The 57,671-nt window shown below is 69.9% G+C and carries 50 protein-coding genes; 28 read left to right on the top strand and 22 right to left on the bottom strand.

Annotated features, from left to right (window positions below):
* Nucleotides 1-203 precede the first annotated feature (203 nt).
* The 10 genes from dmpG to NDW01_RS32065 all read right to left on the bottom strand — a co-directional run bounded on the left by dmpG (nucleotide 204) and on the right by NDW01_RS32065 (nucleotide 10,187).
* Nucleotides 204-1,235 (bottom strand): 4-hydroxy-2-oxovalerate aldolase, encoded by a 1,032-nt coding sequence (gene dmpG / locus NDW01_RS32110; protein ID WP_308211829.1) that lies wholly within the window; start codon nucleotides 1,233-1,235, stop codon nucleotides 204-206.
* Nucleotides 1,232-2,215: an acetaldehyde dehydrogenase (acetylating) gene (locus NDW01_RS32105; protein ID WP_252828105.1), complete on the bottom strand. Its 984-nt coding sequence runs from the start codon at nucleotides 2,213-2,215 to the stop codon at nucleotides 1,232-1,234. Before NDW01_RS32105 ends, dmpG begins: the two co-directional genes overlap by 4 nt.
* Nucleotide 2,216: 1 nt before the next feature.
* Nucleotides 2,217-3,083, bottom strand: coding sequence for a 2-keto-4-pentenoate hydratase (locus NDW01_RS32100; protein ID WP_252828104.1), 867 nt, complete (start codon nucleotides 3,081-3,083; stop codon nucleotides 2,217-2,219).
* Nucleotides 3,080-3,520: a PaaI family thioesterase gene (locus tag NDW01_RS32095; RefSeq protein ID WP_252828103.1), complete on the bottom strand. Its 441-nt coding sequence runs from the start codon at nucleotides 3,518-3,520 to the stop codon at nucleotides 3,080-3,082. The genes NDW01_RS32100 and NDW01_RS32095 overlap by 4 nt, the downstream gene beginning before the upstream one ends.
* Nucleotides 3,517-4,002, bottom strand: coding sequence for a MaoC/PaaZ C-terminal domain-containing protein (locus NDW01_RS32090; RefSeq protein WP_252828102.1), 486 nt, complete (start codon nucleotides 4,000-4,002; stop codon nucleotides 3,517-3,519). Before NDW01_RS32090 ends, NDW01_RS32095 begins: the two co-directional genes overlap by 4 nt.
* Entirely contained in the window at nucleotides 3,999-5,726 is a 1,728-nt protein-coding gene (locus tag NDW01_RS32085; protein ID WP_252828101.1) for an AMP-binding protein, read from the bottom strand. Before NDW01_RS32085 ends, NDW01_RS32090 begins: the two co-directional genes overlap by 4 nt.
* Nucleotides 5,723-6,682 (bottom strand): 3-hydroxyacyl-CoA dehydrogenase NAD-binding domain-containing protein, encoded by a 960-nt coding sequence (locus tag NDW01_RS32080; RefSeq protein WP_252828100.1) that lies wholly within the window; start codon nucleotides 6,680-6,682, stop codon nucleotides 5,723-5,725. The genes NDW01_RS32085 and NDW01_RS32080 overlap by 4 nt, the downstream gene beginning before the upstream one ends.
* 91 nt (nucleotides 6,683-6,773) lie before the next feature.
* Nucleotides 6,774-8,279, bottom strand: coding sequence for an aldehyde dehydrogenase family protein (locus NDW01_RS32075; protein WP_252828099.1), 1,506 nt, complete (start codon nucleotides 8,277-8,279; stop codon nucleotides 6,774-6,776).
* 64 nt (nucleotides 8,280-8,343) lie between these two features.
* Entirely contained in the window at nucleotides 8,344-9,246 is a 903-nt protein-coding gene (locus NDW01_RS32070) for an alpha/beta fold hydrolase (protein WP_252828098.1), read from the bottom strand.
* The gene (locus tag NDW01_RS32065; protein WP_252828097.1) at nucleotides 9,243-10,187 is read right to left on the bottom strand and encodes a 3-carboxyethylcatechol 2,3-dioxygenase; all 945 of its coding nucleotides are present in this window, start codon (nucleotides 10,185-10,187) and stop codon (nucleotides 9,243-9,245) included. The genes NDW01_RS32070 and NDW01_RS32065 overlap by 4 nt, the downstream gene beginning before the upstream one ends.
* 97 nt (nucleotides 10,188-10,284) lie before the next feature.
* Here NDW01_RS32065 and NDW01_RS32060 point away from each other — a divergent pair, with 97 nt between their 5' ends.
* From NDW01_RS32060 to NDW01_RS32045, 4 genes are read left to right on the top strand one after another with little or no spacing between them, the layout of a single operon-like run.
* Nucleotides 10,285-11,265: a LysR family transcriptional regulator gene (locus NDW01_RS32060; RefSeq protein ID WP_252828096.1), complete on the top strand. Its 981-nt coding sequence runs from the start codon at nucleotides 10,285-10,287 to the stop codon at nucleotides 11,263-11,265.
* Between the two features lie 33 nt (nucleotides 11,266-11,298).
* Complete coding sequence (locus NDW01_RS32055; protein ID WP_252828095.1) at nucleotides 11,299-12,666, top strand: MFS transporter; 1,368 nt, start codon at nucleotides 11,299-11,301, stop codon at nucleotides 12,664-12,666.
* A complete protein-coding gene (locus NDW01_RS32050; RefSeq protein WP_252828094.1) occupies nucleotides 12,663-13,529 on the top strand; it encodes an amidohydrolase family protein in 867 nt (288 codons plus the stop codon). The genes NDW01_RS32055 and NDW01_RS32050 overlap by 4 nt, the downstream gene beginning before the upstream one ends.
* The gene (locus NDW01_RS32045) at nucleotides 13,529-15,193 is read left to right on the top strand and encodes an FAD-dependent monooxygenase (RefSeq protein ID WP_252828093.1); all 1,665 of its coding nucleotides are present in this window, start codon (nucleotides 13,529-13,531) and stop codon (nucleotides 15,191-15,193) included. The genes NDW01_RS32050 and NDW01_RS32045 overlap by 1 nt, the downstream gene beginning before the upstream one ends.
* 486 nt (nucleotides 15,194-15,679) lie before the next feature.
* Here the strand turns inward: NDW01_RS32045 and NDW01_RS32040 are convergent, their stop codons facing one another.
* Nucleotides 15,680-16,342, bottom strand: coding sequence for a dehydroquinate synthase/iron-containing alcohol dehydrogenase family protein (locus tag NDW01_RS32040; RefSeq protein ID WP_252828092.1), 663 nt, complete (start codon nucleotides 16,340-16,342; stop codon nucleotides 15,680-15,682).
* Nucleotides 16,343-16,386: 44 nt separating this feature from the next.
* Nucleotides 16,387-16,953: an iron-containing alcohol dehydrogenase gene (locus tag NDW01_RS32035; RefSeq protein WP_252828091.1), complete on the bottom strand. Its 567-nt coding sequence runs from the start codon at nucleotides 16,951-16,953 to the stop codon at nucleotides 16,387-16,389.
* A 223-nt stretch (nucleotides 16,954-17,176) separates the two neighbouring features.
* On the opposite strand from NDW01_RS32035, the gene NDW01_RS32030 reads away from it, so the two are divergent.
* The 3 genes from NDW01_RS32030 (at nucleotide 17,177) to NDW01_RS32020 (ending at nucleotide 20,449) form a co-directional block, all read left to right on the top strand.
* Entirely contained in the window at nucleotides 17,177-18,415 is a 1,239-nt protein-coding gene (locus NDW01_RS32030; RefSeq protein WP_252828090.1) for a helix-turn-helix domain-containing protein, read from the top strand.
* 112 nt (nucleotides 18,416-18,527) lie between these two features.
* Complete coding sequence (gene adh, locus NDW01_RS32025; RefSeq protein WP_252828089.1) at nucleotides 18,528-20,045, top strand: aldehyde dehydrogenase; 1,518 nt, start codon at nucleotides 18,528-18,530, stop codon at nucleotides 20,043-20,045.
* Nucleotides 20,045-20,449: a DUF779 domain-containing protein gene (locus tag NDW01_RS32020; RefSeq protein ID WP_252828088.1), complete on the top strand. Its 405-nt coding sequence runs from the start codon at nucleotides 20,045-20,047 to the stop codon at nucleotides 20,447-20,449. The genes adh and NDW01_RS32020 overlap by 1 nt, the downstream gene beginning before the upstream one ends.
* A 348-nt stretch (nucleotides 20,450-20,797) precedes the next feature.
* Here NDW01_RS32020 and NDW01_RS32015 read toward each other — a convergent pair whose 3' ends face one another.
* Complete coding sequence (locus NDW01_RS32015) at nucleotides 20,798-21,031, bottom strand: hypothetical protein (RefSeq protein ID WP_252828087.1); 234 nt, start codon at nucleotides 21,029-21,031, stop codon at nucleotides 20,798-20,800.
* Between NDW01_RS32015 and NDW01_RS44500 the strand changes: the two genes are divergently transcribed.
* On the top strand, nucleotides 20,939-21,223 hold the full coding sequence (locus NDW01_RS44500) for an ATP-binding protein (RefSeq protein ID WP_406567778.1): 285 nt from the start codon (nucleotides 20,939-20,941) through the stop codon (nucleotides 21,221-21,223). The two genes, NDW01_RS32015 and NDW01_RS44500, sit on opposite strands and share 93 nt — an antisense overlap.
* Nucleotides 21,224-21,473: 250 nt before the next feature.
* Here the strand turns inward: NDW01_RS44500 and NDW01_RS32010 are convergent, their stop codons facing one another.
* Nucleotides 21,474-22,202, bottom strand: coding sequence for an ATP-binding protein (locus tag NDW01_RS32010; RefSeq protein ID WP_252828206.1), 729 nt, complete (start codon nucleotides 22,200-22,202; stop codon nucleotides 21,474-21,476).
* 126 nt (nucleotides 22,203-22,328) lie between these two features.
* On the opposite strand from NDW01_RS32010, the gene NDW01_RS32005 reads away from it, so the two are divergent.
* Nucleotides 22,329-22,889: a hypothetical protein gene (locus tag NDW01_RS32005; RefSeq protein ID WP_252828212.1), complete on the top strand. Its 561-nt coding sequence runs from the start codon at nucleotides 22,329-22,331 to the stop codon at nucleotides 22,887-22,889.
* Between the two features lie 66 nt (nucleotides 22,890-22,955).
* Here NDW01_RS32005 and NDW01_RS32000 read toward each other — a convergent pair whose 3' ends face one another.
* Complete coding sequence (locus NDW01_RS32000) at nucleotides 22,956-24,185, bottom strand: acyl-CoA dehydrogenase family protein (protein ID WP_252828086.1); 1,230 nt, start codon at nucleotides 24,183-24,185, stop codon at nucleotides 22,956-22,958.
* A 253-nt stretch (nucleotides 24,186-24,438) separates the two neighbouring features.
* Between NDW01_RS32000 and NDW01_RS31995 the strand changes: the two genes are divergently transcribed.
* Nucleotides 24,439-25,722 (top strand): MCE family protein, encoded by a 1,284-nt coding sequence (locus NDW01_RS31995; protein WP_252785016.1) that lies wholly within the window; start codon nucleotides 24,439-24,441, stop codon nucleotides 25,720-25,722.
* A 191-nt stretch (nucleotides 25,723-25,913) separates the two neighbouring features.
* Nucleotides 25,914-28,613: a class III lanthionine synthetase LanKC gene (gene lanKC / locus NDW01_RS31990; RefSeq protein ID WP_252828085.1), complete on the top strand. Its 2,700-nt coding sequence runs from the start codon at nucleotides 25,914-25,916 to the stop codon at nucleotides 28,611-28,613.
* 138 nt (nucleotides 28,614-28,751) lie between these two features.
* On the opposite strand, the gene NDW01_RS31985 is transcribed toward lanKC, so the two are convergent.
* Nucleotides 28,752-29,717: a glucosyl-3-phosphoglycerate synthase gene (locus NDW01_RS31985; protein WP_252828084.1), complete on the bottom strand. Its 966-nt coding sequence runs from the start codon at nucleotides 29,715-29,717 to the stop codon at nucleotides 28,752-28,754.
* 144 nt (nucleotides 29,718-29,861) lie between these two features.
* Nucleotides 29,862-31,298 (bottom strand): helix-turn-helix transcriptional regulator, encoded by a 1,437-nt coding sequence (locus NDW01_RS31980; protein ID WP_252785013.1) that lies wholly within the window; start codon nucleotides 31,296-31,298, stop codon nucleotides 29,862-29,864.
* A 151-nt stretch (nucleotides 31,299-31,449) separates the two neighbouring features.
* Between NDW01_RS31980 and aceA the strand changes: the two genes are divergently transcribed.
* From aceA to NDW01_RS31960, 4 genes are all read left to right on the top strand, one after another.
* Nucleotides 31,450-32,745 carry an isocitrate lyase gene (gene aceA, locus NDW01_RS31975; RefSeq protein ID WP_252828083.1) on the top strand — a complete coding sequence of 432 codons (1,296 nt, stop codon included), beginning with the start codon at nucleotides 31,450-31,452 and terminating at the stop codon, nucleotides 32,743-32,745.
* A 201-nt stretch (nucleotides 32,746-32,946) separates the two neighbouring features.
* Nucleotides 32,947-34,392 (top strand): M1 family metallopeptidase, encoded by a 1,446-nt coding sequence (locus tag NDW01_RS31970; protein ID WP_252828082.1) that lies wholly within the window; start codon nucleotides 32,947-32,949, stop codon nucleotides 34,390-34,392.
* Nucleotides 34,393-34,863: 471 nt separating this feature from the next.
* Nucleotides 34,864-35,658, top strand: coding sequence for a hypothetical protein (locus tag NDW01_RS31965; protein ID WP_252828081.1), 795 nt, complete (start codon nucleotides 34,864-34,866; stop codon nucleotides 35,656-35,658).
* 168 nt (nucleotides 35,659-35,826) lie between these two features.
* Nucleotides 35,827-36,840, top strand: coding sequence for an NAD-dependent epimerase/dehydratase family protein (locus NDW01_RS31960; protein WP_252828080.1), 1,014 nt, complete (start codon nucleotides 35,827-35,829; stop codon nucleotides 36,838-36,840).
* Between the two features lie 20 nt (nucleotides 36,841-36,860).
* On the opposite strand, the gene NDW01_RS31955 is transcribed toward NDW01_RS31960, so the two are convergent.
* Together NDW01_RS31955 and asnB are read right to left on the bottom strand one after the other, a co-directional pair.
* A complete protein-coding gene (locus NDW01_RS31955) occupies nucleotides 36,861-38,378 on the bottom strand; it encodes a lipopolysaccharide biosynthesis protein (protein ID WP_252828079.1) in 1,518 nt (505 codons plus the stop codon).
* A gap of 40 nt (nucleotides 38,379-38,418) precedes the next feature.
* Entirely contained in the window at nucleotides 38,419-40,326 is a 1,908-nt protein-coding gene (asnB, locus tag NDW01_RS31950; RefSeq protein WP_305883835.1) for an asparagine synthase (glutamine-hydrolyzing), read from the bottom strand.
* Between the two features lie 223 nt (nucleotides 40,327-40,549).
* Between asnB and NDW01_RS31945 the strand changes: the two genes are divergently transcribed.
* The 7 genes from NDW01_RS31945 to NDW01_RS31915 all read left to right on the top strand — a co-directional run bounded on the left by NDW01_RS31945 (nucleotide 40,550) and on the right by NDW01_RS31915 (nucleotide 50,246).
* Nucleotides 40,550-41,287 carry a sugar transferase gene (locus NDW01_RS31945; protein ID WP_252828077.1) on the top strand — a complete coding sequence of 246 codons (738 nt, stop codon included), beginning with the start codon at nucleotides 40,550-40,552 and terminating at the stop codon, nucleotides 41,285-41,287.
* A gap of 4 nt (nucleotides 41,288-41,291) precedes the next feature.
* The gene (locus NDW01_RS31940; protein ID WP_252828076.1) at nucleotides 41,292-42,500 is read left to right on the top strand and encodes a glycosyltransferase; all 1,209 of its coding nucleotides are present in this window, start codon (nucleotides 41,292-41,294) and stop codon (nucleotides 42,498-42,500) included.
* Nucleotides 42,497-43,681 carry a glycosyltransferase family 4 protein gene (locus NDW01_RS31935; protein ID WP_252828075.1) on the top strand — a complete coding sequence of 395 codons (1,185 nt, stop codon included), beginning with the start codon at nucleotides 42,497-42,499 and terminating at the stop codon, nucleotides 43,679-43,681. The genes NDW01_RS31940 and NDW01_RS31935 overlap by 4 nt, the downstream gene beginning before the upstream one ends.
* Before the next feature lie 67 nt (nucleotides 43,682-43,748).
* On the top strand, nucleotides 43,749-45,200 hold the full coding sequence (locus tag NDW01_RS31930) for a polysaccharide biosynthesis tyrosine autokinase (RefSeq protein WP_252828074.1): 1,452 nt from the start codon (nucleotides 43,749-43,751) through the stop codon (nucleotides 45,198-45,200).
* A gap of 78 nt (nucleotides 45,201-45,278) precedes the next feature.
* Nucleotides 45,279-46,649: a hypothetical protein gene (locus NDW01_RS31925; protein ID WP_252828073.1), complete on the top strand. Its 1,371-nt coding sequence runs from the start codon at nucleotides 45,279-45,281 to the stop codon at nucleotides 46,647-46,649.
* Entirely contained in the window at nucleotides 46,646-47,851 is a 1,206-nt protein-coding gene (gene rffA, locus NDW01_RS31920; protein WP_252828072.1) for a dTDP-4-amino-4,6-dideoxygalactose transaminase, read from the top strand. The genes NDW01_RS31925 and rffA overlap by 4 nt, the downstream gene beginning before the upstream one ends.
* A 106-nt stretch (nucleotides 47,852-47,957) precedes the next feature.
* On the top strand, nucleotides 47,958-50,246 hold the full coding sequence (locus NDW01_RS31915; RefSeq protein ID WP_252828071.1) for a hypothetical protein: 2,289 nt from the start codon (nucleotides 47,958-47,960) through the stop codon (nucleotides 50,244-50,246).
* Here the strand turns inward: NDW01_RS31915 and rfbB are convergent.
* From rfbB to NDW01_RS31900, 3 genes are read right to left on the bottom strand one after another with little or no spacing between them, the layout of a single operon-like run.
* Nucleotides 50,243-51,232: a dTDP-glucose 4,6-dehydratase gene (rfbB, locus tag NDW01_RS31910; RefSeq protein ID WP_252828070.1), complete on the bottom strand. Its 990-nt coding sequence runs from the start codon at nucleotides 51,230-51,232 to the stop codon at nucleotides 50,243-50,245. The two genes, NDW01_RS31915 and rfbB, sit on opposite strands and share 4 nt — an antisense overlap.
* Nucleotides 51,229-52,296: a glucose-1-phosphate thymidylyltransferase gene (locus NDW01_RS31905; protein ID WP_252784998.1), complete on the bottom strand. Its 1,068-nt coding sequence runs from the start codon at nucleotides 52,294-52,296 to the stop codon at nucleotides 51,229-51,231. The genes rfbB and NDW01_RS31905 overlap by 4 nt, the downstream gene beginning before the upstream one ends.
* 56 nt (nucleotides 52,297-52,352) lie before the next feature.
* On the bottom strand, nucleotides 52,353-53,087 hold the full coding sequence (locus NDW01_RS31900) for a class I SAM-dependent methyltransferase (RefSeq protein ID WP_252828069.1): 735 nt from the start codon (nucleotides 53,085-53,087) through the stop codon (nucleotides 52,353-52,355).
* Between the two features lie 368 nt (nucleotides 53,088-53,455).
* Here NDW01_RS31900 and NDW01_RS31895 point away from each other — a divergent pair, with 368 nt between their 5' ends.
* The 6 genes from NDW01_RS31895 to NDW01_RS31870 all read left to right on the top strand — a co-directional run.
* Nucleotides 53,456-54,229: a hypothetical protein gene (locus tag NDW01_RS31895; protein ID WP_252828068.1), complete on the top strand. Its 774-nt coding sequence runs from the start codon at nucleotides 53,456-53,458 to the stop codon at nucleotides 54,227-54,229.
* A complete protein-coding gene (locus NDW01_RS31890; RefSeq protein ID WP_252828067.1) occupies nucleotides 54,226-54,846 on the top strand; it encodes a class I SAM-dependent methyltransferase in 621 nt (206 codons plus the stop codon). The genes NDW01_RS31895 and NDW01_RS31890 overlap by 4 nt, the downstream gene beginning before the upstream one ends.
* Before the next feature lie 166 nt (nucleotides 54,847-55,012).
* On the top strand, nucleotides 55,013-55,987 hold the full coding sequence (locus NDW01_RS31885) for a glycosyltransferase family 2 protein (protein WP_256513577.1): 975 nt from the start codon (nucleotides 55,013-55,015) through the stop codon (nucleotides 55,985-55,987).
* Between the two features lie 41 nt (nucleotides 55,988-56,028).
* The gene (locus tag NDW01_RS31880; protein ID WP_252828065.1) at nucleotides 56,029-56,721 is read left to right on the top strand and encodes a WbqC family protein; all 693 of its coding nucleotides are present in this window, start codon (nucleotides 56,029-56,031) and stop codon (nucleotides 56,719-56,721) included.
* 53 nt (nucleotides 56,722-56,774) lie between these two features.
* The gene (locus tag NDW01_RS31875) at nucleotides 56,775-57,191 is read left to right on the top strand and encodes a GtrA family protein (RefSeq protein WP_252828064.1); all 417 of its coding nucleotides are present in this window, start codon (nucleotides 56,775-56,777) and stop codon (nucleotides 57,189-57,191) included.
* Nucleotides 57,192-57,335: 144 nt separating this feature from the next.
* On the top strand, nucleotides 57,336-57,671 hold a 336-nt coding region (locus NDW01_RS31870; protein ID WP_252828063.1), incomplete at its 3' end, for a glycosyltransferase family 2 protein.

Here is a 57,671-nt window from a genome sequence, read left to right as displayed (position 1 = left end):
CAAAGACGGCAGCTGCCCGACTCTGCCAGAGGACCTCGCTGGCCGGGAAGGGCCAAGGTCACGGGCGCTTACGGTCAGTCACCACCGGAAGTGAGCCAGAGCCGTTGATTAGACACTCCCCAATGCCGCGGCTACCTGGCTGCTCCTGCTTCCAGTCGCTGATAACCAACGACGCGGGCGTGTGGTCATACCGCCGGAAGCGCTCAGGGTCGCGCCTGCTGCCGCGTCGCGGCGAGGTCGAGGGCAATGTCGACGATCATGTCTTCCTGGCCGCCGACCATAGCGCGGCGTCCGACCTCGATAATGATCTCGCGGGTGTCGAGGCCGTACTGTGCGGCCGCGCGTTCAGCGTGGCGGAGGAAGCTGGAGTAGACGCCTGCGTAGCCGAGGGTAAGGGTTTCCCGGTCGACGCGGACGGGTCGGTCCTGCAGTGGGCGCACGATGTCGTCGGCGGCGTCCTGCAGGGCGAAGAGGTCGCAGCCGTGTTTCCAGCCGTGCAGGTCGGCGACGGCGATGAACGCCTCTATGGGGCAGTTCCCGGCACCGGCGCCTTGTCCGGCCAGGGAGGCGTCGACACGGGTCACGCCCTCCTCGATGGCGACGACCGAGTTGGCGACCGACAGCGAGAGGTTCTCGTGGGCGTGGATGCCGATCTGGGTGGTCGGCTCGAGCACGTCCTGGTAGGCGCGGATGCGGTCGCGCACGTCGCGCATGGTAAGCCTGCCGCCGGAGTCGGTGACGTAGACGCAGTGTGCGCCGGCCTTTTCCATGATCTTTGCCTGGGCGGCCAGATCCGCGGCGGGCGCCATGTGGGACATCATCAGGAAGCCGGAGACGTCCATGCCGAGCTCGCGGGCCTTCTCGATGTGCTGGATCGCGATGTCGGCCTCGGTCGCGTGGGTGGCCACACGGACCGACCGCACGCCGCGGTCGTAGGCCTCCTCGAGCTCCTCGATCGTGCCGATCCCGGGCAGCAGCAGCGTGGTGAGCACCGCGTTCTCGACTACCTCGGCCGCCGCGGTGATCCACTCCCAGTCAGTGTTGCTGCCTGGTCCGTAGGTGAGGCTGGCGCCAGCGAGACCGTCGCCGTGCGCGACCTCGATCGCGGCGACGCCGGCCTTGTCGACGGCCGAGGCGATCGCCCGGACCTGATCGGGAGACATGCGGTGCCGGACGGCGTGCATGCCGTCCCGAAGCGTCACGTCCTGGATGTAGAGCGTGGGGACGTCGTTCACCGGGTCACCTCCAGCTGCTTCGCGGCGACCAACTGCTCCGCGGTCCGCAGAGCAGCCGAGGTCATGATGTCGAGGTTCCCGGCGTATGAGGGCAGATAGTGGGCCGCGCCCTCGACCTCGAGGAATACCGAGACCCGCCAGCGCGGCCGGGGGGCGTCCCCGATCAGGGTGTGGAGGGGCTCGTCGTCGGGGACAGGATCGACCTGCACCTGCTGCTTCAGCCGGTAGCCGGGCACGTAGCGGGCAACCTCGGCGTGCATTCGGGCGACGGAGTCCTTGATTTCGTCCGCGTCGCCGCCGGCGGCGAGGCAGAGCACGGTGTCCCGCATGATCATCGGGGGTTCGGCGGGGTTGAGCACGATGATGGCCTTTCCCCGCTGTGCGCCACCGACGACCTCGATCGCCTTGGCGGTGGTCTCGGTGAACTCGTCGATGTTGGCGCGGGTCCCGGGGCCGGCGGACTTGGAGGCGATCGAGGCGACGATCTCGGCGTAGGGGACGTCGGTCACGCGGGAGACTGCGGCGACTACGGGGATGGTGGCCTGTCCGCCGCAGGTCACCATGTTCACATTCCATGCGGTCTGGTGCTCGTCGAGGTTGACCGCGGGCACCACGAACGGGCCGATCGCGGCGGGAGTGAGGTCGACGAGGAGCTTGCCGTGCGGCTCGAGCATTGCGGCGTTGGCGATGTGCGCCTTCGCTGAGGTGGCGTCGAAGACCACGCCGATCTCGTCGAACTCGGGCAACTCGAGTAGGCCTTGCACACCCTCGGCGGTCGTGGCGTAGCCGAGTCGCTTCGCGCGGGCGAGCCCGTCGGAGGTGGGGTCGATGCCGACCATCGCCCCCATCTCGAAGGTCTCCGACAATCGGATGATCTTGAACATGAGGTCGGAGCCGATGTTGCCCGACCCGATGATCGCCGCTTTGGTGCGGGCAGGGCGGCCGGTGCCGGATTGGCCGGTATCGCTGCTGGAGGTCATGTCAGGCTCCTCGTTTGCGCAGTGGGTCGGGTGCGTCACCGAAATGCGCCTGGACGTTGCCGAGTCCGGTGAATGACGCCGTGTAGGTAGTGCCCGGGGTGACTGGCACCATCGGGCCGAGTGCGCCGGAGAGCACGATCTCACCGGCGCGCAGCGGGGCGCCAAGGCGGTGTGTGATGCGGGCAAGCCACACAAGCGCGTTGATCGGGTCGCCGAGGCAGGCGGCCCCGGTCCCGTGGCTCAGCACCCTGCCGTCCTGGTCAATCAGCTCCATGGTGACCTGCCCTAGGTCCTCGTCGTCGCCCAGCGGGCGCGCGCCGGCGCCGAGGACGAACAGGCCACTGGAGGCGTTGTCGGCGATGGTGTCGACGATGGTGATGTCCCAGCCGGCGATGCGGCTGTCGACGATCTCCAACGCGGCGACGACCTGGGCGATTGCAGCGCGGGCCTTGGCTTGGGACGGGTCTGGGGTGTCGAGGTCGGCGCCGAGGACGAAGGCGACCTCGGCCTCGATCTTGGGTTGCAGCAGCCGTTGAAGAGGGATGGTCGGGGTGTGGCTGAGGTCCATGTCGTCGAACAGGACGCCGAAGTCCGGCTGGTCGACCCCGAGTTGCTCTTGGACGGCGGGCGAGGTCAGCCCGATCTTGCGGCCGACGATCCGGTGCCCGTCCTCGAGGCGGGCCTGGGTAAGCAGGTTCTGCACGGCGTACCCGGTCGCCACGCTGTCGGCGGAGGCCTCGGTCGTGAGGCCGTCGCGTACCGGCGGGCACGGGCTGCTGGTACGGGCGGCGCCTAGCAACGCCGACGCCGCTGCCCGCACCTCTGGCGGGACGGTCGCCAGAGCGGTAGGGGGCAAGGTGTTCGTCATGTGCGGTCCGTGATGGTCGAAGACGGCGGGTTCCGGAACACCGCGCTCGCGGTGAGGACTGTCTGCCCCCGGCTGTGCAGGCGCGCCGACACGAACGTCACGGTTCGCGTCGCTCGATCGACCGTGGCCTCGCCGAACAACAACTCGCCACCACGCGCCGGTGCGAGCATCGAGCACGACAGTTGGAGTGTGACCGGATGGCGCTCGGCGTCCACGCCGAGGAACGACTCGACTGTCGCGCCGAGGGTGATGTCGAGCAGAGTCAGCAGCAGCCCGCCGTGCGCGGTGCCGTTGGGGTTCAAGTGGTGGGGGGCTAGCAGCACGCAGGTGTCGGTCCGGTCCGGACCGCGCCTCCAGGTCAGCCCGCCGACATGTCCAAGGAAGGTGCCCCCCTGGTCGATGGGGACATAGTCCTCGGGAATCCGGGTCTCCGTCACGCCTCCTCCACCAGCACGATCCAGGTCGCGACCAGAGCCGGCCGATCGCCGTCCCTCCGCTCCAGCCGGCATCCGAGATCGAGGCGGGTGGTTCCGGCGGGCCCTGGTGCCACCGCATCCAGCGTCACCCGCAGGCGGAACTCGTCACCAGGGAACACCGGCGCGGTGAAGCGGATCCGTTCGAGGCCGTAATTGGTCCACCGCCGCGCCCTGCGGACGGTGTAGCACTGGTCGCCGAGCGCCGTGATCAGCGAGAGTACGAGGAACCCGTGGGCGAGGATTCCGTCTAGGCCTGCCTCGGTACGAGCGCGGGCGGGATCGGTGTGGATCCAATGCCGGTCCCGGGTCAGCTCGGCGAACGAGAGAACGTCGGCCTCCTCCAAAGCGGTCCATCCGCTGATCCCGATCTCGTTGCCGACGTGCGCGCGGAGCTCGGAAGCGCGGTCGACGACCAGTGATGCCGTTGGGTCGCTGAGCTTCACAGTGCCATTCCCTGTCGGGTGTAGAGCTTCTCGATGAGCGGTGCGCGTCGCCGGAGCACCGCGGCGGGGATGAGCTGCCCCTTGCTGCTGACCTCGTCTGGATGCGGCTCGGGGTCCAGCAGCGCCCCGTCGAGCAGCCGGGTGCTCGGCCGGGGCTGTGCGCGATTGTGGTCACTCAGCAGCACGCGCAGGTCTTCCTCCTCGAAGGGTTCGGTGACACGGCTGTCCGGCCAGACCAGCACGCATAGCGCGGGTCGGTCGGCGCCGACCACGAGGACGTCGCGCAGGCGCCCCCCGCTGCGGGACAGGAGGGCTGCGCGGATTCCGGTGCTGTCGACCCAGGTGCCGTTCGCCAGCTTGAAGTCGTCCGCGATGCGACCGGCGAAGCGCAGGCCGCGTTCCGGGGCGGAGGGATCGATGAGCTCTCCCGCGTCGCCCGAGCGGTACCACCCGTCCGGGGTGAATGCGGCCCGGGTCTGCTCGGGGTGCTGCCAGTACCCAGTCGCGACGCACGGCCCGCGGACCAGGAGCTCATGCTTCCCGGCCACCGAGCGCAGGGCGATCTCGACGCCCGGGAGCGGGGTGCCGATGCAGTCTGGGTCGACCCCGTGCGCATGCACCATGGTCGCGCCCGGGCCCGCCTCGGTCGATCCCCATCCGGTGACGATGGGGACGGGGGCTCCGCGCACGGTCGCCGAGAGCGTGGACAACCGGTGGAAGACGTTCGGGTCCATGGCTGCGCCCGCGCTGAACAGGACGTCGAGCCGGTCGAAGAACGCAGAGCGAAAGCCTTCGTCGGCCTCGAGCGCTGGGAGGAGCGCCGCGAATCCCGCCGGGACGGTTCCGTGGAAGGTCGGGCGGAAGCGGCGGAGGTTTTCGATCGTCTTCTTGAGCCGCTCCGGTCGGCCCGCCGCCTCGTCGACGTGCAAGGTTCCGCCTCGGGACAACACGAGGTTGAGGTTGGCGTTGCCGCCGAAGGCGTGGTTCCACGGCAGCCAGTCGACGAGGATCGGCGGGTGGTCGTCCAGGAAGGGCCAGACGTCGATCGTTATGCGGACGTTCGTCGTCATCATGGTTTGGGTGTAGGCCACCGGCTTGGGCCTGCCGGTGGAGCCGGAGGTCAGGAGGATCTTCGCCGGGGCGGTGGGGTCGAGGTCCTCCGGGCGCGGACGCGCGGTGGTGTCATCGACGGCCCGCGCGAGGTCAGTCACGGCCGCGCGTCCGACGAGGACCTGCGTCGCGTGGGCGGCTGAGGCGGCGGTCACGACGGCGGCCTGCTCGGCGGTCTCCGCCCAGACCACTGCGGGCTTGAGCATCTCGAGCAGCCCGGCGAGCTTGTCGCGTTCTGCGTCCGGGCCCGCGTACTGCGGTGCGAGCGGGACGGCCACTCCCCCGGCCAGCATTGTGGCGAGCCCGATCGTGAGGTGTTCGACCGAGTTCGCGCCCAGCACCATGACTCGATCCCCCTGGCGCAGCCCCCGCTCGGCGAGCGCGGCGGCCACTCGCGTCACGTCCTCCCAGGCCTCGGCGTAGGTCCAGCTCCTCCGGCCAGCGTCGGCGGCGACCGTGAGCAGTGCGGTGTCGGGTGACTCGACAGCGAACCGGTGCAGCCAATGCAGGATCGTGGGTGCAGCCTGGCCTGCCGGGGTGCGGGAGCGCAGCACGAGTGAGCCGTCGGGCTCGCGGCGGCAGTCGACCGAGGGCGTCGTGAACAACATCGTCATGCCCCCGTATCCCCGGTGCGCTCGCCGGCACGGTGCAGCGGCAGCGCATCGACCACCGCGGCGTCCCTGGCGGCGAGGACCTCGGCGATCGGTCGTCCGTCGAGGATCTCGTCCGCCGCCGCGACGAGCCGGTCACGGACGTCCTCGTCCAGGTGAGGGGCGCCGAGGTCGGACCACCACTTCTCGATGGTCGGCGCGAACGAGCGCATCGCGCCCCGCATCCCGTCGGGACCGCCGGCCAGGGCGAGCGAGGTGAGCGGACCACCGACCAGGAAGCGCGGGGTGATGCCGTACACCACCGCCTCCTCGATCCCACGGGCGTCCACGACCCCCTCGGCGAGCAGGTGCACGGCCTCACGGAGCATCGCGAACGTCAGCCGGTTGGTGAGATAGCCCGCCATCTCGCGGTGCAGCAGCACCGGGCGTTTGCCGAGCGCGGTGAGGTGCGAGAGCACGGCGGCGACGACATCGGGAGAGGTCGCCTTGCCCGCCAGGATCTCGACGAGGGCCAGCGCGTACACGGGGCTCTGCGGATGGGCGACGACCAGCCGCTCGGGGTGCTCCATGCGCGCCTGGAGCTCCGACGGCATCAGGCCGCCGCTGCTCGACAGGATCGGGATGTGCGGCGCGACCGCGGCCTCGATGCACCGGTACGCATCCTGCTTGGCTTCGAGGGACTCGGGAACGTTCTCGTGTACCAGGGCGGCTTCGCCGAGATCCTCGACCGGGACGAGCCGGAGCAGATCCAGGGGGACCGAGGCGGGCGCCTCGGGCACGGTCCGGCGGACCGATGGCCAGACCGTCTCGAGGTAGGCCGTGACCCTTTCGAGCGCGGAGGCTGCCGGATCGACCACGAGTACCGGTCGCCGTCGGACCAGGTAGGTGGCGGCCCAGCCGCCACCGATCGTTCCGGCGCCGAGCAGGCCGACCGGCTCGTCGCTCCCGTCTACGGGCATGGCAGACCTCCGTGTCTGTGTCTGGGTGTCGTGCTGACGGTTGTGCTGTGAGGCGGGCCGGCCGCGCGCGTCGATCGACCGGCCCGGCCGGTCAGGCTCGCGCGGGCGCGGCGGCGTCTTCGCGAAGCGCGTCCATGTCGGGCACCGGCCCGGAACGGGTGATGAGGGCCTTGCGGCGCAGGAAGCGCAGCATCCCGTTGGGCCCCATGCGGGAGCCACCCAGTCCGGACGCGCCATACGAGGTCTTCTCGACGTCGCGCATGATGGTGATCGTCAATGACGTGTCCATCAGGCTCACGGCCCCGGCATTGATGCGCCGACCGATAGCTCGGGCCTCCTGCTCGTCGCCGGCGATCACTGCGGCGGAGAGCCCGTAGTCGCTGTCGTTAGCGAGCCGGACCGCCTCGTCGACATCGTCGAAGGCCTGCACCGGGACCACGGGACCGAACGTCTCCTCACGCATGATCGTCATGGTGTGGTCGACCCCAGTCAGCACTGTGGCCCGCATGTAGCGGCCCCCGTCGAGCGTCTCGCTCGGGCCACCGCAGCGTATCGTGGCACCGCGGGCCACGGCGTCGGCTAGGTGGGCGTCCACGACGTCGGCCTGGCGGCCGAGGATGAACGGGCCGAGGTGCCCGCGGTCGACGTCCGGGTGGTTCAACTCGAGCCGGCGGGCCTGGGCGGTCAGCTCCTCGACGAACTCGTCGTGCACGCTCCTGTCGACGTAGACGCGCTCGGTCGCGAAGCACACCTGGCCGGTGTTGTGCACGGCCCCTTTGAGGACCGCGGCAGCGGCCTGGCGCAGGTCGGCCGAGGCAGTCACGATCGCCGCGTCCTTGCCGCCGAGCTCGAGGAACGCCGGGATGAATCGGCGGGCGCACGTCTCGGCGAGGGCGCGGCCGGTGGGCACGCTGCCGGTGAAGCACAGGGCGTCCACCTGGTCGACGATCGCCTGCCCGGTCTTCGATCCCCCGACGACGTACCGCAGCACGGCGGCCAGTTCGGGTACCTCGGCGATGCTCGCGGCGACGGGCTCGACGAAGCGGGGCGTCACCTCGCTCGGCTTGATGATCACTGCGCAGCCCGCGAGCAGCGCGGGCACCGCGTCGAGCGTCGAGAGCAGGAACGGATGGTTCCACGGACTGATCACGCCGAGCAGGGCGTACGGGTCGAGCTCGGTGTCGTAGCTCACGGTGTCGGACGTGCTCGACACACCGTGGAGGCGAGCCCGCTCAAGGATGGCGGGGGCCGCGTCGCACCATCCGCGGATGGCCGCGACGACCATGTGCGGCACCTCATGGGACACCCGGCTGCGCCCGGTGTCGACGGTCTCCGCGTCTCCGATCGCGTCGGCGTTCGCCTCCACCGCGTCCGCCCAGCGACGCATGACCCCCACCCGATGACCGACCCCTGCCTCGTTCCACGCGACCTGGGCACTCCGGAGGTCGGCGCAGAGCTCGGCGAGCTCCGCCTCCCGGGGCGGGTGGATCCAGTGGTCCACGCACCCGGTGCGTGGGTTCCGCACCGGCAGGACCTCGTCGTCGGCGGTCGTCACGGAGTCGAGGTCGTAGCTGTTCGAAGGCCGGGTCCCGGTCACTGGAAGGCTCCCTCTGCAGGTGTCGAGCTGTCAGTGCGCCACGCACGTGAGCGCGTGTCGAGTGTCATCCCGCGTCAGCCCCAATGCGGGCGTCCTCGGACAGGAAGCCGAGCGCCAGCTCGTTGAAGCGGCGGTGCTGCTCCCACTGCGGCCAGTGTCCCGCACCCTCGACCAGCTCGAACCGTCCGTTCGGGAGTCGCTCCGCCATCCGCAGTCCGACGGCGGCGGGACCCGAAGGGTCGTCGCTGGTCCAGACGACGAGGGCAGGCGCGATGATCCCCGCCAGCTCCTCGTCCGTGATCATGTTGCGGGCCCGGACGTCTCCATCCTGCAAGCACATGATGTTGCGCATGGACTCGGCGAAAGGCGGCTGCGCGTAGATCGTGCGCCGGACGTCGACCAGCTCCTGGGTCACGCTCGCCGGGTCGGCCATCAGCCAGCTCACCCGGGCGCGGATGCGCTCGTCACTGGGGTCGTCGGCGGCACCCTGGGACAGGCTGCGGATGCGCTCGCGCACCGCTGGATCGGACAGCGCACCCCCGGGGGTATTGAGCACGATCCGGCCCACCCGCTCGGGGTGCGCGTACGCGGTCTTGACGGCGATCCACCCGCCGAGCGATTCACCGTTCAGGTGGGCGCGCTCCACGCCGAGGGCGTCGAGCAGGCCGAGCAGGTGCGCGACGTAGTCCGGCAGCTCGAGCGGCCGGGTCGCCGAGGTGGTCAGGCCGTGGCCCGGGTAGTCGTAGGCGATTACACGATAGTGCTCGGCGAAGGCCGGAATGTTGCGCGCGTACGCCTCCAGGTGTCCACCGACACCATGCAGCAGCACCACGGTCTCCGGCCCGGAGCCCGCCTCCAGCACGCGGGTGCTCCACTCGCCGACCTGCACGTGTCGGATGCTCAGGTCCTGGCCCAGCAGGGCGGTCCAGATGCTCGGGTCGTCGGTGACGGGGGCGGGGACGGTCACGGGATCCTCCGGGTCTCTGCGGTGGTAATTCCGAAGCCGGCGATCCACTCCGGGATCGGGCGGTAGAAGCGGCTGCGCACGGCGTATGGGCCTGCGGAGGACAGCGCCGCGTAGCAGGCCAGCCAGGTGCGGACCTCGTGTGCGGAGTTGCCCGCCTCGGCGGTGATCCAGTCGTTGGTCCAGGTGTCGGTGGCCGCGAGACGTCCCTGGGCCAGCAGGTCGAGAAAGGCCTGGTCCCAGTCCGGGTTCAGCCGCGGCCCGGGATCCCCCGCCACCACGGCCAGCCCGGCGTCGCGAACTCGGTTCTCCCGGGCCGCCCGCTCCTCTGGTGTCGGATTCCGGCCGGCAACGAGTCGGGCGGCGACCTCAGGAGGCGCCCCCTCCAGGGCGGGGAGCGGCGGATCGTGGGAGAGCCCGCCCGAGCCGAGCAGCAGCACCCGACGATCGAGCGCCAGCAGCGCGTGGCCCAATGCCTCGCCGAGCAGCCGCGTCCGCCGGAGCGGGCCGAAGGGCAGCGCCACCGAGTTGATGAAGACGGGCACCGTCGGGACAGCCTCGATCGCGCCGAACAGAAGCTCTAGGGGCTGCGCGAATCCGTGGTCGACGACCATCCGCTCGGACATCGCCAGGTCGATCTCGGCTGCGAGCAGCTCGCGGACGACATGGCGTGCGGCGTCGCGGTCGACGGCCAACGGCCCCGCGCCCGTCCCGTAGTCGCCGACAGCCTCTGCCGCGGTACCCACGCAGAACGGCGGCATCAGGTCATAGAACATGCCGTTGTAGTGATCGGGTGCGACGACAACGACCAGGTCGGGTCGGAAGTCCGCGGCGAAGGCACGGGCCTGCGCGAAGGCCGCGTCGACCGCGGCCCGGGTGTCACCTCGTGGCGCGACAGTGTGCATCAGCGGCGTGTGAGACGCCGTGATCGCAGCGAGCGGCATCCTGACCTCCTCAGCGGGGTGGGGACGATCCAACGCTATGCCCACCGATCACATAGGTCTATGTGAAAGTTCGACGGCAGAAGTTAGGATTTTGGCTATGGATTCTCCGTCACTGGCGCCGGACAACCGGATCTCTCTGCACAAGCTCGAGGTCTTCTGCCGCGTGGTAGAGCGCGGCGGCGTCCGGTTCGCCGCCGAGGACCTCTTCGTCTCCCAACCGGTCATCAGCGCGCACCTGCGCTCCCTGGAGGAACGACTGGGGGTAAAGCTGTTCCGGCGCGAGGGCCGAGGCCTGGAGCTCACGGAAGCGGGGGCCGAGGTACACCTGTGGGCCACCGAGGTGCTACGAGGACGCACCGAGCTCGACCACAGCCTGCGAGACATCGCCCGGGGCGCGGCCGGGCGAGCATTGATCGGGTCGAGCATGTCCGTCGGCAACTACGTCCTTCCCCCGATCCTCGTGGACTTCCGTCGCCGCCATCCGCACGCGTCGATCGCGCTCCACCAGTCGAACGTCGAAATCGCCCTCGAGCGCACGCTCGCAGGCCGCTACGACTTCTCGGTGCTCGCCACGGACGCCGTCCTCGACACCAACGCCTTCGAGGCGGAGCTCATCGCCAGGCCACCGTTCTGCCTGGTCGCCGCGATCGACGACGACCGGGTCGGCGACTCGGCGTCCGCCGCCGAACTGACCGGCCTGCCTTTCGTCTGCCCGCCTGCTGGGATGGCCATCCGGCGCAGCCAGGACTCGGCGCTGGCCGCCATCGGGGTCGTCGATCGGCGGGTGGAAATCGAGCTCGGCAGCGCCGAGTCGATGAAGGTGGCGGTGCAGGGCGGGCTGGGGGTGGCCCTGCTCTGGCGTGAGTCCGTGCGCCGCGAGCTGCAGGAAGGCCTGTTGCGCGAGGTGCGGATCACTGGACACGACCTGCGCGACAAGTTGTACCTCGTGCAGCGCCGCGGCAAGCGACTCACGGCGTTCCAGTCCACCTTGACGAGCGTCCTCCGCGACGGCATCCGGGCCCGACTCGACCGGATCGATAGCCATATGGCTCAGTCGAGCGGGGAGAATTCGTCATAGTCCTATCCGAGTGGCGGGCCTAGCTTTTCCTGCATGACCGACCTCACACCCCCAGTGCCGGCCGCCGCCGCCCCGCCGGGCGCCGCCCAGCCGGGCGCCGCCGCGGCGGCGCCGCGTGGGCTGCGCCAACTCGTGACCGTTGCCGTCCTGTCTCAGGCCGTGGAGTACTTCGACTTCTTCGTCTACGCCACCGCCGCCGCGATCTATCTCGGCCCGCTGTTCTTCTCCGGGCTGGGGGGCACTGCTGCGACTCTGGCGTCCTTCCTGACCCTCGCCGTCGGGTTCGTCGCCCGCCCACTCGGTGGTGCGGTCGCCGGTCACTACGGCGACCGCCATGGCCGCAAGCCGGTCCTGGCGGCGTCGACCGCGATCATGGGTGTCGCCACCTTTCTGATGGGCCTGCTGCCCACCGCAGCGACCATCGGCTGGGTTGCCCCGACGCTCTTGGTGCTCCTGCGGCTCCTGCAGGGTTTCGCCCTGGGCGGACAGTGGGGCGGTGCATCCCTGCTGCTCACCGAGAGCGCCCCGACCGGGCGTCGCGGCTTCCTCGGCAGTTTCGTGCAAGTCGGCGCGCAACTGGGGCTGATGGCCGGGATCAGCGCCTTCCTGCTGCTCTCATTCGTCTTCTCCGACGCGCAGATGTCAGCCTGGGGGTGGCGGATCCCGTTCTTGTCCGGTCTGGTCATGATCGGCATAGGGCTCTACATCCACCGCGCGGTCGAGGACACGCCCAAGTTCAAGGAGCTGCAGGCCAGCCGGCCGGAGCCGGACATGCCGGAGCAGCCGCCGCTGACGAAGGTGGTCCGTGAGCACCGGCGGACGATCCTGCTGGCCGGCGGTGCCTTTGTGCTGCCGAACGCCGTCGCGTTCATCATCGTGTCCGGGGTCCTCGACTACGGCGTCCGCTCGTTGCACCTGGCGAAGGCTCCGTTGCTCGGTGTCATCCTGGCGGCCTGCGTCGCGCCGCTGTTCTTCCTGCCGTACTTCGCACACCTGTCCGACCGCGTGGGCCGGCCGAAACTCTTCATCATCGGGGCGGTCTGCGTGGCGGTCTGGGCGTGGCCGATGTTCGCGATGATCGACACCGCCAACCTGTGGTTGGTCTTCGTCGCGATCTTCGTCTGCTTCACCGTCCACTCGCTGATGTTCGGGCCGCAGGTGGCGCTCTACTCCGAGCTGTTCAGCACCGACGTCCGCTTCTCCGGCGCGTCGCTCGGCTACCAGGTCGGATCAATCTTCGGCGGTGGGCTCGCTCCGCTCATCACCGCCGCACTGCTCGACGCCACGAAGGCCAGCTGGTCCGTCGCCGCCTACATGACGGCGCTCGGCATGATCAGCCTGCTCTCCATCACAGCACTGCGCCGACGTGCGAACGACGCGGGACGCGAGGATCTCGCGTGAGCAGGCGAACGGTCCGGCATGTCGTCGACACCCATCACCACGTCGGCCGCCTCTCCATCGGTGCGCCAGGCGAACGGTCCGCGGCGAAGGAGGTCCGCGATCCCGTCGAGACCCATCACGCGATGCTCGACCGCTTCGGCATGACGGCCTGCGCCGTCATGCCCGGGCTGCAGTACGAGCGGCCCCACGGGATCGTGAACACCCGCGAGGTCAACGACGCCATCGCGGCGTACCGGGACGCCTCGCCGCGTTTCCTCGCGGCGCTCGGGACCGTGGAGCCGCTGCACGGGACCGCACTCTGCGGCGAGGAGATGGACCGGATGGTCGCGGAGTTGGCGCTCGACGGAGTCGTCTGGCACACCCGCTACCAGGGCGTCGCAGTGTCCGACCGGCGTATACACGACCTAGTCGACGAGGCGGCCGCCCGTGGACTGCCCTGCTATATCCACATGTTCGCCGAGTCCAACCTCGAGGCACCGTGGATGTTCGCCGACCTCGCCCGCAACCACCCCGACGCGACCATCGTCGCACTCGACGGTTTCTCCGCGTCGACCCAGATCCAGTACGTCATGGACCTCGCTGACAGGTTCGACAACATCCTGTTCGACACCGCCATCTGCTTCCCGCTGCTCCGTCCGCTCGAAGCCTTCGTCACCCGGTTCGGCTCCGAGCGGCTGTTGTTCGGCACGGACTCCTACGCCGACCCCGTCAGCTACAACGTGCCCGCCGTCATGGAGGAGCTGCTCGCCTCCGAGATGGACGCCGGGCACCTGGAGAACATCTTCTGGCGCACCTTCTGCCGGGTCTTTCCCCTAGCGGGCAAAGCGCTGAATGCGCTCGACACACCCAAGGAGATCCACTGATGCCCACTCCCTCCGGCCACCGCTCCGTGATCGTCGTCGGCGCGGGCCCGGTCGGCATGACGCTCGCTGCCGAGCTCGGCACCCGAGGTGTCGACACGCTTGTGCTCGAGCAGAGCCACACCACCACGGACAACCCGCGCTGCAACACCACCAACGCCCGGTCGATGGAGTACTTCCGCCGACTCGGCGTCGCAGACCCGATCCGCCGGGCCGGCCTACCGCTCGACCACGCCACGGACGTCGTCTACTGCACGACGCTGACCGGCTGGGAGCTGAACCGCTTCCCGTTCTCCTCGGCGCAGCAGATCCTCGACGGAACCGCCCCCGAGCTGGAGGAATGGCCCACGCCCGAACCCCAGCACCGGATTTCACAGATCTTCCTGGAGCCGATCCTCGAAGCGCACGTGCGCGCCTATCCCTCCGTCGAGATCACACGCGGACACCGCGTCACCAGCGTCGCTCAGCGCGGCGAGATCGTCGAGGTCCGGGTCGAGACAGACGGGTTCGAAACCGTGCTGACCGCGGACTATGTCGTCGGCTGCGACGGCGGAACCAGCACCACCCGCCGCGCGATCGGCGCCAGGCTGGAGGGCGACGCCCGCGCCGCGGAGAACCGGCTCTCGGTCTACTTCCGCTCCGCGGAGCTGGCCCGCGAGTTCGCCGCGTCGGAGCGGCCGGGCTGGATGTACTGGTGGTACGGCCCTCGGCTGAAGGGCTCGTTCGTGCAGCTCGACGGCGCAGGGCTCTACCTCTGCCACGCCCGGGTCCCCGAGGGCACCGCCCCAGAAGACCTCGACGAGGACGAGGTGCTGCGCGCCGCACTGGGCCGCGAGATGGAGCTGGAGAAGCTTCAGGTGGTGCGATGGACACCGCGTCGGCTCGTCGCCGACCGGTTCGTCGACGGGCGGATCATGCTGGCGGGCGACGCCGCGCACCTCTGGCTGCCGCTCGGCGGATTCGGCATGAACACCGGCATCGCCGACGCCGTCGGGCTCGGCTGGCGGCTGGCCGCACTCCTCGCCGGCTGGGGCGGCCCCGAGCTGCTCACGGCGTACGAGACCGAACGCCGGTCGGTCGGCGAGGCCACCTCCCGCGCCGCGCTGAAGATCGACCGCGACATGGCCTCGATCGCCCGCGATCCCGCACTGCACGTGGACGACGCCGAGGGCGCCCGGCTGCGCGCCGAGGTCGGTGCGCTGATCGCAAAGGTCGACCGGCAGCAATGGCACAGTCAGGGCGTCCAGTTCGGCTCTCGCTACGCCGGCTCCCCGGGGATTGTCGCCGACCATGCCCAGGGTCGCCCGCCGATCGAACGCATCGACCGGTACCAGCCGAGCGTCACCGCCGGCTCCCGGTTCCCACACACCTGGCTGCCCGACGGGCGTTCGGTGTTCGACCTGCTCGGGCGCGACTTCACCCTGGTCCACGTGCACGGAGACACCGCAGCCTTCACCGACGCCGCGACTCGTCTGGGCATCCCGCTGACCGTGCTCGACCTCGACGAGCCGACACTGCCCGACGAACCACGCGGACTCATCCTGGTGCGCCCCGATATGTATGTCGGATGGAGCGGGGACGCCGCCCCCTCGGACGTGGACGGGCTGTTCCGCACCCTGGCCGGAAGTCGCAACACGGATCTTCGCCTCTCCACGGCCGCTTCCTGACCCGCCCCTCTACGAGTGGTGACAGCGGCACAGTCCCGGAACCCTGCAACGGCTGCAGTGAGGAACACTCGTGATCGATCACCTGACGCCTGTGGGTGCCGAATATCGTGTCGCAGGGGCTGATCTGGGGTTTCGCTGTGGTCGGTAGCTCGGCTCCGGCAGGATCGCAGGATGGCTCTGCGGTTGTTGTACTTGATCGTCTTACGGGTGTTCGGGTGGATCGCGCTGCTCGCCCGATCACAGGCGTCGAAAGACGCAGAGATCTTGGTACTGCGGCATCAGCTCGCGGTGCTCCGCCGCCAGGTCGCCGCTCCCCGGCCATCGTGGGCGGACCGGGCGATCATCTCCGCGCTCGCGCGGCTGCTCCCGCGACACCGCCGGCACCACCTGTTCATCACCCCGCAGACGCTCCTGCGATGCAGCCCGGTGAGGACTCCCAGGTCGGGGGTCCGGTTCGTGCGTTCGGGAGTGCTCACCGGGATCGCCTCACAGTGCCTTGCGGAACAGTGTCTCCACGTCCCGCACGTCGACTTCCCCGGGGTTGGTGGCCATACACGCGTCTTTGAGTGTCGTGGGGGCCAGGACCGGCACGTCGCGCTCCGCGACCCCGAGGCTCGCCAGTCCCTTCGGCACGCCGACGTCGTCCGCCAGTGCGCGCACCAGATCCGCGAGCTGTTCGGCCACCTCCTGTGCCGGCACACCGGAGACCGGAAGGCCAGCCGCCGCGCCCAGCGCGACGAAGCGCTCCGGCCACGCCTCGGCGTTGAACCGGATGACGTGCGGCAGGAGGACGCCGTTGACCACGCCGTGCGGGGCGTCCAGCAGACCGCCGACCTGGTGGCTCATGGCGTGCGTCGCGCCGAGGATGGCGTTGGTAAAGGCCATGCCGGCCTCCAGCGCGGCCTGGGCCATGGCGAGCCGCGCTTCGAAGTCCCTGGGGTCGACCTGGGTGCGCACCAGGTTCGCGGTGATCAGCTCGACCGCGTGCAGGGCGTGGTTGTTCGTCAGCGGATTGTGCGCCCGGGAGACGAACGCCTCGATGGCGTGCGTCAGTGCGTCCAGGCCGGTGGCCGCGTTGAGCCAGTCCGGCATGGTGGTCAGCAGCCGCAGGTCGATCACCGAGATCTCAGGCACCAGCGTGCGGCTCACAATGGTGAGCTTGACGTGCTCGGGGTGTCGGTGATCACGGCGAACTAGGAGACGTCCGCCCCGGTGCCCGACGTGGAGGGCACCATCACGGTCGGAGGGATGGGCTGCACTACCTGGTCCACACCCTCGTAGTCGAGGATGTGCCCGCCGTTGCTCGACAGAATCGCCACGCCCCTGGCCGCGTCGATGACCGAGCCGCCGCCGCCCCCCACGATCACGTCGCAGCCGCTGGCGGCGTACCGCTGGAAGCCAGCCTGCACCTCATGGTCCTTGGGGTTGGGCGTCACTTCGCACCACACGACCGGCCGCAGACCGGCCCTGCGCAGATGGCCGACCGCCTCGTCCACCCAGCCTGCCTCCATCAGCCCGGCATCGGTGACCAGGAAAGGCCGGCGACCGCCGAGGCGCAGCGCGCAGTGCCCGAGCTCCGTGAGCGAACGCGGCCCGAACACGACCTCGGGCACATGGAACTTGGCCAGCCGGGCGGACTGCCGCACGGCCTCCGTGCTCGTGCGCTGCGGTCCCAGAAGCTCGCAGTGGCTCTCGTCGCGACTCCAGTCCGAACTCGAATCGTCACCGTCCGCCACCATGGCGTGAGATGCGAGCGACATGCGACCTCCAAAGGGCGGGAAGCCCGCAACCCACATGCAACCTTGATTTTACGGCCGAGTTGGTCGATAACACTGTCGTCTAACTGAAGACCACGCTAGGCACGCGCGCCGGGGTACGGCGCCTGTCCGATCGGACAGGGGCGCGGACCGCTCGGACAGGTGCGCCGGCGCGGTCCCTGCGGACAATAATCGGTCGTCCCCGTTCGATGACAGGGGAAAGCACATGTCACAACGCAGTGACCTCCGGCGGCGCAGAGCCGCGCTGGAGAGCGAGTGGTCCCGCCTGGTGCCGGAGATGAGGACCGCCGGATCGAAACCGAGCGGTCTGGAAGCGGTGCGCGACGACGTGACCGAATCGTGGGTTCGCTCGCTGAGTAGCGTGGATCCGGGCCGGGACGGCGCCCCGGTCACCGACGGGGGCGCTGTGCGGCACCGCTGGAGCGGCTCGCCGCTGCGCCGGCCGGTCGACGGCCTCGCCGACGAGTTGCGCAGCATCGCGGAGGACGCCGGGTTCGTCACCGCGCTCACCGACGAGTCCGGCACGATTCTGTGGACGTGCGGCGGGCGGACCATGCGCCGTCGCGCCGAGCGTGTCAACTTCGCGCCGGGCGGTCGCTGGGACGAGCAGGCCATGGGCACCAACGCGTTGTCCCTCGCGCTGCGCACCGGCCGCCCCACTTCCGTCTTCTCGGCCGAGCACTTGGTGACGGCCCTGCACGACTGGGTCTGCTACTGCGCTCCCGTGCACGGCCCGGACGGACGCGTCCTCGGCGTGCTGGACATGTCCACCACCTGGGACCGCTCCAACCCTCTGGCGATGTCCACGGTGCGCTCGCTGGTCGCCGCAGTCGAGGCCCGGCTCCGATCAGAGCCCCCCTTGCGCCCCTGCGGTAACACCGACCCTGTGAACCTCACCTGCCTCGGTCCCGGACAAGCCGTACGCAAGGGCGTTCCCCTCCCCCTGCGGCCCCGGCAGCTGGAGATCCTGACACTGCTCGCGCTGGAACCGGACGGATATTCCCCCGAACGCCTCCGTGAGGCCGTGTACGGCGACCGGCCGGTGACGGCGTCCACGTTCAAGGCGGAGATCTCCCATCTGCGGCGCGCCCTCGATGGCGGTGTCGCCACCCGTCGCTACGCGCTGACCACACCTGTGTCCTGCGACGCCGCCGATGTGCTGCGGGCGCTGGAGAAGGGGGACGCGGACACCGCCCTGCGGTTGTACCGGGGCCCGCTGCTGCCCTGGTCCGAGGCGCCAGGCATCGCGGAGTGGCGCACCCACCTCGAGGTGGCGGTGCGCGAGGCGGTGCTCGCCAGCGCCCGTCCGGAGCACGCGCTGCGGTACGGCGAACGAGCCCCGTACGACGTGGGGGTGCACGAGCACGCTCTCAGCCTGCTCGGCCCGCGGGACACCCGTCGCGCCATCGCGGCCGGCCGCCTCGGCGCGGCCCTGCGCGACTGACGCCTCGCCCCCAGGGCACCAACCTCCCGCCAACCTCGGGGGCTCATAGTGCACCGCATCACGACGGCGTGGGCCGTCGTACCGCACTCACCATCCCCCGAGGAGAGCCGCCATGGTGTACGCGCAGCCAGGAACAGACGGCAGCATCGTCAACTTCGCCCCGCGATACGACAACTTCATCGGCGGTGACTGGGTCGCCCCCGTGGAGGGCCGGTACTTCGAGAACACAACGCCGGTCACCGGTAAGACGTTCTGTGAGGTGGCCCGCTCCTCCGCCGCCGACATCGACCTCGCCCTGGACGCCGCCCACGCCGCCGCACCGGGGTGGGGCCGCACCTCCACGACGGAGCGGGCCAACATCCTCAACAAGATCGCCGATCGGCTGGAGGCGAACCTGGAGAGGATCGCGGTCGCGGAGACCTGGGAGAACGGCAAGCCGGTGCGTGAGACGCTGGCCGCCGACATCCCGCTGGCCATCGACCACTTCCGCTACTTCGCCGGCGTGGTCCGTGCCCAGGAGGGCAGCATCGCCGAGATCGACGCGGACACGGTCGCCTACCACTTCCACGAGCCGCTGGGCGTGGTCGGCCAGATCATCCCGTGGAACTTCCCGATCCTGATGGCCGCCTGGAAGCTGGCGCCCGCGCTGGCCGCCGGCAACTGCGTGCTCATCAAGCCCGCCGAACAGACCCCGGTCAGCCTGCTGCTGGTGGTCGAACTCATCGCCGACCTGCTCCCGCCCGGCGTCCTCAACGTCGTCAACGGCTTCGGCGTCGAGGCGGGCAAGCCGCTCGCGTCCAGCTCGCGCGTCGCCAAGGTGGCGTTCACCGGCGAGACCACGACCGGCCGCCTGATCATGCAGTACGCGAGCGAGAACATCATCCCCGTCACGCTGGAACTGGGCGGCAAGAGCCCGAACATCTTCCTGCCGGACGTGATGGCCGCCGACGACGACTTCCTGGACAAGGCCGTCGAGGGCTTCGTGATGTTCGCGCTCAACCAGGGCGAGGTGTGCACCTGCCCCTCGCGCGCCCTGATCCACTCGTCGATCTACGACGAGTTCATGGCCCGCTGCGTCGAGCGCACCAAGGCCATCGTCAGCGGCAACCCGCTGGACCCGGCCACCATGATCGGCGCCCAGGCCAGCAACGACCAATATGAGAAGATCCTCTCCTACATCGACATCGGCAAGAAGGAGGGCGCCGAACTCCTCACCGGCGGCAGCCCCCGCGCCGTCGCCGGTCTGGAGGGCGGCTACTACATCGAGCCGACCATCTTCCGCGGCACCAACGACATGCGCATCTTCCAGGAGGAGATCTTCGGTCCCGTCGTCTCGGTCACCACCTACGACTCGGTCGACGAGGCCCTGAAGATCGCGAACGACACCCTGTACGGCCTCGGGGCCGGCGTCTGGACGCGGGACGGCAACACCGCCTACCGCCTCGGCCGGGAGATCAAGGCCGGCCGTGTGTGGACGAACTGCTACCACGCCTACCCGGCGCACGCCGCCTTCGGCGGCTACAAGAAGTCCGGCATCGGCCGCGAGACGCACAAGATGATGCTCGACCACTACCAGCAGACCAAGAACCTGCTGGTCAGCTACTCCGGACAGAAGCTCGGGTTCTTCTGATGGCCGCCCGCACCGGGCGCGTCGAGCTGACACCGGCCGCAGAGGACCTCGTGCGGCGGCTCACCGCGACACACGGGCCGCTGATGTTCCACCAGTCCGGTGGCTGCTGCGACGGCAGCGCGCCCATGTGCTACCCCCGCGGTGAGTTCCGGGTCGGAGCCTCGGACGTCCTCCTCGGCCACGTCGCAGGGGACGTCCCCTTCTGGATGAGCGCCGACCAGTACGCGTACTGGCGGCACACCCACCTCACCGTCGACGTGGTCCCTGGCCGGGGCAGCGGCTTCTCCCTCGAAGCGCCCGAGGGCGTGCGCTTCCTGCTCCGCTCCCGGGTCCTCACCGACGAGGAGTGGAAACGCCTCGCCGCGGAACCGCCCCTGCCGACCGGGGCGGACACCGACGGCTGACCCGTCGACGCCGGGAACGGGGACACCCGACGACCACCGCGCCGACGCAGGCGGTGGCGACAGCGGGGCCGGACACCCACGTGTCCGGCCCCGCGACGTCCCACCCCTGCCGGACAGGGTGGATGCACCCCGTCGCCCAGCTACATCGCGCCGAACAGCCGCGTAGCGTCTGAAGCGGCCTGGTGATCAGCGGTTCCACCTATAGGGGCCCGAGCTGACCTACCGCCGAGAGGACCCGCCCGCAACGTCCCCTCTTCCGCCAGATTCGGGGCCGATCATGTTCACCACAACCCTCAGAGAGGCGACAAGGCCGCCCGCCGGATCCGTCGAGGAACACCGGCCCGCCGCTCAGCCGATCGTCTGCCGTGACCGGGGGATGACGCCCGCCGCCCCCTCGACGCCAGGACACTCCCCCGGCACCAGGCCCTCCTGGCTCTGCCGGCGGAGGTCCGCTGGGTTCCGGTGGCCCGCCGCTGCGTCGTCGCCGTCCTGACCCAGTGGCGATGCCCGTCCGCCGATCGGGAGCCCGCCGAGCTCATCGTCGGTGAGCTCGCCGCGAACGCCGCCGAGCACGGCCGTCACGACATGACCGTCCGCCTGTCCCGGCGCGAGGGAGTCCTGTGGATCTCGGTGACGGACTCCGGCGTCCCGGCCCGGCCACGACGAACACGGTCGAGGACTCTCCATCGTCGAACTGCTGGCCCTGGAGGTCCGGGTACGCCAGGGTCCACTCGGCCGACGCGTGGACGTGGCGCTCAGCGCGACCACCCCTGACGACTGCTTGCGATCTCAGCCCAGGCCGGACGGGCCGGGGTGGACGACGATGAACCGAGAGAGTAGCCGTCAGGCACGGGACTCCATGTCAAGGCCGGCGAGACTGCGTCTCATTTTCCGACGGGGGCGGCCAGTTCAGCATGGGTCGACGCGCCTGTCGGCCGCTCAGCGTCGAATTGCGCATCTCGTGCACGACTCCTGGTCATTAGAGCCGCGCTCGCAGGATGGCAGCAGGAAGAGACTATTCCATTCAAATAACATTTCCGTTCACGGTATACCGCGTTCCCCAACGTTGGGCGAGCCGGGCGACCAGGAACAGACCTCGCCTGCCCTCATCCGTGCTCTTGGCCCGCCGCAAACGCGGGGACGTGCTGCTGCAGTCAGAAACTTCGCGTAGGAGAGCGCGATCAAAGATCAGCCGCAGCTCACTCGGCTGCGCCGCGTACCGGAACGCATTGGTCGCCAATTCACTGACGATCAGTTCCGTGGTGAAGCCCAGCTCCTCAAGGTGCCATTCGGAAGCTGGCGAGCGGCTTCCTGACGCAGGTGGGATACGGCAGTGGGTTCGCCGGGTAGTTCCAGTGCGCGATGTACCGGTCGTCCAGGGACCGCGTCCGACTGACGAGCAGAGCAATGTCATCGCTACGCTGAGCAGGCACCAGCGCATCGACCAGGGCTCGGCACGTCTCACTGGGCAATCCGTGGGTTCTGCTGAGAAGTCGCCACATTCGGTCAGCCCGGTCCCGATGTCGCGATTCCGGCGTTCGATGAGGCCGTCGGTATAGAGGATCAGCTGGCTTCTTCGGGAAGACGGATGTCGAGTGTCTCGAACGGCAAGCCGCCCAGCCCGAGTGACGGCCCAGCGGGTACCTCGAGGTAGTCGACAGTGCCGTCGGGGAAGACGACAGCCGGCGCCGGGTGGCCCGCGTGTGCGCAGCCGTCCCATGGTGGCCGATGCCTGGAGGCCGTGACCGACCACATCGCCGACGCCCAGGGCGACTCGCGGGCCCGACAGGGGAATGACGTCGAACCAGTCGCCGCCTACGGCTGACCGGGCCGGCAGGTAGCGGCAGGTCACCTCGACGGCGTTCTGGTCGGGGAGGGTGTGCGGGAGCAGGCTGCGCTGCAACGCCAGGGCGGTCGGGTGTTCGCGGGTGTAATGGCGGGCGTTGTCGTCGGCCAGAACCACGCCGAGCTGCGGCAGACGATCGTCGATGTCCTCTGCGCCTACCTGCGCCTGCCCTACAGCCTGCCCCGGCTTCCCCCGAACGCCGCGGCCGCCCGTGGCCGCCGTCGCGCCGTTCAGAACACCGCCCAGCCCATCCCCGCCGACCAGCAGGGCGAGCACCAGGTCCGTCTCACCGCCCAGCGCGTCTTGATCAAGCACCTACGCGATGACCGGACGAATCCACCGGCCAGCGGCTCCCGCTTCTGGGGCGTGATGGACCTGGACCTGACCGGCGCCACGCTGGTCGGACTGGAACTGCTGCCATTCCCTCGCCTGAATATGGTGTGCCCGACCACCGCTGAGTTCCAGACGGCGAGCCACTGCGGACGTGCTGGCCCCCACCCGGTTACGACGTACCTAGCGGTTAGGGGTCAGCACCAAGTCAGCACGGCGTTGGGAACCGACAGAAAACGATGGGGTCTGACGGGCAATCGCTGATCGGCGTGCAGCTTGATCGAACCCCACACGGACGGCCACGGACAGTCCGTCTGACCTGTAAAAACGCTAGCGGACCGGCAGTCCTGTGATCGTGCGGCCGATGACGAGGCGCTGGATCTCCGACGTGCCCTCGAAGATCGTGAAGATCTTGCTGTCGCGGTGCCAGCGCTCGACCGGGTAGTCGCGGGTGTAGCCGTTGCCGCCGAGGATCTGGATGGCGTCCTCCGTCACCCGGACGGCGGTCTCGCCGGCGTGCAGTTTGGCCATCGAGCCCTCGGCGCTGGAGAACTCCTTGCCGTTGCGGGCCATCCACGCGGCGCGCCAGACCAGGAGGCGGGACGCGTCGACCTGGGTCTTCATGTCGGCGAGCTTGAAGGCGATGGCCTGGAAGTCACCGATCTTCTTGCCGAACTGCTCGCGCTCGCGGGCGTAGTCCAGGGCGTATTCGTACGCGGCGCGGGCGATGCCGACGGCCATGGCGCCGACGGTCGGGCGGGACGCCTCGAAGGTGCGCAGGGCGGCCTGGCCGGCGGCGCGCTTGCCCTCGCGGACACGGGCGAGCCGCTCGTCGAGCTTCTCCTTGCCGCCGACGAGGCAGGAGCCGGGGACCCGGACGTTGTCGAGGATGACCTCGGCGGTGTGGGAGGCGCGGATGCCGTGCTTCTTGAACTTCTGCCCCTGGGACAGGCCGGCGGTGCCGGGCGGCACGATGAAGCTGGCCTGGCCGCGGGTGCCGAGTTCGGGGTCGACGGAGGCCACGACCACGTGGACGTTGGCGATGCCGCCGTTCGTCGCCCACGTCTTGGTGCCGTTGATCACCCACTCGTCCTTGGCCTCGTCGTACTCCGCGCGGGTGCGGATGGAGCCGACGTCGGATCCGGCGTCGGGCTCGGAGGCGCAGAACGCGCCGAGCTTGATGTCGTCGGCGGTGCCGAACATCTGCGGCACCCACTCGCCGATCTGCTCGTGCGTGCCGGTCGCGGCGACGGAGACGGCCGCGAGGCCGGAGCCGACGAGTGACAGGCCGATGCCGGCGTCACCCCAGAACAGCTCCTCGAACGCCACCGGGATGCCGAGCCCGGACGGCTCCATCCACTGGCCGGCGAAGAAGTCGAGCGAGTACAGCCCGATCTTGGCGGCCTCCTGGAGGATGGGCCAGGGCGTCTCCTCACGCTCGTCCCATTCCTGACCCGCGGGGCGGATGACGTCCTTGGCGAACTCATGGACCCACTCCTGGACCGCCCGGACGTCCTCGTTGAGCTCCAGCGAGAAGGCCGGGGTGCCGTCGTCCGACATGTTTCCTCCGTTCACGGCCGGCCACGGGCGGCGGGCACGCTATTGGACCCGTTGTCTGCTTTCACCCTAGCGGGCGAGGTGCTACCGCCGGTAACAGGGTGGTCAGTGTCACAATACGGCCCAGAGAAGGTTGACTTGGTGCGATGAGAGTCACGAGGCTGTAACGAGCGGTACGCTCCCGGCGAGGTAAGAGGTAACTTATTTCGCGATCCGCGCCTCGTGTCCTGATCGCCCCGGAAGAACGGGAGTCTGTGTGGGTTCGCCCGGTTCCCCCCGCCGTCGGGATTCCCGCCCCACCCGCGTGCTGGCCTACGGCGCGGCCGTCCTGGCCGTCGTCCTCGTCGCCGCCCTGGTCGCCGTCTTCTGGCCCGGCGGCGAGCAGACCCACGTCACCGCCTACTTCGAGCGCGCCACGGGCGTCTACCGCGGCACCGAGGTCCGCGTGCTCGGCGTGAAGGTCGGCAAGGTCACCCGCGTGATCCCCAAGGGCAACATGGTCGAGGTCGGGATGGCGTACGACGCCAAGCGCAAGATCCCGGCGAACGCCCAGGCCGTCATCATCGTCCCGTCCCTCGTCGCCGACCGCTACATCCAGTTCACGCCGGTCTACCGCGGCGGGGCGGCCCTGAAGAACGGCGCCACGCTGCCGCTGTCCAGCACGGCCGTGCCGGTCGAGCTGGACGACGCGAACCAGTCGGTCAACGACCTGGCCAAGGCGCTCGGTCCTCAGGGCGCCAACGCCAACGGCGCGCTGTCGCGGCTGCTGAAGTCCAGCGCGCAGACGCTCGACGGGCAGGGCGAGGATTTCAAGCAGACGCTGCAGGACCTGTCCGAGGTCAGCCGGATCCTCGCCGACAACCGGAGCGACGCCAGCCAGACCGTGCGCAACCTCGCCAAGATCACGCAGGCGATGGCCGCGAGCGACCGGCAGATCCGGGCCTTCTCCGAGAACCTCGCGACCGTCTCCGGCACCCTGAACGCGGAGCGTACCGAGCTGACGGCGGCGCTGAAGAGCCTGACGGTCGCGCTGCAGGAGGTCTCGGCGTTCGTCAAGCAGAACAAGACGCAGATCGCGGCGAACGTCCAGGGACTCGCCCAGGTGACCGGCATCCTCGTCAAGGAGAAGCAGGCCCTGCAGAACTTCCTCGACAAGGCACCGGTCGCGGCCACCAACGCGATGTCGGTCTACGACTACCAGGACGGCACGCTGCACTCCCGGCTGAACCTCATGCAGTCGCAGAACATCGCGATGTGGCTGTGCTCGCTGGCGTACTCCCTCGGCGCCCCGCCCAAGCAGTGCGAGACGCTGCTCAAGCCGCTGAACGCGCTGGGCGCCCCGCTCAGCAAGATCGGGCTGGACCTGTCCGGGCTGACGGAGGCCACGACGCACTTCGACGTGGTGCCGCCGCCGGCGGACGCGTACGGCAGCGGTTCCGCCCCCACCGCGGCGAAGAGGACGAAGACGACCGGCACGGCGGCGAGCGCCAACCCGGACCCGACCTTCGGCGGGATCCTGGCGCCTCCGTCCCCGGGCTGATCGTCCCGCCCCGCCGCTCTCCCCAGCCTCATTCCCGGCAGCACGGCCAGAGACGGACACATCCGTCGATTTCATCTATCGGTGGGTGATACTCGGTCAGACGCGCGTGAATCATCCCGTTGGCCTGCCCTGACGGGAACCTGCGCCGTCGCCCTCGATCCGTCCGGACTCGACCGGTCAGGAGTGGCCAGGTGGCAGTGGACATGTCCTTCCTGATCGCCGATCAGGATCACTACGAACCCTGGGACACCGCCGATCCCGGTCCGCGCTATGACGCCGGCCCCATGCCCGACGGATGGACGCGCCAGGACTCGGGCGCGTGGACCCACTGGGGGCCGGCCGGTCTGCTCCTGCCCGATCAGGGCTGGAAGATCCACGTGTCCAGCTCCCTGGCGAACGCCCAGTCGGTGCTGACGGTGGTGGCGACGGCCTGCGCCGAGGCGGGAGTCCCCTTCAAGCACCTGGCCGGACGCGAGATGTTCCTGCACGCGCACGGCAAGCACGCGAACCGCGTGCAGAGCGGCAAGTTCTGCACCCTCTACCCGCCCACCGAGCAGTGCGCGCGGTCCCTCTTAACGCGGCTGGCCGGGGATCTGAGCGGGATCAGCGGGCCTTTCGTGCTCTCCGATCGCCGTTTCGGCGCGAGCGAGTGCGTCTCCTACCGTTACGGGGCGTTCCGCGGCCGTCTGCGGGTCGACGCGGACGGCAATCAGGTCCCCACCATGGCCGGACCGGACGGCCGGGAGATCGATGACGAGCGCCGGCCGGCGTTCCATCTGCCGCCCGGCGTCGCCGACCCGTTCCGTACGGCCGCCCCCGAGGCCGCGACCGGCCCGGTCACGCTGCACGGCTACAGCTTCGAGGCGGTGATCCGCCACGGCAACGCCGGTGGTGCCTACCGCTTCCGCTCCCCGGCCGGCGAACAGGTCTTCGTGAAGGAGGCGCGGGCGCACAACGGGTACACCCCGGACGGCGCCGACGCGAAGACACGGCTGAACGCCGAGTACCTGACCCTGCGCGCGATCCACGGCCGCCGGCCCGGTCTGTGCCCGCGGCCCGTCGAGCTGTTCCACCACTGGGAGCACAGCTACCTGGTCACCGAGTTCACGCCCGGTGTTCCGCTGTACCGGTGGATGGTGCTGAACAACCCCGCGGTGCGCATCGGGCCGGACGCCGCGGCGTTCGCCGAGTATCACCGCCGTTGCCTGGCCCTGCTCGACCGGCTCGACGCGCAGCTGGAACGCCTGCATGAACTGGGCTACGTCTTCGTCGACCTCAGCCCGACCAATGTGCTCGTCGACGACGAGGATCAGGTACGGCTGGTCGACTTCGAGGCGGTGCAACGCGCCGGGGACGTCCGGAGGATCATGGGCACCCCCGGCTACCTGCATCCGGATCCGCGGTCCGCGGTGGAGCGCGATCCGCGCGAACTCGACCGCTTCGGGCTGGCCGCCCTGGCGCTGCTGCTCCTGTTCCCCCTGCACGAGGTGGCCGAACGGCACCCGCGGGCCCTCGACCACCTGTACGCCGACCTCACCGAGCTCGCACCGGTCCCCCCGAGGCTGTGGCAGTGGGCCACCCACTGCCACGACCGATCCGAGGCCCCTCCCCCGCCGGCGCCCGGGAGCGTACGCCAGGGCCCCGGCCTGCCCACGCCGCGGGCCGTGCGCGAGGACACCGTCGCCGCGCTGCGCCGGCTGGCCGACCGGACCGCGGACGCGCTGGAGGCGGCGGCTCAACCGGATCACCCGGTACGGGTCTATCCGACGAACCCGATGGGGCATCAGACCGGCACCCGCGCCGTGGCCGCCGGGACCGCCGGTGTGCTGTACGCGCTGCACCGCGCCGGTCGTTCCTGCGACCCCCGGGTGGTCCGCCGGCTCCGGGACGAAACGATGGCCGCTGCGGAGACCGGCGCTCCCGGACTGCTGTACGGCACGGCGGGCATCGCCTGTGTGCTCGCCGGGCTCGGGGAGTCCGAGGCGGCCGGCTCACTGCTCGCCACCGCGGCGGCCCATCCGCTGAACGACACGGTCGCGACCCTCGGCGCCGGCGCGGCCGGTACCGCGCTCGGCCTGCTGGTCCACCACGGCCGCACCGGCGAGCAACGGTGGCTGGACCTCGCCCAGCGGCTGCTCGAACGCGTTCCCGACGGCGACGAGCTCACCTTCCGGTTGAGCCGGACCAACCGGTCCGGGCTCGTCGGCGGGCGCACCGGCGTGGCGCTGGCCCTGTACGCCCTGTACCGCCGTACCGGGGACTCGCGGCCGTTCGCCCGCGGCATGCGACTGCTCCGGGAGGAACTGGCCTATGCCGAGCCGATCCCGGTGGACGGCCTCGGCTTCAGGCTCTCCCACGACGACCGCCGCGTCTATCCGTACCTCTTCGGCGGCAGCGCGGGATACGCCGCGGTGCTGTCCCGCTACCTGGCGTGCCGTCCGGACGCGGAGTTCGACGTGATCGGCGACGGAGATCTCGGCGCGGCGGACGCGCTGGAACGCTGCCTGCGCGCGTGCACGGCCCGCTTCGCCGTGTTCCCCGGGCTGTTCCCGGGTCTGGCGGGTCTCGCCGTGACGCTGGCGGACGCGGGACGGCGGCTGGGCCGGCCCGAGCTGATGGACGCCGCGCTCACCAGCGCCCGTGGCCTGTTCCGGTCCGCGGTCCCACGTGAGGACGGCGTCGGCTGGCTCGGTGAGCCGGGACAGCGGCTGTCCGCCGACCTGTGGTCCGGGTCCGCCGGGATCCTGCTCGCCCTGTGCCGCCTGACGGATCCCGCGCCGGCTCCCCTTGACACCCTCGACGGGCACTCGGCCGGGTCGAGGGTCGCCGTTGTCCCCGCATCGATGGAAAGGAGTGGTCGGCGTGGAAGAGGTCCTGCGTTTGCAGAGTGAGGCGGCGGTCCAGGAGGAGCTGGCCTGCGGTGTGCTCACGATGAGCAGCAAGGGCAGCATCTGCCTCTGACCCCACGGCCCCGCCGGGCACGATGACATCCGTGCCCGGCGGGGCCACCGCCCGTCCGAGCACGGCTCTCAGGCGGCCGAGTCGCTGTAGGAACGGATCTCGGCCATCGGCGGGCGTTCGCCGACCGAGACGTCGCGGATTTGCACCTGGTGACCGTCGCCGTCGCGGCGGAACTGCGTCAGCACCGTCGACGGCGGTTCGAGCGGCACGATCCGGCCCTGCCGGTCGAGCCGGGACCACGCGGTCTGCATGATCTGGCCCGCCATGCCGCCGAGCGCCTCGGACGACTGATGGCTGTGCTCGCGGGTGCCGAGGTCGACCTGGGCCATCGCGTCCAGGCCGACGGCCTCCAGCACGTCGATGAGCAGGCCGAGCTCGACGCCGTACCCGGTGACGAACGGAACGCGTTCGAGAAGGGTCCGCCGTCCGGCGTACTCACCGCCCAGCGGCTGGACGAACCCGGCCAGCAGCGGCCAGTGCATGTTGATCAGCGGGCGGGCGACCAGCTCGGTCACCCGGCCGCCGCCGCCCGGGACGGACACGCCGCCGGTGTTCAGCGGGCGGTCGTAGCAGGCCTTGACGTAGGCCACGGACGGGTCGGTGAGCAGCGGGCCGAGCAGCCCGGTGACGAACGAGGACGAGAAGTTCCGCAGGTCCGCGTCGACGAAGACCAGGACGTCGCCGCGCGCGGCGTGCAGCGACTTCCACAGCGCCTCCCCCTTGCCGGACAGCGGGGGCAGCTCCGGCAGCACGGCGTCCTGGGCGACGACGCGCGCGCCCGCGGCCGCCGCGACCTCGGCGGTGTCGTCGACGGACCGGGAGTCGATGACGAGGATCTCGTCGACGAGCGGGGCTCGCTCGACGAGGTCCCGCCGTATCGTCGCGACGATCTCGCCGACCGTCGCGCGTTCGTTCCGGGCGGGCAGCACGACGCTCACCGTCGTCTCGCCCTTGGCGGCCAGGAGCCGGTCCACCGGCCAGTCCGCCGCGGAGCTCATGCGGTTGCGCAGCCACGCCTGTACCTGGGGCAGCACCTCATCGTCCCCTCTCCTGCGTCAGCACTCCGGGCCCATTGACACCCGCCAGCGTTTCACCCTCGTTTCGCCGGCATCACAGCGAGGGGAAACCTGGCGAGCGGCGCGCCCTTCGCGTCGCCCGGCGCTCCTAGCACCGGAGCGTCACGTCTCGCCGTGCTGCTCCAGGAACGCGTAGACGTCCGCCTCGTCCACGCCGGGGAACGCGCCGGGCGGCAGGACGGCGAGGACGTGGGAGTGGGCGCGCGCCGAGGGCCAGGCGTGCCCCTGCCAGCGGCGGGCCAGCTCGGCCGGGGGCCGCTGGCAGCAGTCGCCGTCCGGGCAGGCGGACCTGACGCGACGGTTGGTGTCCCGGCCGCGGAACCACCGGGAGTGCTCGAACGGGACGCCGAGCGTGATCGCGAAGTCCCGCTCGTGGCTGGGGTCGATGTGCGACAGGCACCAGTACGTGCCGGTGGGCGTGTCGGTGTACTGGTAGTAGACCGAGAACCGGTCGTCGGCGCCGAAGACCCGCCGCCCGGCCCACTGACGGCACATCCGCTGGCCCTCGATCGCGCCGTGCTCGTCGGCGGGGAAGATCAGCCCATCGTTGGCGTACGCCTTGTAGATCGTGCCGCTCTCGTCGTTCTTCGTGAAGTGCACCGGCAGATCGAGATGGTGGGTCGCCAGGTTGGTGAACCGGTGCGCGGCCATCTCGTAGGAGACGGAGAACACGTCGCACAGGTCCTCGATCGACAGCTCACGGTCGGCCTTGGCCTCCTGGAGGTACGGCACGACCGTGCGTTCCGGCAGCAGGGTGGCGGCGGCGTAGTAGTTGGCCTCGACCCGCTGCCGGAGGAAGTCGGCGAAGTCCCTCGGCACGGCGTGCTCGAGCGCGATGTGGCCGAGCGTCTGCAGCAGGATCGTGCGCGGCGTGTGCATGCCGAGCTGCTCGCGCTCCAGGTAGATGCGGCGGTTGCGCAGGTCGGTGACGGACCGGACCGAGCGCGGCAGGTCCTGGACGTATCGCAGGGTGAAACCGAAGTGGGTGACGAGCGACAGCAGCATGCCCTGGGACAGCGCGCCGCCGCGGTAGCCGGCGGCCTCCAGGGACTTGGCCGCGACCCGCTCGATCTCGCCGAAGTAGTTGCCCCGCTCGTGCATCTGGCGGCGCAGTTCGGCGTTGGCCTTGCGGGCGTCCTCGGGGCTGGCGGTCGGCTTCGTACGGCTCCGCTTCACCTCGTCGTACAGCGCGAGCACGTGCTCCAGGACGTCGTTGGGCACCCGCTTGCCGACCTTCAGGTGCGGCAGGCCGAGCGCGCGGTAGACGGGGTCGCGCTGGGCCTCCTCCAGGGCGATCTCGAGCTGGGCGCGCCGGTTCGGCGGCTGTTTGCGGAGGAGTTCCTCGACGGGGACCTCGAGCGCCGAGGCGAGCGCCTGGAGCAGTGACAGCTTCGGCTCGCGCCGGCCGTTCTCCAGGAGGGACAGCTGGGATGGCGCACGGCCCACGCGTTCTCCCAGCTCAGAGAGGGTGTAGCCCCGTGCGCGGCGGAGGTGCCGAAGCCGCTGGCCGAACGTCACGAGGTCTAGACCATTCGTCAAGTTCAGCGCTTCTTCTTTTTGAAAGCCCGTCACAGGTTCATCGTAGCGAAATTTATGCGCTTCTTCTTGTTACTGGCCGGTTCACTATCCGCCTCCGAAGCCAGAGAGTAGGACACAAGCACCCAGGGGACGACAGAGGAGGGCAGTATCCATGAGCGACCGTCGCCTCAAGGGAGCAGCCGAAGAGCTGCAGCGTCAGTGGAAGACCGACCCGCGGTGGGCCGGCGTCGAGCGGACCTACACGGCCGAGGACGTCATCCGCCTTCGCGGCTCGGTGCAGGAGGAGCACACGCTCGCCCGCCTCGGCGCGGAGCGTCTGTGGACACTGCTCCACCAGGGCGAGTACGTCAACGCGCTCGGCGCGCTGACCGGAAACCAGGCCGTCCAGCAGGTGCGGGCGGGCCTGAAGGCGATCTACCTGTCCGGCTGGCAGGTGGCGGCGGACGCGAACCTCAGCGGGCACACGTACCCCGACCAGAGCCTCTACCCGGCCAACTCCGTCCCCTCCGTCGTGCGCCGCATCAACAACGCGCTCCTGCGCGCCGACCAGATCACCTGGGCCGAGGGCGACGAGTCCGCTCCGCACTGGCTCGCGCCGATCGTCGCCGACGCCGAAGCCGGCTTCGGCGGGGTGCTGAACGCCTATGAGCTGATGAAGGCCATGATCGCCGCCGGCGCCGCGGGGGTGCACTGGGAGGACCAGCTCGCGTCGGAGAAGAAGTGCGGTCACCTCGGCGGGAAGGTGCTCATCCCGACCGGCCAGCACATCAAGACGCTGAACGCCGCCCGCCTCGCCGCGGACGTCGCCGGCGTCCCGTCCCTGATCATCGCGCGGACCGACGCCCAGGCCGCGACGCTGCTGACGAGCGACGTGGACGAGCGCGACCGGCGGTTCACCACCGGCGACCGCACCGCGGAGGGGTTCTACCGCGTGCGGAACGGCATCGAGGCGTGCATCGCCCGTGGTCTGGCGTACTCCCCGCACTCGGATCTGCTGTGGATGGAGACCGGCACGCCCGACTTGGACGTGGCGCGGCGCTTCGCCGAGGCGATCAAGGCGGAGTACCCCGACCAGATGCTGGCCTACAACTGCTCTCCGTCGTTCAACTGGAAGAAGCACCTGGACGACTCCACGATCGCCAAGTTCCAGCGCGAGCTCGGGCACATGGGGTACAAGTTCCAGTTCATCACCCTGGCCGGCTTCCACTCGCTCAACTACTCGATGTTCCACCTCGCCAAGGGCTACGCGGAGGACGGCATGACGTCCTACGTGGAGCTGCAGGAGGCGGAGTTCGCCGCGGAGAGGGACGGCTACACCGCCACCAAGCACCAGCGCGAGGTCGGCACCGGGTACTTCGACCTGGTCAGCACGGCGGTCTCGCCGGACTCCTCGACGGTGGCGCTCAAGGGGTCCACCGAAGAGGAGCAGTTCGCCGCCGCTCACTGAGAACCGCCCCCGGCCCGGCGCGGTGGCCCCCGGTGACTCCGGGGGCCACCGCGTGTCCGCTTCCGAACTCCGGGGTTTGCTCCCCCGAACTGCGAGATCACGACCGTCTGCCAGTTTCGGTGCTGAAAGTCTGGACAATCCCGCGGCGCTTACGCCAGAGTCGCAAGGTCCACTCGATTTCTGCACAAGGAAACCCCCCACATGCGCAGAACATCCCGGCTGGTGGCCGTCGGCGCGACCCTCGTCTCCGTGGCGGCCATCTCCCCCGCCGCGTCCGCCGCGGCACGGCCTCACTTCTCCCCCGGCGCTCCGGGCATCGGCGACCCGTACTTCCCGCTGGAGGGCAACGGCGGGTACGACGCCCTGCACTACGGCCTCGACCTGAAGTACGACCCCTCGACCAAGCGGCTCGACGGCGTCGTCACCATGACGGCGCGCGCCACCCAGGACCTGTCCCGCTTCGACCTGGACCTGCAGCAGCTGACGGTCTCCAAGGTCACGGTGAACGGCCACAAGGCGGAGTTCACCCGCGACGGCCAGGAACTGGTGATCACGCCGAAGAGCGGCCTGCGGCAGAACCGGCGCTTCACCGTCACCGTGACGTACGGCGGCGTGCCGCAGACGATCGTGGGCTCGCCGGTCGTGTTCGGCTCCCCGTACGGCTTCGTCCACACCGACGACGGGGCGTTCATGGGCGACGAGCCCAATGCCGCGTCGACGTGGTTCCCGAGCAACGACCACCCGTCCGACAAGGCCGCCTTCACCTTCAAGGTGACGGTGCCCAAGGACCTCGGCGTGATCGCGAACGGACGGCTCGTGTCCCAGCGCACGAAGGGCGATCAGAGCACCTTCGTCTGGGACGAGAAGAACCCGATGGCGACCTACCTCGCCACCGCCGACATCGGCAAGTGGACCTTCAAGAACGGCAAGACCCCGCTCGGCATCCCCGAGACGGTCGCCGTCGACCCGAAGCTCGTGGGCCGCGACCCGAACCACCCGGACCCGATGACGTTCTTCTGGGACACCACCGCCGAGGCCACGGACCTGTGGGACCAGCTGTACGGGAAGTTCCCGTTCGACTCGACCGGCGCGATCGCCGACCTGGCGACGTACAACGGGCAGGCGATCGGCTTCTCGCTGGAGACCCAGACCCGGCCGCTGTACTCCGACGTGCGCAGCACGAACACCATCGCGCACGAGCTGGCGCACCAGTGGTTCGGTGACAGCGTCTCGGTGCAGACCTGGAACAACGTCTGGCTGAACGAGAGCTTCGCGACGTTCTCGCAGTGGTACTGGGCCGAGAAGCACGGCGGCCGGACGGTGCACGACCAGGCCCTCGCCACCTACAACGGCCACTCTGCGACGGACAGCTGGTGGAACGTCGTGATCGCCGACCCGAAGCGGGACACCATGTTCCACGACCGGGTCTACAGCGGCGGCGGCATGGTGCTGGAGTTCCTCCGGGAGAAGATCGGCGACGACGCCTTCTTCACCCTGCTGCGCACCTGGGCGGCCCAGCACCGCCACGGCAACGCCACCACCGAGCAGTTCACCGCGCTCGCCCAGAAGATCTCCAAGCAGGACCTGAGCGGGTTCTTCAAGACCTGGCTCTGGTCTCCCGGCAAGCCGGCCCTCCCGCAGGGCTGACCCCTTCCGCAGGGCTGACGTTCCACTCCGGTCCGCCGGGGACCCTTCGGGGTCCCCGGCGGACCGCTGTCCGGGGTCCCCGCCGGATCGTCACCCGGGTCCCCGGCCACTCATACGTTTTCCGCGTATTCAGGGCGCTATCCCTCCGGCCGCCGAATCAAGGGCCACTTAAAAAGTGGTCCGCGGCGGCAAAGAACCGGAAATCGGCGATGCCCCGACGCGGTGTGATGGCCTGCGCAATGTTTCTCTATCCGATGTCGGCGGTGCCGCGAGGACAATTCATCACCGACAAGAGGAATGTCCATTCTGTTCGGGGGGAGCCTCATGGGTTCATTCGCTAGAACGGCTGGCAGCATAGCGGCTGCCACGCTGATGGGGGCGGGAGTAGCGGCGGCATCGCCGCCCTCGGCCTACGCACAGCCCGTCGTGACGGTGCCGTGCAGCGGACCTACGGGCGGGGCGTCAGGCCTGGTGGATGCGATCAAGGACGTCAACGCGGCGGGCCACGGCACGATCCGGCTCGCCGCGAGCTGCAACTACGACTTCACCGCCCCGGCGGAGACGGGGACACGCGGCGGTGACGCCCTGCCGATCATCAGAGGGGACATCACCATCGTCGGTGGGCCGTCCACGCACATCCGGCGTACCGGAGGCCCGCGGTTCCGCCTGTTCGAGGTCTTCACCGGCGCCCGGCTGACGATCAGGGGGATCTTCGTCGAGGGCGGCGACTCCGGGGTCTTTACCGGCGGAGGCATCCTCAGCGCACGCGGCACCCTTCACCTGTTCCAGGTCACCTTGCGGAACAACACGGCGGACAACGGGGCGGGACTCAGCAACGACAGCGGCACGGCGGTGGTCTCCTACACCCTGATCACCGACAATACGACCGTTCATCCGAACGGTTCTGGCGGCGGCGGCGCCGGGATTTACAGCGACGGCCGTCTCGCCGTGGAGTTCAGCCGGCTGAGCCGCAACAGCGCCAACAGCAGCGGCGGTGGCGTCTACAACGAACTGGGCGGAACGGCGACCTTCTTCCGTACGACGCTCGACGAGAACACCGCCAAGATTCATGGTGGCGGCCTGCTGAACGGCGTCGGCGGGCGCGCCAGGCTCGTGCGCACCCTCGTCGAGGACAACCGCGCGAGCGACGGCGGCGGCATCTTCCGCGACCAGGAGGCCGGTCCGGTGCTGCTCGACGACAGCCTGGTCATCAGGAACGCTCCCAACAACTGCAGCCCGGTCGGCAGCGTGCCGGGCTGCTCCTGACGCGAGTGTTCGACCGTCTTCCGCAGCGGTGACGGCACACCGTCATCGGCCGGCCTGGGGCGGCGGGGAACGGACTTCCCGCCACCCCAGGCCGCTCGCGGTTCGGCCATCCGATCCGCGGCGACGCTCACGGAGCCCGGGAGGCGCGGCATGCCGGAAGGCTGCAGGATGACATACCTGGTGACGGGCGGGGCGGGCTTCATCGGGTCGCACCTCGTCGACGCGCTGCTGGCCCGCGGCGACTCCGTCATCGCTCTCGACAACCTGGCGACGGGAAGCCCCGCCAACCTGGGCGAGGCGGCGAAGAACGCGAGTTTCCGCTTCGTCCACGGGTCGGTCCTCGACGACCTGATCGTCGACGAACTCATGAACCAGTGCGACGCCGTGGTCCACATGGCGGCGGCCGTCGGCGTACGGCTGGTGGTCGAGGAACCCCTGCGGTCACTGATCACCAACATCCGAGGCTCGCAGATCGTGATCGAGGCGGCGCACCGGTACCGCCGCAAGGTGCTGATGACCAGCACGTCGGACATCTATGGGAAGAACTCCTCGGGTCCCCTGCGGGAGACCGCGGACCGGATCCTCGGGCCCCCGTCCATCGTGCGCTGGGCGTACAGCACGGCGAAGGCCGTGGACGAGATCCTCGCCAACTGCTATCACCGGGAGCGTGACCTGGCGACGGTCGTGGTCCGGCTGTTCAACACGGTCGGCCCGCGGCAGAGCCCCGCGTACGGCATGGTCGTTCCCCGGCTCGTCCGGCAGGCCGTGCGGGGCGAGCCGCTGACCGTGTACGGGGACGGGCGGCAGACGCGCTGCTTCACTCACGTCAGCGACGTCGTCGACGCGCTGCTGCGGCTGCTGGACGAGCCCGCCGCCGTCGGGCAGACCTACAACGTCGGCTCCTCACGCGAGATCAGCATCCGGGAACTCGCCGAGACGATCGTCACGCGGACCGGCAGCGCGTCGGCGATCCAGTTCGTCCCGTACGACCAGGCGTACGAGTCGGGATTCGAGGACATGCAGCGGAAGGTCCCCGACACCACCAAGCTGCGGATCCTCACCGGCTGGCTGCCGCGACGCTCCCTGGACGACATCCTCACCGACGCCATCGCCCACGCGCGGCGCGAACTGGCCGCGCGCTCCGGACCGGCGGCGCCGCGCGCGGTCGCGATGCGGACCTGAGCGCGCGGCCCGCCACCGCGTCAGCCGGCCCTCCAGGACGGGACGCGACAGGCCGTCGCCCACAGGAAGCGGACGTCGGAGCACCGAGGGAGCAGGTCGCTCCACGGCCTCCGGGTGACCCGCAGGAACCAGAGGACCTGGAGCACCGCCAGCACGGTGTAGGCGACGCTGGAGGCGAGCGCCGCGCCGACGGCGCCGCAGGACGGGATCAGCGCGAGGTTCACGGCGACGTTGACCGAGAGGGCCGCGACCGCCGTCATCGAGTTCCACAGCGGGCGGTCGAGCCGGAGCAGGAAGGCGCCGACCGGCCTGCTCGCTCCGATCGACCACAGGCCGGGCGCGAGCGCGAGCAGCGGACCGACCGCCCCCGTGAACACCGGACCGTACACCGCCGGAACCAGGAGCGGCGCGGCGGCGCAGAGCAGTCCCACGGAGCCCGCGGCGACGAGCGCCGCGATCCTCGTGGACCGGACGGTGAACAGGGCCGCCGCCCGCTCGTCGTCTTCGAGCTGCCGCGGCATGGCGAGGTTCGCGAGGACGTCGGGCGGGACCCGGCCCAGCTCCATCAGCGTCACGGCCACGGCGTACAGTCCCACCTCGGCGGTCGTCGTCATCGCGCCCAGGATCAGGACGTCCGCCCGCAGCAGCAGGAACATCGAGACCAGGCCGGTGTGGTAGCGCAGGCCCAGGCGGAGCGTCCGGCGCGCCACCGCGAGGTCGCAGTGGCGCAACGCCGGACGGGCGGCGGGCAGGAGGACCACCAGGGGCAGCGCGGCGGACACGGTCCACAGCGCGACCACCCGCCCCAGTGTCACCTCGCCCAGTGCGGCCAGCAGGACCAGCGAAGCGCAGTGCACGCCCACGCTCAGCAGTCCGCTCCGGTTGTTGACCTCGATCCGCGTCCTCAGCACCATGAGGCGGGCCAGCAGCTTCTCGGTCATGGCGCAGGGGATCCAGGCCAGCGCCACGGCCAGGAGGCCGAGGTCGGGCACCGGGACGACGCCGGGCCCCAGCCCCACCACGACGATCGCCGCGCCGACCGCGCAGACGCATCCGAGTGCCGCGCCGAACAGCACGCTGTTCGCGGTGACGGTGGCGGCGTCGCGGATCCGGGACCAGAGTGCGACGTGCGCCTCCTCGACCGACAGTTGACCGAGGTGCAACGCGACCGTCGCGACGGCGATCAGCACCGCGTACGCGCCCCGGCCCTCGGGCCCCAGCGACCGGTTCACGACCACGCTCATCAGCGCGCCCAGAACGAACCTGACGCCGTAGGAGCCCAGGGTCCGGGCGGCCAGCCCGCCGAGGCTCCGGACGCCCCGGCCGTCCGGGGTCGGCGCCGCCCCGTCCTCTGGGGCGTGGGTGGCCGGGGTCGGCGCCGCCCGGTCCTCTGGGGCGTGGGTGGCCGGGGTCGGCGCCGCCCGGTCCTCCGGGGCGCCGGTGGCCGGGCCTCCCGGAAGCCGCGTGGCCCGGCCGTCCGGGGGGCGGGCGCCGTGGCCGTCCGGGGGGCGGGTGCGCCGGCCGGCCGCGTCGTTCACCGCGCCGTCCGGGGGGCCCGGCGGCCGGCGCCGCGCCGGTTCACGGCCGGGACGCGAGGTCGTGGTCGATTCCCGGTACGGGTGGGTCGAGGAAGACCCGGCACCAGAGTTCGAACTGCAGCAGCGCCCAGATGCGCCCGGCGTGGTCGTGTCCGCCCGCGTGGCGTCGCAGCAGCCCCCGTACCGCCTCGGGCCGGAACAGCCCCCGTGACCTCGCCGTGTGGTCCGTCAGGACGTCCCACGCCAGGTCGGCCAGATCGGTGCGGAGCCACCGCGCGAGCGGAACGCCGAACCCCATCTTCGGCCGGGTCACGAGCCCGGGCGGCAGCCAGGGCTCGACGGCCTTCTTCAGCAGGTACTTCGTCGTTCCCGAGCGGACCTTGAGCCGCGGCGGGAGCCCGGCGGCCCACTCCACCAGGTGATGGTCGAGGAACGGGGAACGCGCCTCCAGTGAGTTGGCCATCGTGGCGGTGTCCATCTTCACGAGGAGGTCGCCGGGAAGGTACGTGTTCAGGTCGACGTCCATGACGCGGCCCAGGACCGAGCCGGCGCGGGAGGCGGCGAACGCGTCGTCGAGCAGGCCGTGGCTGTCGACGTCCGTCAGGCTCGCCCGCAGCGGGCCGGAGTACAGCGCCGTCTTCTGCTCGGAGGTGAAGGACGACATCAGCCGCGCGTAGCGCCGCGGCGCCGGGTGCCCGAGGAGCCCGATCGCCCGCCCGGCCCTCTGCAGCGCCGAGCGCGGGGCGCCGCGGGCGGCGAGTGCGGAGCCGGCCCGGTCGAGCGGTGCCCGCAGGAACGTCAGGCCGGGGACGCGACCCGCGCGGGCCATGAGCAGATAGCGCAGGTAACCGCCGAACAGCTCGTCCCCGCCGTCCCCGTTGAGGACGACCGTCACCTGCTCACCGGTCATCCGCGCGAGGTGGAAGGTGGGGATCGACGAGGAGTCCGCGAACGGCTCGTTGTAGTGCCAGGACAGCGCGGGCAGCACCTCCAGGGCCGAGGAGGTGACGACCATCTCGTGATGGTCGGTGCCGTAGTGCCGGGCCAGCATCCGCGCGTAGCGCCGTTCGTCCAGGCTCTCGTCGTCGAAGCCGACGCTGAACGTCTTGACGGGCCCCGCGGAGTGCCGGGCCATCGCGGCGACGACCGCGGAGGAGTCGATCCCGCCGGACAGGAGGGCCCCGAGCGGCCGCTCGCTCACCATGCGGACCCGTGTCGCGTCCAGCAGGCGGACGCGGACCTCTTCGGCGGCCTCCTCCTCGGACGCGACGTCGCGGGGCGTGCAGTCGACGCGCCAGTAGCGTGCCGTCACCGCGACGCCGTCCTGCCAGGACAGCAGGTGGCCGGGCGGCAGCTTGTGCACGCCCCGGAGGATCGACCAGGGTGCCGGTACGTACTGATAGGTCAGGTAGTGGTGCAGCGCGACCAGGTCGACCTCACGACGGAGCGCGGGGTCACGCGTGAGCGCCTTGAGCTCCGAGGCGAACCAGAGCGTCCCGCCCTCCGTGCGCCAGTACAGCGGCTTCTTGCCCACCCGGTCGCGGGCGAGGAGGAGGCGCCGTCTGCGGCCGTCCCAGATGGCGAACGCGAACATCCCCCGGAGCCGGTGGACCAGCTCGTCCCCGAGTTCCTCGTACAGGTGCACGAGGCACTCGGTGTCGCCGTTCGTGGCGAGACGGTGACCGCGGTCGCGGAGTTCGCGCCGTAGCGCGGGGAAGTTGTAGATCTCCCCGTTGAAGACCGCCACGACGGTCCGGTCCTCGTTGTAGACCGGCTGATCGCTCCCCGGGACGTCGACGATGGCGAGCCGCCGCATGCCGAGCGCGGCGTGCGCATCCTCGTGGAAGCCTTCGCCGTCGGGCCCCCGGTGGGCGAGAACATCGCACATACGGCGGACGAGGCACGGGTCGGGACGATCCGCCGACACCACGCCCGCTATGCCGCACATATACACCCCCGATAGGCATTCGGAATTTCGGCACCGCGAGATGCCGGGTTCAGAGCATTGCACCGTCCGCCCCGGGAGCCACAACTCACCGAAGCCGCCTCGATCAACAATTTCCGTGCGACTGACCAAGCGTTGATCTTGGAGATGGGGCGGCCATTCACAAGGCGGTGATATACCTGGGACCTGGGAGTGGAGATTCTTCAACTCACGCCGGGGAACAATAATGTCCATATTCGCACCGGGCGCACAGCCGGGTCAGGCCACGCCGACAGACCGGCTCGAAGATCGCATTGCGGACATCGACGCGCCTTATCATGCTACCGGCCATCCACCCGGAAAACGGCTGCTGAGCGGGGACGGAGCACGACGCGTCAAGCACGCCGCCGACCGGGTGCTGGCCGTTCTCCTGCTTCTCGCATTCTCCCCGCTGATGTTGGCCATCGCCATTGCGGTGCTATTGAGCAGTCCGGGTCCGGTGCTGTTCGGTCATGAACGCATCGGCATGAACGGCAGGCCATTTCGGATGTGGAAATTCCGCTCGATGAGAGTGAATGCCGCAGAGCAGCTCGCCGAACTGTTGCGCATTCACAGTCGAGGAGACGAGCCGCTGTTCAAGATTCCCGACGATCCCCGCATCACGCGGCTCGGCAGGTGGCTGCGCCGGTGGTCCCTCGACGAGCTGCCCCAGTTGTGGAACGTTGCACTCGGCCAGATGTCGCTCGTCGGCCCGCGTCCACAGGTCGACGCCGAAGTGCTCCTCTACGACCCGGACGACTACGGCAGGCTGCGGGTGCGACCGGGCATCACCGGGTTGTGGCAGGTCAGCGGCAGGTCCCGGCTGTCCTGGAAGGACGCGATCCACCTTGATCTGCACTACGTGAACAACTGGTCGCTGCTGCTCGACGCCCGGATCCTGGCCCGCACCCTCAGCGCCGTGCTGGCCGGTCGCGGAGCGGGGTGAACCGATGACACGAATGGAAGTGGAGGCCCGGTCGGACGGCCGGCCGGACTCCGGGGCGATTCCCGCCCCGCGCGGGCGAGGCGAGGGAAGCGGCCTGAAGGTCGCACTGGTCCACGACTGGCTCACCAACCAGGGCGGGGCCGAGCGCGTCCTGTGGAGTCTGCACAAGGCGTTCCCGGACGCACCGATCTACACGTCGGTCTTCGCACCCCGGGCGCTGCCGCAGTTCGCGCAGGCCCAGGTACGGACGTCGTTCTTGCAGAAATGGCCGCTCGCCGCCACCCGGCACCAGCTTTACCCGGTTCTGCGGACATTCGCCTTTGAATCATTCGATTTCAGCTCCTACGACGTCGTCATCTCAAGCTGCTCGGCCGAGGCGAAAGGGATCGTGACACGCCCCGAGACGCCGCACATCTGCTATCTCCACACGCCGACCCGTTATTATTGGAGCGACCACTACCGCTATGCAAAGAATCCAGGTTTCGGGCCCTTGAACCCAGTAATCCGATTGGCCATGCCCGCTTTCATCAGGCATATGAGGATGTGGGATCTGGCCGCGACCGCACGCGTCGACGCCTTCATCGCCAACTCGGCATTCGTCGCGCAAAGGGTAGAAAAGTACTACCGCCGGAACGCCGTCGTCATCCACCCGCCCATTCAACTGTCGCGTTTCTCGATCGCAGGCGACGGGCCGGACGACTTCTTCCTCATCGCCGGGCGGCTGGTCCCCTACAAGCGAGTCGACCTGGCGGTGCGCGCCTGCCGGGACCTGGATCTGCCCCTGGTGGTCGCCGGGACGGGCAGCGAGCTGCCCCGGCTGCGGGCGATCGCCGGCCCGAAGACCCGGTTCACCGGCTGGGTCGGCGACACGGAGATGGCGGGCTACTACCGCCGGGCCAGAGCGCTGATCCACTGCGCCGAAGAGGACTTCGGCCTGATCCCGCTCGAGAGCATGGCGAGCGGACGGCCGGTCATCGCGTTCAACGGGGGCGGTCTGCAGGAGACCGTCGTCGAGGGGCTGACGGGGACGTTCTTCGACCGGCAGACCGTCGACTCTCTCAAGGACGCGCTGCGCCGTTTCCAGGGGATGCGGTTCGAACCAGAGATCCTCCGGGACCACGCGGCCCGTTTCGACGAGGCGATCTTCATCGACAAGATGAAGGACTTCGTCACCGCGCTGAGCCGGGGGCCGGCGGAGGTGCGGACGGCATGACCCACGTCCCACCGGCCGGCGACGCACGCGCAGCACTCGCGCCGGACCGTACGGTCAGGCCGGTCCGGCGGGCCGCGCTCGCCGGCGGGGCCACGTCGCCGCGTATCCGGGTCGCGCTGACCGGCAAGGTCCTGAGCCGCAACGTCGGCGGCAACACCACGTACACCGAGTGGCTCTATCACCACCTGGCCCGCCTCGGGGTGACGGCCGAGGTGATGACGCCGCCGGGTGACGGGCGCACGGGTGTCGTACGCGCGCTCGCCTACGCCGCGGCGGAGGGCGTCGCCTGGCCCGGGCGCGTGGATCACCGGCAGGCCGATCTGCTGCACTACCCCGGGGACACCGGGGCGTTGCTCCCCGCCCGGATACCGATCGTGGCGACCGTCCACGGAGTTCCCTCGGTCCGCGTCCCCGGCCTGCGCCGCGCGCTGTGGGAGCGGACGTGGCGGATGCGCGTGGCTCGCCTGACCCGGCTCGCAGCCGCCGTCATCACCGTCTCCGCCAACTCCGCGCGGGAGATCGAGGCCGAGTTCGGCGTTCCGCCGGACCGCCTGCACGTCATCCCGCACGGCATCGACACGCGGCGTTTCCATCCCGACGGCTCCGCGGACGGCAGGCTCCTCGCTCCTCTTCGCCTGGCGGAACGCTTCGTCCTGTATCTCGGCAATCTCGATCCCCGCAAGAACCTACCGGCGCTCGTCGAGGCCGTCGGCCGCCCGGAGATCAGCCGGCTGGGGGTCCCGCTGGTCGTCGCCGGTGGATCGTTCCGCGGGTCCGCGCCGATCGAAGCCCTGCTGGCGGACGCGCCCCACGTGCGGTACCTCGGCCAGGTTCCGGCGGAGCTCGTCGCGCCGCTGATGCGGGCCGCGGCCGTGTTCGCGCTGCCGTCGAGCCACGAGGGGTTCGGACTCCCGGTGGTCGAGGCGATGGCCTGCGGCACACCGGTCGTCACCTCCGACCGGGGCGCGCTGCCCGAGGTGACCGGAGACGCCGCCCACGTCATCACCGACCTCGGTCCGGGCTCCATCGCCGGGGCGCTGCGCGACGTCCTCGCCGACGACGCCCTCGCCGCGGTCCTGCGGACCCGGGGTCAGGCCAACGCGCGGCGGTTCACGTGGGCCGAGTGCGCCCGAAGACATCTGGAGGTCTTCGCCGGCCTCGTCCCGGGAGCGGCGGCGTGATCGGTCGCGGAGCTCATTGGTACGTCGGCGCGTCACCGTCGACGGTGGACATCGACGAGGAGATCGCGTGACGATCAGTGATTTGGTACGTGGGCTCCGCCGGCACCTGGTGCTGCTGGCGATCGCACCGGTGCTGGGCGTCATCGTCGCCCAGCTCATCACCATGCTGCAGTCACCGACGTACGAGTCGAAGGCGTCGGTCTTCTTCTCCCTCTCCCAGACGACGGACCGGCTCGACCAGGCGTACCAGGGCACACTGCTCAGCCAGCAGAAGGTCCGCTCCTACGCCGACATCGTGACCACGCCGACGGTCACCGAGCCGGTCCTCAGGGAACTGGGCCTGCGCATGCGGCCGGACACCCTCGCCAAGCGGTTGTCGGTCGAGGTGCCCCTGGACACCGCGCTGCTGAACGTCAGCGCCTCCGCCTCCAGCCCGGTGATGGCCGCGCGCATCGTCAACAGCGTGACCCGGCATCTCGCCAAGGCGGTCTCCGACCTGGAAGGGCCCCAGGCGGGCCGGCCCTGGGCGATCCAGATCCACGTCGTACGCCCGGGCGCGGTCCCGGCCGAGCCGAGCAGCCCGAAACCGACGCTCAACATCATCATCGGCCTCGTTCTCGGGGTGATCGCCGGAATCGCCGCGGGCGCGCTGAAGGACGCCCTCGACACCCGGATCGGCCAGGCCGCGGACGTGAGCCGGATCAAGGGTCTCGCCGTGCTCGGCGAGGTCCCGCGCGAATTCGCCGCGCGCAGGCACGTCCTCGCCGACGACACCGACCGCTTCGGCAAGCGCGCCGAGGCGTACCGCAAGCTCCGGACCAACCTGCGGTTCATCGGCGTCGACCGGCCCCCGCGGACGATCGTCATCTCCAGCCCGCACCGGGGCGACGGCAAGTCGAGCACCGCGTTGAACGTCGCGTTCTCCCTAGCCGATGACGGTGCCCGCGTCGTCCTCGTGGACGCCGACCTGCGGCGCTCGTCGATCGCCGCCTCTCTCGGGCTCGTCGAAGGAGCCGGCCTCACGAGCGTGCTGGCGGGTCAGGCGAAGATCGCCGATGTCGTCCAGCAGGCCAAGAGACGATCGACGATCAAGGTCGTCACCAGCGGTCCGGTGCCGCCGAACCCCAGCGAACTGCTCGGCACGCGGAGGATGCAGCAGGTCCTGGAAGAACTGCGGGAGCACGCCGACTACGTCATCGTCGATTCTCCCCCGCTCCTCCCGGTCGCCGACGCCGCGGTCGTCGCCTCCGGCTGTGACGGGGTCATCCTCGTCGCACGGGCGGGACGGACCAAGTACGACGAACTGCGGTCCGCGGCGGAGAGCCTCGCCGCCGTGAACGCGGAGACCCTCGGCGTCGTCGTGAACATGACGAAGCCGAGCAGCAACGACCGCTACTACCGCTACATCTCCCCGGGCCGGGTCCCCGGGACCGGGAAGTCCGAGAGGACGGCGCCCTCCCCGGGCCCCGACGGCCGCGAGCCGGTGCCGAGCGCGGCGACGCACGAGCCCACCGCCTGACCATCCGTGCCCGGCGGCCTCATCCGAGGAGGCCGCCGCGTCGGGGTTCCACGAGACACGATCAAGGCTGGAGCGTCCGTGACCACTCGAACATTCGCCGCCCTCGGTGACCGGCCGGGGGCGACCGAAGCCGAGGCATCCAGTCCGAGTCAGCTCCGGGTGCGCGATGGCGCCTGGTGGCTGCACCCCTCCTGGACCGCGGTCCTCACCGTGCTGCCGTGCCTCGCCGTCGCCTGGATGACTCCCGGCGAGGACTACCTCCTGTGGTGGCGGACCCCCAAGTACTTCGGCTCCGAGACCGGCCTGACCAGCCTGCTGCTCCTCGGCGCCTTCGTGGCCGGAGCCATGGTGCCGTCCCTCGCCCACGGCCGGGTTCCGGTCCGGGGCCCTCGGCTGACCACCAGCGCGGCGCAGCGGCGGATCCTCCGGCGGGCCGGCAACGTCTTCCTGGCTCTCACCGTCACCGGGTACGCCGTCTGGATGCTCCTCGCGCTGTCGCGCGGATACGGCATCGCGCAGGTCCTCAGCGCCATGCACCTGGATCAGGGTGCCTTGATCGTGGACAAACAGGTGTACTTCTCCACCGCCCCCGGCGTCACGACGTTGACCCAGTTCGGGCCGCTGGCGCTCGTGTGCCTGCTGCTCGACCGCCGGATCAGCGGCCGACGACACCACTGGTCCCTGGCACTGCTGGCGGTCCTGACGCTGCTCAGGGTGTTCATCAACGCCGAGCGCCTCGCACTGTTCGAGATGGCGATCCCCGCGGTGGTGCTCGCCGCGGCCACGCGGACCGGGACCACGCGCCGGTCCCGGCGCAAGCTGTTCTGGGCCGCCCTCCCCTTACTCGCTCCGCTGGCGCTGGCCGTCGTCTTCGCCGTCTTCGAGTTCACCCGGAGCTGGAACGATCGCCATCCCCAGTACGGGGATGTGGGTTTCGGCGAGTTCATCATGCTCCGGCTCGGCGGGTACTACGCCACCGCGTCCAACAACTCGGCCATTCTCCTCGCGCGCCTCGCGCCTTACACGAGGGCTCCGTTCTTCACGGTTCCGTTCATCTGGAGCGCCCCGGTACTCGGGTCGCTGCTGGACCCCCGCAGCGTCCTCGGCATCAGCCTGGACGAGTGGTCCAAGGTCCTGCAGCAGTACGGCAACCTCGAATTCGTCAACAACGGATCCCTTCTTCTGGCGGTCGCGGACTACGGCCTGGCCGGCGCGCTCATCTGGTGGACGGTCCTCGGACTCGCCCTCGGCATCTGTTACCGCGCACTGCGCTCGGGCGACGTGGGCGGGCTGATCCTCTACTCGGTCCTCTACATCGGGCTGCTCGAGATGGGACGCATCTTCTACTGGGGGCTGGGCCGGACGTTCCCGGTGATCATCGGTGGTCTCGCCGTCTCCTGGTACCTGCGCCGGGCGCTCCGGACGCCGGAATCGAGCGCCGAGTCGTGAGCAGGACGACGGAGCGGGCGATCTCCACCGGGACGGTGGACCGGACGACTCCGACCGGGACACCGGCCGTGCCCTTCAACCGCGCGTACGTCACGGGGGCGGAACAGCAGCACATGACGGCGGTGCTCGCCAGCGGGCTCCTGGAGGGCGACGGCCCGTTCACAAGGCGGGCGAACTCCCTGATCGCCGAGGTCATCGGCGCTCCCGCCGCGCTCCTGACGACCTCGTGCACGCACGCGCTGGAGATGAGCGCGCTGCTGCTCGACCTCGCGCCGGGCGATGAGGTCATCATGCCGTCGTTCACCTTCGTGTCGACGGCCACGGCGGTGGCGTTGCGGGGTGCGGTCCCGGTGTTCACCGACTGCCGCCCGGACACCCTGAACCTGGACGAGCGCCGGATCGAAGCGGCGATCACCCCCCGCACCCGGGCGATCGTCGTCGTCCACTACGCGGGCGTGGCCTGTGACATGGACGCCATCACGGCGATCGCCGACCGGCACGGCCTGACGATCGTCGAGGACAACGCGCACGGGTTCGGCGGCCGCTACAAGGGCCGCCCGCTCGGCTCCTTCGGCGCGCTGGCCACTCAGAGCTTCCACGCCACGAAGAACGTTCAGTGCGGTGAAGGCGGAGCCCTGGTCATCAACGATCCGCGGCTGGTCGAACGCGCGGAGATCATTCGTGAGAAGGGGACGAATCGCAGTCAGTTCTTCCGCGGCATGGTGGACAAGTATCGCTGGGTCGAGAACGGCTCCAGCTACCTGCCGTCCGAGCTCCTGGCCGCCTTCCTCGTGGCGCAGCTGGAGGCGATGGAGGACATCCAGCGCCGACGGCACCGCATCTGGGCGTCGTACGACCGGCGGCTCGCGGACCGGGTCGAGGAACGCGGGATCAGGCGGCCCCTCGTCCCCGTCGGCTGCGAGCACCCGGCGCACCTCTACCACCTGCTGCTGCCCGACCTTGCGAGCCGTCAGTCGTTCCTGCGTCACCTCGCCGATCGGGGGGTGCAGGCGGTCTTCCATTACCAGCCCCTGCACACCTCGCCCGGCGGACTGCGGTACGGACGCATCGCTCCGGGAGGTTGCCCGACCACCGAGAACATGGCCGACCGAATAGTCCGGCTCCCACTCTTCGCGGCGATGTCCGACGCCGAGGTGGACACCGTCGTGGAGAGCGTCCTGTCGTATGACGGCCCCGGCTGACCCGCCCGGGGAGGCCGGGCCTTCCGGCCCTTCCCAGGCAGGAGACGAGATCCGTTCGGCACCCGCGGTCGGCCTTCGTCCCGAGAGAAGATCACATGGGGTTCCAGTGACACCGGTTCAGACGGCCCGCGACGCGACAGGTCAGGTCAGGACGGCGAGGTCCCGGCTCTCCGTCCGCGAGGCCCTGTCGTCGGGCTGGCCGCCCGCCGGATCGGTCCTGGCGCTCACCGTGGCGGTACTCCACCATTACGGCGTCGATCACCGGCAGACGGCGGTGTTCGGGGTGTTCTCGGTGCTCGCCGTGACCCTGCCCGGCACGCTCCTCGTCCGTGCCCTCCGCGGTGGCGCACGGCATCTCGCCGAGGACGCGGCGGTCGGCACCGCCCTCGGACACGCGATCACCGTGCTCGGTTACCTCCCCGAGCGCTGGGCCGGGCTGCCGCTGCTCGTGCCGGCGTGGCCGATCGCCACGATCATCGCCTTCGTGGCCATACCGGCGCTCCGCCCGTACTGGAGAGGGGCCGGCCGTGCCGGCCGGGCGCCCGCGGCGTTCTCCTGGGGTCTGGCGGCGTTCGTCGCGCTGGCCGTGATGGCGAGCGGTACGTCGTTCTTCCGTGATCACCGGCTGGCCTGGCCCGGATACGCGGCGCCCTACATCGACATGCCCTTCCACCTCGGCCTGCTGGGCGAGCTGAAGCACCACGTCCCGCCGGCCTCGCCCTTCGTGCTCGGCGAGCCGCTGCATTACCACTGGTTCGTCTACGCCGACATGGCGGCCACCAGCTGGGCCACGGGAATCGAGCCCGAAGCCCTGCTCTACCGCCTCTACCTGCTGCCGGTCCTGGCGGCCTCGATCGTCCTGACGGCGATGATCGCCCGACGCCTCACCGGCGGGTGGTGGCCGGGCCTGGCGGCGCTCGGGCTCGCCGTCTTCGCCCGCTGCCCCAGTCCGTGCCCCTGGGCGCCGGGCCTCGGAGCGAACATCATCCTGCGGGACGAGGTCCCGTGGTGGAGTCCCACCCAGGCCTTCGGCGCGATGCTGTTCGCCGCCCTGGTCCTCCTCCTCGTCGATCTTCTCCGGCGGCCGAGGGCGGCCCGTGGCCCGTGGGTCCTGTTCGCCGTCCTGCTCGCCGCGACGCTCGGTTCCAAGTCGGTCTTCCTGCCGATCCTCCTCAGCGGCCTGCTCTGTGTGCTGGCCGTGACCGCGCTCGTACGGCGGCGACTCCATCGAACCGCCGCCGTGGCCGCCGTCATGGTCACGACGGCTCTGCTGTTCGCGCAGATAGCGATCTTCGGTGGGACCTCCGACGGACTGGTCGTGCATCCGCTGTCGATCTTCGGCACGGTCGCGGCAGACGTCGGCGCGACGACGGGCCCGTCACTCTCCCTCAAGGTCGCCGTGGTCCTGATCTGCGTGTTCGGGCTGGGCTGCGTCTGGGTCGGCCTGATCATGCTCGCCTTCCGGCCGAGGGCCGTGCTCGACGCACCCGTGCTCCTGCTGCTCGGCGTCGGCGTCTCCGGAGCCGCGGCAGGTCTGATTCTGCGTTTCCCCGGTAGTTCCCAGCGCCAGTTCCTGTACGGCGCGGCGCCGTACCTCTGTCTGGTCGCGGTGCACGGTCTGGTGGCCGTGCTCCCACCGCGGGAGGACGCGAGATTCCGGCGCGCGCTGCTCGCCGCCATGGGCGGTGGCGTGGCTCTGATCCTGACGATCCGCCGGCTGAACGACGGGCCGAGGCCGGGCGCGGGCGTACCCGTGCAGCGCGTCCTCGGCCCATTCCTCGTCCTCGTCTGCGCCGTCGCGGTCCTCCTGGCGGCGCTGGCCGTGGCCGGCCGCCGGCACCTCTCCCTGCGACCGGCATCGCCGGCGATCGCCGCCGCGTTCGTCATGGGGCTCGTGCTGCCGACGACCGCCGCTCACGTGCGGGACACCTGGCGCGGCGTCGTGCGGACGTCACCGACGACCGTCATCACCCCGGGCACCATCGCGGCGGGACGCTGGCTGCGCGACCATTCCCGCCCCGGCGACGTGGTGGCGACCAACTCGATCTGTACCACGCCGAACCCCGGACGTTGCGACGCTCAGCACTTCTCGGTGGCCGCGTACACCGAGCGCCGCGTCCTGGTGGAAGGCTGGTCCTACGAGGCGAGGACCCCGGAGGAGGCCGCGAAGACGCACGTGAAGGACGCCGCCGTGCCGTTCTGGGACCGTGGCCGGCTGGCGGACAACGACGCGGCGTTCCATCGTCCCTCGCCCGTCACCGTACGACGGCTTCGCGATCGGTACGGCGTCCGCTGGCTCTTCGTCGACCGGCGCCACGACGGCCCCGCCCCCGCGCTCGCGCATCTCGCGCGGCTGCGGTTCACGGCCGGAGACTGGTCCGTCTACGAAATCTAGACGGGCCCATTCCGCCGGCGTGCGATCAACGGCCGCCACCAGGCCTCGTTGTCGGCGTACCAGCGCACGGTCGCCGCGATCCCCTCGTCGAAGTCCACCTCGGGCCGGTAGCCGAGTCCGCGGAGCTTGGTCGTGTCCAGCGCGTAGCGGCGATCGTGGCCGGGGCGGTCGTCGACGTACTCGACCATGTCACACCCGGCACCGTGCGCGGCGAGCAGTCTCTCGGCGAGCTCCAGGTTCGTCATCTCGGCGCCACCGCCGACGTTGTACGTCTCGCCCGCGCCGCCCTTCTGCAGGACGAGCTGGATCGCGCGGCAGTGGTCGTCCACGTGCAGCCATTCGCGGACGTTCCCGCCGTCGCCGTACAGCGGGATCCTGCGCCCGTCGAGCAGGTTGGTGATGAACCGCGGAATGACCTTCTCGGGAAACTGCCGCGGCCCGTAGTTGTTCGCACAGCGCGTGACGCGCACGTCCAGCCCGTAGGTGCGGTGGTACGCGTGGCAGAGGAGGTCCGCGCCCGCCTTCGACGCGGAGTACGGCGAGTTGGGCAGCAGGGGATCGGTCTCGGGCCACGATCCCTCCTCGATCGAGCCGTACACCTCGTCCGTGGAGACCTGCAGGAATGTCCGGACCTCCGCCTCGACGGCCGCCTGGAGCAGCCGCTGCGTCCCCGCCACATTGGTGTGCACGAAGCCGGCGGCATCGTGTATCGACCGGTCGACGTGGGACTCCGCGGCGAAGTTGACGACGACGTCGTGCCCGGGGAGCAGCCGCCGCAACAGGTCGCCGTCCGTGATGTCCCCGCGCACGAACGTGAACGCCGGATCATGCGCCGCGAACGCCAGGTTGGCCGCCCGGCCGGCGTAGGTCAGCTTGTCCAGCACGGTGACGGTCACGTCCTCGAAGCCGGGGTAGGCCCCGCTCAGCAGCGCGTGAACGTAGTTCGATCCGATGAACCCGGCTCCGCCGGTGACGAGGAATCTCATGCCCGTAGTTGCACCTTGCTGTGATCGCCCACCATGAGCCGGTGGGCGTTGGGAACACGCGAGGCACCGGTCACCTCGACGTCCCGGCCGATCAGTGAATGCTCGATCCGGGGAACCCCCCGGATCGTCGAACTCCCGAGGACGATCGAATATTCGAGCTCCGCGTCCTCGATCACACAGTCCTCCGCGATGGACGTGAACGGTCCGACGTAGGAGCGGACCACCTTCGTTCCGGACCCGATGACGATCGGCCCGCGCAGCACCGAGTCCTCGACCACGGCGCCCGGCTGGACGACGACCCGTCCTTCGATCTCCGTGCGCCCGCCGATGGTCCCCTCGGTGCGGGCCTCGACCCGTTCCAGCACGATGCGGTTGCACTCGAGGATGTCCCGCAGGCGGCCGGTGTCCTTCCAGTAGCCGCTGACCAGGTAGGAGTGCACCGGATGGTCATGGTTGATCAGCCACTGGACCGCATCGGTGATCTCCAACTCGCCGCGGGCCGACGGGGTGATCGCGCGCACCGCCTCGTGCACCGCGGAGGAGAACATGTACACGCCGACGATGGCCAGATCGCTCCTCGGCACGTCGGGCTTCTCCTGCAGGCTGCGGATGGCACCGGTGGGGTCGAGCTCCGCCACTCCGTAGAACTGCGGCTCGGCGACCCGGCTGAGGAGCAGTTGCGCGGCGTACGTGCCGGATCGGAAGGCCGCCACCAGGTCCGCTATCCCGCCGATGAGCAGGTTGTCGCCGAGGTACATGACGAAGTCGTCCTCACCGAGGAAGTCCCGGGCGATCAGGACGCAGTGCGCCAGGCCCAGCGGCGCCTCCTGCTGGATGTAGGACACCTTCAGTCCGAACTCGGTCCCGTCACCGACCGCCGCCCGTACCTCCTTGCCCGTGTCCCCGACGACGATGGCGGTCTCGGTGATCCCCGCCTCTCTGATCGCGTCCAGGCCGTAGAAGAGCACCGGCCGGTTCGCGACCGGCACGAGTTGCTTCGCCGACGTGTGAGTGAGCGGACGCAGGCGTGTGCCACGCCCCCCGGCCAGGACCAATGCCTTCATGGAGTTCACCTCGTTGGCGGCTGGACGACCATGTGACGCGCGGTGCCGTCCGCGCGTCACGTACGGCCGCGCCCGTCGAGTCCGCGGGAGAAGGCCGGAGGGCGATGCGCTCGCAGCATCAGCGACACCCCCGGCAGCCTCCGCACCGGCAGATAGCGTTCCGCGGTGATGACGGCCGTGAGGCCCAGGTTGACGAGCGCGGGCAACCGGAACACGTCGCCTCCGGTCGAGGAGCGCCGTCGCCACGCGACGACCGGACGCAGCAGAACGTTCCAACTCCACATGCTGTCGATCACGAGTCCCGATCCGGTGATGAGATCGGTGAGGGTCTCCCGGTCGTAGCGCCGGAAATGGCCGCTGGCCTCGTCGTGCGCGGACCAGAGCGTCATGTCGCAGGGTACCGCGATCAGCGTCGTGCCTCCGGGGCGGAGCACCCGGGCGATCTCGGCGGCCGCGAGGTGGTCCTCCTCGATGTGCTCCAGGACGTCGAAGGCCAGGACGAGGTCGTGGCTTCCGTCGGCCATGGGCAGGTCCCGCGCGTCGGCGCGGATCGCGTCCACCCCGCGTCGGCGGGCGATCTCCACGCCGGTCTCGCTGTAGTCGACGGCGAGCGCCTGCCATCCGCAGCTGCGCAGGACCCGCGTGTTCCCGCCGCCGGCGGCGCCGATGTCGAGCGCCTTCCCGGGGGCGCCGAGCCTCCGTACCTCGCGGGCGATGAGCCTGCGCCGTTCGAGGTACCACCAGTGACGGTCTTCCAGAGCCGTGGTGGTGCGTATGGCAGAAGCGTCCACAACCTCCCCCTCCGGCGGTCCGCTGCGATACACCATTCCACGCGGCGCCCGGGCACCGAACCGTCGCGTGGGCGCCTTTACCGATCACTACCGGAGAATGCATGAGCCATTTGCGCGCCGGCCGAGAGCCGCGAATGACGATATGCGACCCGATTCGCCGGAGACTGTCGATTTCAGAAGGGGGGCCGCGACCTTCGGCTTTCGCCGTGGACGTACCAGTGAACGACACGCGCATACAGGCGGCAAGCGGTCACCATACGGAGGCGCCGCGAGGGGAACGGTACCGTTCCGAGCACGACGGAAAGGACTCCCTCATGATGAATCCCGGTACCACATGGTGGAGCGAAACGGAGAGTCCCAAGGCGTGGATGAGCGTTCGTGACGCCGACCTCTACGAAGAGCTCCTGCACCGGCTCGCGTCCCTCCGCGACGGCGAGCCGGTACGCGTCGTCGAATGGGGAACAGGACGCAGCACCCTTTGGTACACGAGGTTCCTCGATCATCTCGGCGTGCCCTACCAGTGGCTCGCGATCGAGCATCATCGGGAGTACTTCGATTCGTCGGTCGCACCGGAGCTGGCCGCCCGGCATCGCGCCGTCGTGACCCATGCCGAAAAGCTCGCGGAGGCCGACACCGGCAAGTTCTTCAGCGACGGCGGGATCCTGGCGGTCGGCTACGACTTCGGGGAGCTCCTGCCCTGGGTGCCCGGGCGCGAGAAGGACCGCCTCGCGCCGCTGGACGACTACATCTCGCTGCCCGCGCGGCTCGGCTTCGCCTGCGACCTGGCCATCGTCGACGGCCGCAAGCGCCGCCGATGCGTGCTCCAGGCGGCCGACCTGATCGGACGGCACGGCTACGTGATCCTCCACGACGCGTGGCGGATCCACTACCAGAGTGCGTGGCCGGCGTTCCGCAGCGGCCGCAGGTTCGGCGACGAATGGTGGATCGGCGCGAACCGCGCCACCGACTTCTCCGATGTCCTCCCCTGGTACTCCTTCCTCGAACACGCCGAGGGGGCTCCTCTCCGGGCCGGGGGCGTCAAGAACGCGTGGAAACGGGCGGCCTCGCTGACGGCCCAGCGGGTCTCCGCACGGATCGCCGCGGCGAAGGTCCCGTCCTCCCGGGGAGCGAAGACCCGATGAAGGAGATGCTGCGCGACGTCGAGGCCTACTTCGCGAACAAGGTCAAGGAGCACGGCGCCACGCACGCGGGCGTGGACTTCGCCACGCCGGCCGCGCAGACGGTCCGGTTCGAGCAGCTCGTCAAGGTGATCGACGGGGCCGAGCCGTTCTCGGTCAACGATTACGGGAGCGGCTACGGGGCGCTGGCGGAGTTCCTGGCGGCCCGCTGGAGCGAGTTCACCTACTGCGGATTCGACATCTCCGAGGCGATGCGATCGCAGGGTGAGGCACTGTACGGCGGTGACGCCCGGGTCCGCTTCGTCGGCGACCGCGCCGACCTGATCCCGGCCGACTACACCGTCGCCAGTGGCACCTTCAACATGAAACTGGGCTTCGATCCGGTGCAATGGCAGCGGTATGTGCTCGAAGAGGTCGCGCAGATGGCCGAGGTGAGCACTCGGGGATTCGCTTTCAACCTGCTCACGTCCTACTCCGACCCGGAACGCATGCGCGACGATCTCTACTACGGCGACCCGCTGTTCTACTTTGATCATTGCAAGCGGCATTACTCGAAGAACGTCGCGCTCCTGCATGACTACAACGGCTACGATTTCACGATCGTCGTGCGGCTGGCGTAAGGGATGCGGGTTCGTCTCGCCATGAGACGCCCTCGCGGGAATGCGAACGGTCCGTATAGCCTCCGGAGTCGGCAAACCGCCTTGCCGGGCGAGTGATCCGCGGACCCGTGATCGAGATAATCGACATCGACGGCGGAGAACTGCGAGGGCGTTCTGCGAGGTATCGATGTTCGTTTCAGTAGTTGTCCCATGCTACCGATCGGCGCGTACCTTGCCGTCTCTCGTCGACCGGCTCGCCGCCGTCCTGCCCGAGGCGACGGCCGGCTACGAGGTCGTGCTGGTGGTCGACGGCAGCCCGGACCGTACCTGGGAGGTCGCCGCGGACCTCGCCCGGCGCCGTCCCGAGGTCCGCGCCATCCGGCTGGCCCGCAATTACGGCCAGCACCACGCCACGATCGCCGGCGTCCGTGCGGCCGTCCACGAGGTCATCGTGACGATGGACGACGACCTGCAGCATCCGCCGGAGGAGATCCCGCGCCTGCTCGCCGCGCTCACCGGCGACGTCGACCTCGTCTACGGCCGCCCCCGGGAGGACGAGCACGGGATGGCGCGGAACCTCTCGTCGCACCTGCTGAAGATCGCTTTGTCGGGTCCGCTGGGCGTACGGAGCGCGCGGTCCATCAGCGCCTTCCGCGCCTTCCGGGCGTTCCTGCGCGGCGGCCTGGACGGGGTGACCGGTCCGTACGTGTGCCTCGACATCGCGTTGTCGTGGTGCACCACCCGGATCGAAGAGGTCGACGTGCACATGGATCAGCGGACCGAGGGGCGCTCCGGCTATACCCTGCGGGCGCTGCTGCGCCAGGCCGTCAACGTGGTCGTCGGCTACAGCTCGACCCCGCTGAGATGCGTGAGTTACCTCGGATTGCTGGTGGGCGGTTTCGGGGTCTGCCTTCTCACCGTCCTGCTGTGGAACTACTTCGCCGGGAGAACGACCGTCGCCGGCTTCACGAGCGTGGCGTCGATGGTGGCGCTGTTCTCCAGCGCGCAGATGCTCGCGATCGGGATCCTCGGCGAGTACCTGGGCCGGCTCCACTCCGGCGGGATGGGCCGCCCCACCTATGTGGTGCGCGCGGAGGCGAACCGGTCCGACCCGGCCGGCGAGCCGGCGTGTCCTCCCGGTGTCCTGTCCCAGCGGCCTTGAGCCGCCCGGAGCCGTCGGCTTCCGCGAGAGAGAGACAGCGCATGAAGCGAGTCGCCATCCTGCAGTCCAACTATGTCCCGTGGAAGGGATACTTCGATCTGATCGCCTACGTCGACGAGTTCATCCTGCTCGACAACGTGCAGTACACCGCAGGGAACTGGCGCAACCGCAATCGCATCAAGACGGAGGCGGGCGCGAGGTGGCTGTCGATCCCGATCAGCCGGGGCCCGTTGAGCAGACTCATCAACGAGGTCACGGTGAGCGACCCGGACTGGCACGTGAGGCACTGGCGGATCCTCACCCAGGCATACCGCAAGGCCCCCTGCTTCGGCGAGATGGCGCCGGCCATCGAGGAGCTGTACCGCACGTGCGCGTCCGGCAGGCTGTCGGCGATAAACCGGCATTTCCTCGAAGGGATCTGCGCGCTGCTCGGCATCCGGGCGAATCTGAGCCGCGCCGAGGACTACGCCCCGGCGGGATCCAGGACCGAGCGGGTGCTCGACCTGTGCCGGAAGGCCGGCGCCGACGAGTACGTGACCGGTCCGGCGGCCCGCGCCTATCTGAACGAGGAGCTCTTCCAGGACGCGGGCATCGAGGTCCGGTGGTTCGACTACTCCGGCTATCCGGAGTACTCCCAGCTCCATCCGCCGTTCGACCACCAGGTCACGATCCTCGACCTGATCGTCAACACGGGCCCGGCCGCTGCCCGGTACCTGAAACACGTCGTTCGGTGAGCGGACCGAACGGGCGCGCGACGCGACCCCGTCGTACACCGCGGACCGCAGTCATGCGGCGGGGGACGCCCGCGACGCGGCACGGGCAGCGCGTCGCCTATCTGCTGGCGGGCGCCGGCACGGCCGGTGTGTACTACGGCCTCCTCGGGATCGGCCTGCTGGTTTTCGGTGCGGCCATGCCGTACCTTCTGCTGGCGGTGTTCAGTCATCTCGTCACCGCGCTGCTCGTCTATCCGGTGTACCGGCGGGTCGTCTTCCCGGTCACCGGCCGGACGTGGCTGCCGGGATTTCTGCGGTTCTACGCGGTCGGCCTCGGATTCCTCGCGACGTCGCTCGTCGGCCTGCCGCTCCTCGTCGAGCTCGCCGGGATTCCCGTCATGGTCGCGCAAGCGCTGCTCATCCTGGTGAGCCCTCCGTCGAGCTACGTCATCAACCGAGGCTGGGTCTTCGCCACGCGCGGGAACGGCTGACCACGGCGCGCCGACGGCGGACGGGCGTCCGGCCGCTCACCCGGCGCACGAGGCGGCAATGGGCGGGTAACCGTTCGCACCGGAGAGCCCCTGCCGCCGTCGAGGCGGCGACGCCACGCGAGACCGTACGGCGATGATCAAGCCATGTCCGCACAGCTACACGTGGCGTGCGTGATCGCCACCATCGGCCGCCCCGTCCACCTGGACACCCTCCTGCGCTCACTGGCCGACCAAACCCAGCCCCCCACCCAGGTCATCGTCGTCGACCAAAGCCACACCACCGACACCGCCACCGTCATCGACACCTACCGCGACCGACTCCCCCTCCGCCGCATCACCTCCGACCGCGGCCTCTCGCTGGGCCGCAACACCGGACTGGCCGCACTCGACCCCGACTACGACATCGTCGCCTTCCCCGACGACGACGTCCGCCTCGCTCCCGACGCCCTGGCGAACGCCGCCGCCGCCTTCGCCACCGGC

This window comes from Actinoallomurus soli, from assembly GCF_024055715.1.
Lineage (GTDB): Bacteria > Actinomycetota > Actinomycetes > Streptosporangiales > Streptosporangiaceae > Actinoallomurus > Actinoallomurus soli.
The sequence above is the reverse complement of the archived record's forward strand: the minus strand, read 5'-3'. Positions and strand labels throughout refer to the sequence as shown.

Coding starts and splice junctions, on each gene's coding strand:
- NDW01_RS31935 (WP_252828075.1), top strand. CDS start 42,497: ATGACCCACGTCCCACCGGCCGGCGACGCACGCGCAGCACTCGCGCCG.
- NDW01_RS31905 (WP_252784998.1), bottom strand. CDS start 52,296: ATGAAGGCATTGGTCCTGGCCGGGGGGCGTGGCACACGCCTGCGTCCG.
- NDW01_RS32055 (WP_252828095.1), top strand. CDS start 11,299: ATGACCGACCTCACACCCCCAGTGCCGGCCGCCGCCGCCCCGCCGGGC.
- NDW01_RS32035 (WP_252828091.1), bottom strand. CDS start 16,953: ATGTCGCTCGCATCTCACGCCATGGTGGCGGACGGTGACGATTCGAGT.
- NDW01_RS32065 (WP_252828097.1), bottom strand. CDS start 10,187: ATGCCGCTCGCTGCGATCACGGCGTCTCACACGCCGCTGATGCACACT.
- NDW01_RS32060 (WP_252828096.1), top strand. CDS start 10,285: ATGGATTCTCCGTCACTGGCGCCGGACAACCGGATCTCTCTGCACAAG.
- rfbB (WP_252828070.1), bottom strand. CDS start 51,232: ATGAGATTCCTCGTCACCGGCGGAGCCGGGTTCATCGGATCGAACTAC.
- adh (WP_252828089.1), top strand. CDS start 18,528: ATGGTGTACGCGCAGCCAGGAACAGACGGCAGCATCGTCAACTTCGCC.
- NDW01_RS32045 (WP_252828093.1), top strand. CDS start 13,529: ATGCCCACTCCCTCCGGCCACCGCTCCGTGATCGTCGTCGGCGCGGGC.
- NDW01_RS32080 (WP_252828100.1), bottom strand. CDS start 6,682: ATGCCCGTAGACGGGAGCGACGAGCCGGTCGGCCTGCTCGGCGCCGGA.
- NDW01_RS32020 (WP_252828088.1), top strand. CDS start 20,045: ATGGCCGCCCGCACCGGGCGCGTCGAGCTGACACCGGCCGCAGAGGAC.
- NDW01_RS32000 (WP_252828086.1), bottom strand. CDS start 24,185: ATGTCGGACGACGGCACCCCGGCCTTCTCGCTGGAGCTCAACGAGGAC.
- NDW01_RS32105 (WP_252828105.1), bottom strand. CDS start 2,215: ATGACCTCCAGCAGCGATACCGGCCAATCCGGCACCGGCCGCCCTGCC.
- NDW01_RS32085 (WP_252828101.1), bottom strand. CDS start 5,726: ATGACGATGTTGTTCACGACGCCCTCGGTCGACTGCCGCCGCGAGCCC.
- NDW01_RS31880 (WP_252828065.1), top strand. CDS start 56,029: ATGAAGCGAGTCGCCATCCTGCAGTCCAACTATGTCCCGTGGAAGGGA.
- NDW01_RS31945 (WP_252828077.1), top strand. CDS start 40,550: ATGTCCATATTCGCACCGGGCGCACAGCCGGGTCAGGCCACGCCGACA.
- aceA (WP_252828083.1), top strand. CDS start 31,450: ATGAGCGACCGTCGCCTCAAGGGAGCAGCCGAAGAGCTGCAGCGTCAG.
- NDW01_RS31890 (WP_252828067.1), top strand. CDS start 54,226: ATGAAGGAGATGCTGCGCGACGTCGAGGCCTACTTCGCGAACAAGGTC.
- NDW01_RS31895 (WP_252828068.1), top strand. CDS start 53,456: ATGAGCGTTCGTGACGCCGACCTCTACGAAGAGCTCCTGCACCGGCTC.
- NDW01_RS31940 (WP_252828076.1), top strand. CDS start 41,292: ATGACACGAATGGAAGTGGAGGCCCGGTCGGACGGCCGGCCGGACTCC.
- NDW01_RS32100 (WP_252828104.1), bottom strand. CDS start 3,083: ATGACGAACACCTTGCCCCCTACCGCTCTGGCGACCGTCCCGCCAGAG.
- NDW01_RS32030 (WP_252828090.1), top strand. CDS start 17,177: ATGTCACAACGCAGTGACCTCCGGCGGCGCAGAGCCGCGCTGGAGAGC.
- NDW01_RS31970 (WP_252828082.1), top strand. CDS start 32,947: ATGCGCAGAACATCCCGGCTGGTGGCCGTCGGCGCGACCCTCGTCTCC.
- NDW01_RS31875 (WP_252828064.1), top strand. CDS start 56,775: ATGCGGCGGGGGACGCCCGCGACGCGGCACGGGCAGCGCGTCGCCTAT.
- NDW01_RS31885 (WP_256513577.1), top strand. CDS start 55,013: ATGTTCGTTTCAGTAGTTGTCCCATGCTACCGATCGGCGCGTACCTTG.
- NDW01_RS31960 (WP_252828080.1), top strand. CDS start 35,827: ATGACATACCTGGTGACGGGCGGGGCGGGCTTCATCGGGTCGCACCTC.
- asnB (WP_305883835.1), bottom strand. CDS start 40,326: ATGTGCGGCATAGCGGGCGTGGTGTCGGCGGATCGTCCCGACCCGTGC.